Origin of the sequence: Methylocystis sp. B8 (assembly GCF_005771425.1) — a bacterium.
Taxonomy (GTDB): Bacteria; Pseudomonadota; Alphaproteobacteria; order Rhizobiales; family Beijerinckiaceae; genus Methylocystis.
The window spans coordinates 1-54858 of record NZ_VBTZ01000013.1 but is presented as its reverse complement, the minus strand read 5'-3'; the positions used below and the strand labels follow the sequence as shown (position 1 = coordinate 54858).

At 62.2% G+C, this 54858-nt stretch carries 56 protein-coding genes (1 of these 56 only partly in view); 32 read left to right on the top strand and 24 right to left on the bottom strand.

The window, feature by feature from the left end; genetic code table 11:
• From FEV16_RS15825 to FEV16_RS15815, 3 genes are all read right to left on the bottom strand, one after another.
• A protein-coding gene (locus tag FEV16_RS15825) for a hypothetical protein (RefSeq protein WP_138168569.1) crosses the window boundary here: on the bottom strand, positions 1-85 show its 5' end (the start). The gene continues 257 nt to the left of window position 1, outside the view; only the first 85 of its 342 coding nucleotides appear in the window; its start codon is at positions 83-85; its stop codon lies off the left edge, out of view.
• 119 nt (positions 86-204) lie between these two features.
• A complete protein-coding gene (locus FEV16_RS15820; protein ID WP_138168568.1) occupies positions 205-1614 on the bottom strand; it encodes an MFS transporter in 1410 nt (469 codons plus the stop codon).
• Positions 1615-1948: 334 nt separating this feature from the next.
• Complete coding sequence (locus FEV16_RS15815; RefSeq protein ID WP_246657381.1) at positions 1949-2371, bottom strand: septal ring lytic transglycosylase RlpA family protein; 423 nt, start codon at positions 2369-2371, stop codon at positions 1949-1951.
• Positions 2372-2711: 340 nt separating this feature from the next.
• Between FEV16_RS15815 and mog the strand changes: the two genes are divergently transcribed.
• The 7 genes from mog to FEV16_RS15780 all read left to right on the top strand — a co-directional run bounded on the left by mog (position 2712) and on the right by FEV16_RS15780 (position 9053).
• Positions 2712-3257: a molybdopterin adenylyltransferase gene (mog, locus tag FEV16_RS15810; protein ID WP_138168567.1), complete on the top strand. Its 546-nt coding sequence runs from the start codon at positions 2712-2714 to the stop codon at positions 3255-3257.
• A 135-nt stretch (positions 3258-3392) separates the two neighbouring features.
• Complete coding sequence (gene dapB / locus FEV16_RS15805) at positions 3393-4199, top strand: 4-hydroxy-tetrahydrodipicolinate reductase (RefSeq protein WP_138168566.1); 807 nt, start codon at positions 3393-3395, stop codon at positions 4197-4199.
• Between the two features lie 21 nt (positions 4200-4220).
• On the top strand, positions 4221-4838 hold the full coding sequence (locus FEV16_RS15800) for a 2,3-bisphosphoglycerate-dependent phosphoglycerate mutase (RefSeq protein WP_138168565.1): 618 nt from the start codon (positions 4221-4223) through the stop codon (positions 4836-4838).
• Positions 4839-4871: 33 nt separating this feature from the next.
• Positions 4872-5495 carry an alpha-ketoglutarate-dependent dioxygenase AlkB gene (locus tag FEV16_RS15795; protein ID WP_138168564.1) on the top strand — a complete coding sequence of 208 codons (624 nt, stop codon included), beginning with the start codon at positions 4872-4874 and terminating at the stop codon, positions 5493-5495.
• Between the two features lie 203 nt (positions 5496-5698).
• Positions 5699-6097, top strand: coding sequence for a cytochrome c-554 (locus FEV16_RS15790; RefSeq protein ID WP_138168586.1), 399 nt, complete (start codon positions 5699-5701; stop codon positions 6095-6097).
• 172 nt (positions 6098-6269) lie between these two features.
• On the top strand, positions 6270-7679 hold the full coding sequence (cysG, locus tag FEV16_RS15785) for a siroheme synthase CysG (protein ID WP_138168563.1): 1410 nt from the start codon (positions 6270-6272) through the stop codon (positions 7677-7679).
• 189 nt (positions 7680-7868) lie between these two features.
• Positions 7869-9053: a serine hydrolase domain-containing protein gene (locus FEV16_RS15780; RefSeq protein ID WP_138168562.1), complete on the top strand. Its 1185-nt coding sequence runs from the start codon at positions 7869-7871 to the stop codon at positions 9051-9053.
• A gap of 3 nt (positions 9054-9056) precedes the next feature.
• Here the strand turns inward: FEV16_RS15780 and FEV16_RS15775 are convergent, their stop codons facing one another.
• The 4 genes from FEV16_RS15775 to FEV16_RS15760 form a co-directional block, all read right to left on the bottom strand.
• Complete coding sequence (locus FEV16_RS15775) at positions 9057-9536, bottom strand: hypothetical protein (protein WP_138168561.1); 480 nt, start codon at positions 9534-9536, stop codon at positions 9057-9059.
• Positions 9537-9582: 46 nt separating this feature from the next.
• Complete coding sequence (locus FEV16_RS15770; RefSeq protein ID WP_138168560.1) at positions 9583-10293, bottom strand: uroporphyrinogen-III synthase; 711 nt, start codon at positions 10291-10293, stop codon at positions 9583-9585.
• Positions 10290-11222, bottom strand: coding sequence for a hydroxymethylbilane synthase (gene hemC / locus FEV16_RS15765; RefSeq protein ID WP_138168559.1), 933 nt, complete (start codon positions 11220-11222; stop codon positions 10290-10292). Before hemC ends, FEV16_RS15770 begins: the two co-directional genes overlap by 4 nt.
• A 172-nt stretch (positions 11223-11394) precedes the next feature.
• Positions 11395-11763, bottom strand: coding sequence for a hypothetical protein (locus FEV16_RS15760; protein WP_246657380.1), 369 nt, complete (start codon positions 11761-11763; stop codon positions 11395-11397).
• A 360-nt stretch (positions 11764-12123) separates the two neighbouring features.
• Here FEV16_RS15760 and tsaD point away from each other — a divergent pair, with 360 nt between their 5' ends.
• From tsaD to FEV16_RS15745, 3 genes are read left to right on the top strand one after another with little or no spacing between them, the layout of a single operon-like run.
• The gene (gene tsaD, locus FEV16_RS15755; RefSeq protein ID WP_138168557.1) at positions 12124-13188 is read left to right on the top strand and encodes a tRNA (adenosine(37)-N6)-threonylcarbamoyltransferase complex transferase subunit TsaD; all 1065 of its coding nucleotides are present in this window, start codon (positions 12124-12126) and stop codon (positions 13186-13188) included.
• An 11-nt stretch (positions 13189-13199) separates the two neighbouring features.
• Positions 13200-13751, top strand: a complete 552-nt coding sequence (locus FEV16_RS15750) for a phospholipase D-like domain-containing protein (protein WP_138168556.1) — start codon at positions 13200-13202, stop codon at positions 13749-13751.
• Positions 13748-14737, top strand: coding sequence for an NAD(P)H-dependent glycerol-3-phosphate dehydrogenase (locus FEV16_RS15745; RefSeq protein ID WP_138168555.1), 990 nt, complete (start codon positions 13748-13750; stop codon positions 14735-14737). Before FEV16_RS15750 ends, FEV16_RS15745 begins: the two co-directional genes overlap by 4 nt.
• Before the next feature lie 27 nt (positions 14738-14764).
• Here the strand turns inward: FEV16_RS15745 and FEV16_RS15740 are convergent, their stop codons facing one another.
• The 3 genes from FEV16_RS15740 to FEV16_RS15730 all read right to left on the bottom strand — a co-directional run bounded on the left by FEV16_RS15740 (position 14765) and on the right by FEV16_RS15730 (position 18934).
• A complete protein-coding gene (locus FEV16_RS15740) occupies positions 14765-16639 on the bottom strand; it encodes a CHASE3 domain-containing protein (protein WP_138168554.1) in 1875 nt (624 codons plus the stop codon).
• 63 nt (positions 16640-16702) lie between these two features.
• Positions 16703-18535, bottom strand: coding sequence for a dihydroxy-acid dehydratase (gene ilvD, locus FEV16_RS15735; protein WP_138168553.1), 1833 nt, complete (start codon positions 18533-18535; stop codon positions 16703-16705).
• Positions 18536-18676: 141 nt separating this feature from the next.
• Positions 18677-18934, bottom strand: coding sequence for an acyl carrier protein (locus tag FEV16_RS15730; RefSeq protein ID WP_138168552.1), 258 nt, complete (start codon positions 18932-18934; stop codon positions 18677-18679).
• 237 nt (positions 18935-19171) lie between these two features.
• Here FEV16_RS15730 and FEV16_RS15725 point away from each other — a divergent pair, with 237 nt between their 5' ends.
• The 6 genes from FEV16_RS15725 (at position 19172) to FEV16_RS15700 (ending at position 22358) form a co-directional block, all read left to right on the top strand.
• Positions 19172-19921 (top strand): tetratricopeptide repeat protein, encoded by a 750-nt coding sequence (locus tag FEV16_RS15725; RefSeq protein WP_138168551.1) that lies wholly within the window; start codon positions 19172-19174, stop codon positions 19919-19921.
• Between the two features lie 19 nt (positions 19922-19940).
• Positions 19941-20549, top strand: coding sequence for a malonic semialdehyde reductase (locus FEV16_RS15720; RefSeq protein WP_171015261.1), 609 nt, complete (start codon positions 19941-19943; stop codon positions 20547-20549).
• A 12-nt stretch (positions 20550-20561) separates the two neighbouring features.
• Entirely contained in the window at positions 20562-20951 is a 390-nt protein-coding gene (locus tag FEV16_RS15715) for a DoxX family protein (protein WP_138168549.1), read from the top strand.
• 81 nt (positions 20952-21032) lie between these two features.
• Positions 21033-21641 (top strand): CDP-diacylglycerol--glycerol-3-phosphate 3-phosphatidyltransferase, encoded by a 609-nt coding sequence (gene pgsA / locus FEV16_RS15710; protein ID WP_138168548.1) that lies wholly within the window; start codon positions 21033-21035, stop codon positions 21639-21641.
• The gene (gene moaD, locus FEV16_RS15705) at positions 21638-21889 is read left to right on the top strand and encodes a molybdopterin converting factor subunit 1 (protein WP_138168547.1); all 252 of its coding nucleotides are present in this window, start codon (positions 21638-21640) and stop codon (positions 21887-21889) included. Before pgsA ends, moaD begins: the two co-directional genes overlap by 4 nt.
• Position 21890: 1 nt before the next feature.
• Complete coding sequence (locus FEV16_RS15700) at positions 21891-22358, top strand: molybdenum cofactor biosynthesis protein MoaE (protein WP_138168546.1); 468 nt, start codon at positions 21891-21893, stop codon at positions 22356-22358.
• Here the strand turns inward: FEV16_RS15700 and FEV16_RS15695 are convergent.
• Positions 22355-22933 carry a Yip1 family protein gene (locus FEV16_RS15695; protein WP_246657379.1) on the bottom strand — a complete coding sequence of 193 codons (579 nt, stop codon included), beginning with the start codon at positions 22931-22933 and terminating at the stop codon, positions 22355-22357. The genes FEV16_RS15700 and FEV16_RS15695 overlap by 4 nt on opposite strands.
• A 146-nt stretch (positions 22934-23079) precedes the next feature.
• Between FEV16_RS15695 and FEV16_RS15690 the strand changes: the two genes are divergently transcribed.
• Together FEV16_RS15690 and FEV16_RS15685 are read left to right on the top strand one after the other, a co-directional pair.
• The gene (locus tag FEV16_RS15690; protein ID WP_138168545.1) at positions 23080-24057 is read left to right on the top strand and encodes a UPF0104 family protein; all 978 of its coding nucleotides are present in this window, start codon (positions 23080-23082) and stop codon (positions 24055-24057) included.
• Between the two features lie 180 nt (positions 24058-24237).
• Complete coding sequence (locus FEV16_RS15685; protein ID WP_138168544.1) at positions 24238-25044, top strand: FkbM family methyltransferase; 807 nt, start codon at positions 24238-24240, stop codon at positions 25042-25044.
• A gap of 128 nt (positions 25045-25172) precedes the next feature.
• On the opposite strand, the gene FEV16_RS15680 is transcribed toward FEV16_RS15685, so the two are convergent.
• Positions 25173-25448, bottom strand: coding sequence for a DUF1153 domain-containing protein (locus FEV16_RS15680; RefSeq protein WP_138168543.1), 276 nt, complete (start codon positions 25446-25448; stop codon positions 25173-25175).
• Positions 25449-25765: 317 nt separating this feature from the next.
• Between FEV16_RS15680 and mobA the strand changes: the two genes are divergently transcribed.
• Positions 25766-26401: a molybdenum cofactor guanylyltransferase MobA gene (gene mobA, locus FEV16_RS15675; RefSeq protein WP_281404867.1), complete on the top strand. Its 636-nt coding sequence runs from the start codon at positions 25766-25768 to the stop codon at positions 26399-26401.
• A 29-nt stretch (positions 26402-26430) separates the two neighbouring features.
• Positions 26431-27000, top strand: coding sequence for a hypothetical protein (locus tag FEV16_RS15670; RefSeq protein WP_138168542.1), 570 nt, complete (start codon positions 26431-26433; stop codon positions 26998-27000).
• Here FEV16_RS15670 and FEV16_RS15665 read toward each other — a convergent pair.
• Positions 26997-28028: a cysteine synthase A gene (locus FEV16_RS15665; RefSeq protein ID WP_138168541.1), complete on the bottom strand. Its 1032-nt coding sequence runs from the start codon at positions 28026-28028 to the stop codon at positions 26997-26999. The two genes, FEV16_RS15670 and FEV16_RS15665, sit on opposite strands and share 4 nt — an antisense overlap.
• A gap of 30 nt (positions 28029-28058) precedes the next feature.
• Positions 28059-28943, bottom strand: coding sequence for an aldose 1-epimerase family protein (locus FEV16_RS15660; RefSeq protein WP_138168540.1), 885 nt, complete (start codon positions 28941-28943; stop codon positions 28059-28061).
• A 163-nt stretch (positions 28944-29106) separates the two neighbouring features.
• On the opposite strand from FEV16_RS15660, the gene FEV16_RS15655 reads away from it, so the two are divergent.
• Positions 29107-29799 (top strand): MarC family protein, encoded by a 693-nt coding sequence (locus tag FEV16_RS15655; RefSeq protein WP_138168539.1) that lies wholly within the window; start codon positions 29107-29109, stop codon positions 29797-29799.
• Positions 29800-29817: 18 nt separating this feature from the next.
• Here the strand turns inward: FEV16_RS15655 and FEV16_RS15650 are convergent, their stop codons facing one another.
• From FEV16_RS15650 to FEV16_RS15640, 3 genes are read right to left on the bottom strand one after another with little or no spacing between them, the layout of a single operon-like run.
• Positions 29818-31008 (bottom strand): hypothetical protein, encoded by a 1191-nt coding sequence (locus tag FEV16_RS15650; protein ID WP_138168538.1) that lies wholly within the window; start codon positions 31006-31008, stop codon positions 29818-29820.
• Positions 31009-31049: 41 nt separating this feature from the next.
• Positions 31050-32015 (bottom strand): tyrosinase family protein, encoded by a 966-nt coding sequence (locus tag FEV16_RS15645; protein WP_138168537.1) that lies wholly within the window; start codon positions 32013-32015, stop codon positions 31050-31052.
• 19 nt (positions 32016-32034) lie between these two features.
• Positions 32035-32439 carry a hypothetical protein gene (locus FEV16_RS15640; RefSeq protein WP_138168536.1) on the bottom strand — a complete coding sequence of 135 codons (405 nt, stop codon included), beginning with the start codon at positions 32437-32439 and terminating at the stop codon, positions 32035-32037.
• Positions 32440-32725: 286 nt separating this feature from the next.
• On the opposite strand from FEV16_RS15640, the gene recJ reads away from it, so the two are divergent.
• The 5 genes from recJ to FEV16_RS15610 all read left to right on the top strand — a co-directional run bounded on the left by recJ (position 32726) and on the right by FEV16_RS15610 (position 38870).
• The gene (gene recJ / locus FEV16_RS15635) at positions 32726-34522 is read left to right on the top strand and encodes a single-stranded-DNA-specific exonuclease RecJ (protein ID WP_138168535.1); all 1797 of its coding nucleotides are present in this window, start codon (positions 32726-32728) and stop codon (positions 34520-34522) included.
• A gap of 221 nt (positions 34523-34743) precedes the next feature.
• A complete protein-coding gene (locus FEV16_RS15630) occupies positions 34744-35736 on the top strand; it encodes a septal ring lytic transglycosylase RlpA family protein (protein ID WP_171015260.1) in 993 nt (330 codons plus the stop codon).
• Positions 35737-35941: 205 nt separating this feature from the next.
• Entirely contained in the window at positions 35942-37129 is a 1188-nt protein-coding gene (locus tag FEV16_RS15620) for a D-alanyl-D-alanine carboxypeptidase family protein (protein ID WP_138168533.1), read from the top strand.
• Positions 37126-37803 carry a dTMP kinase gene (tmk, locus tag FEV16_RS15615; protein ID WP_138168532.1) on the top strand — a complete coding sequence of 226 codons (678 nt, stop codon included), beginning with the start codon at positions 37126-37128 and terminating at the stop codon, positions 37801-37803. The genes FEV16_RS15620 and tmk overlap by 4 nt, the downstream gene beginning before the upstream one ends.
• On the top strand, positions 37800-38870 hold the full coding sequence (locus tag FEV16_RS15610; protein ID WP_138168531.1) for a DNA polymerase III subunit delta': 1071 nt from the start codon (positions 37800-37802) through the stop codon (positions 38868-38870). Before tmk ends, FEV16_RS15610 begins: the two co-directional genes overlap by 4 nt.
• Positions 38871-38881: 11 nt before the next feature.
• Here the strand turns inward: FEV16_RS15610 and FEV16_RS15605 are convergent, their stop codons facing one another.
• Entirely contained in the window at positions 38882-40129 is a 1248-nt protein-coding gene (locus FEV16_RS15605) for a CCA tRNA nucleotidyltransferase (RefSeq protein ID WP_138168530.1), read from the bottom strand.
• A complete protein-coding gene (locus tag FEV16_RS15600; protein ID WP_138168529.1) occupies positions 40126-40383 on the bottom strand; it encodes a DUF6111 family protein in 258 nt (85 codons plus the stop codon). The genes FEV16_RS15605 and FEV16_RS15600 overlap by 4 nt, the downstream gene beginning before the upstream one ends.
• Positions 40384-40715: 332 nt before the next feature.
• Here FEV16_RS15600 and FEV16_RS15595 point away from each other — a divergent pair, with 332 nt between their 5' ends.
• The 4 genes from FEV16_RS15595 (at position 40716) to FEV16_RS15580 (ending at position 47570) form a co-directional block, all read left to right on the top strand.
• Positions 40716-41720, top strand: a complete 1005-nt coding sequence (locus FEV16_RS15595; protein WP_138168528.1) for a MoxR family ATPase — start codon at positions 40716-40718, stop codon at positions 41718-41720.
• 65 nt (positions 41721-41785) lie between these two features.
• The gene (locus FEV16_RS15590; RefSeq protein WP_138168527.1) at positions 41786-42721 is read left to right on the top strand and encodes a DUF58 domain-containing protein; all 936 of its coding nucleotides are present in this window, start codon (positions 41786-41788) and stop codon (positions 42719-42721) included.
• Positions 42721-45489, top strand: coding sequence for a DUF4159 domain-containing protein (locus FEV16_RS15585; protein ID WP_138168526.1), 2769 nt, complete (start codon positions 42721-42723; stop codon positions 45487-45489). Before FEV16_RS15590 ends, FEV16_RS15585 begins: the two co-directional genes overlap by 1 nt.
• Positions 45486-47570 (top strand): hypothetical protein, encoded by a 2085-nt coding sequence (locus FEV16_RS15580; protein ID WP_138168525.1) that lies wholly within the window; start codon positions 45486-45488, stop codon positions 47568-47570. Before FEV16_RS15585 ends, FEV16_RS15580 begins: the two co-directional genes overlap by 4 nt.
• On the opposite strand, the gene FEV16_RS15575 is transcribed toward FEV16_RS15580, so the two are convergent.
• Genes FEV16_RS15575 through FEV16_RS15565 form a run of 3 tightly spaced genes read right to left on the bottom strand, consistent with a single transcriptional unit; the run spans position 47567 to position 49566 of the window.
• Positions 47567-48787 carry a peptide-binding protein gene (locus FEV16_RS15575; RefSeq protein ID WP_138168524.1) on the bottom strand — a complete coding sequence of 407 codons (1221 nt, stop codon included), beginning with the start codon at positions 48785-48787 and terminating at the stop codon, positions 47567-47569. The genes FEV16_RS15580 and FEV16_RS15575 overlap by 4 nt on opposite strands.
• Positions 48788-48814: 27 nt before the next feature.
• A complete protein-coding gene (locus FEV16_RS15570) occupies positions 48815-49051 on the bottom strand; it encodes a helix-turn-helix transcriptional regulator (RefSeq protein ID WP_138168523.1) in 237 nt (78 codons plus the stop codon).
• Positions 49051-49566, bottom strand: coding sequence for a DUF2975 domain-containing protein (locus tag FEV16_RS15565; protein WP_246657378.1), 516 nt, complete (start codon positions 49564-49566; stop codon positions 49051-49053). Before FEV16_RS15565 ends, FEV16_RS15570 begins: the two co-directional genes overlap by 1 nt.
• A 235-nt stretch (positions 49567-49801) precedes the next feature.
• Between FEV16_RS15565 and FEV16_RS15560 the strand changes: the two genes are divergently transcribed.
• Entirely contained in the window at positions 49802-50911 is a 1110-nt protein-coding gene (locus FEV16_RS15560; RefSeq protein WP_138168521.1) for an anhydro-N-acetylmuramic acid kinase, read from the top strand.
• A 55-nt stretch (positions 50912-50966) separates the two neighbouring features.
• On the opposite strand, the gene FEV16_RS15555 is transcribed toward FEV16_RS15560, so the two are convergent.
• The gene (locus FEV16_RS15555; RefSeq protein ID WP_138168520.1) at positions 50967-51641 is read right to left on the bottom strand and encodes an alpha/beta hydrolase; all 675 of its coding nucleotides are present in this window, start codon (positions 51639-51641) and stop codon (positions 50967-50969) included.
• A gap of 86 nt (positions 51642-51727) precedes the next feature.
• Positions 51728-53425 carry an ATP-binding protein gene (locus tag FEV16_RS15550; protein WP_138168519.1) on the bottom strand — a complete coding sequence of 566 codons (1698 nt, stop codon included), beginning with the start codon at positions 53423-53425 and terminating at the stop codon, positions 51728-51730.
• An 88-nt stretch (positions 53426-53513) separates the two neighbouring features.
• Here FEV16_RS15550 and FEV16_RS15545 point away from each other — a divergent pair, with 88 nt between their 5' ends.
• Entirely contained in the window at positions 53514-54671 is a 1158-nt protein-coding gene (locus tag FEV16_RS15545; protein WP_138168518.1) for a cysteine desulfurase family protein, read from the top strand.
• The last annotated feature ends 187 nt before the right edge of the window (positions 54672-54858 follow it).

Below are 54858 nucleotides of genomic sequence, written 5' to 3'. Positions count from 1 at the left end.
CGATTTTTGGTTTTGCGTTCGCGGGAAGGATCATTGCGGCAAGGGCGGCGACGATCAAAAGGGTCTTCACTGAAAAATGATTCATCGCGTTCTCCTTAAAAAATGCAAGCGAATGCAACTAATCTTCTTCGCACGCCTGCGACCCTTACTCAAGGCGATGATTGCCGTGTATCGACGTGCGCCGACGTGCGCCCCGCGCAGGCGTCAAACCAATTCAGTTTGCGCGCGGCTAATACTGGCGCCGTCGGTCGCCCGCAATGTCCAAAAAGACAGGGATGACAGGATCGTCAGGGCGCCAAGAGATAAATAGGCGTTGTGAAGAGCGCCAATGACGGCGGGAGGATAGGATTGTGGCGCCGCGCCTAGAAACCAGGCCGCGATCAGAGAGCCGATGGCGAGACCAAAGCTCATGGAGATCTGCTGGAATGAGCTGGCGATGGTGGCGGCCATGCTCGATTCCGGCGGTTCGACGTCGGCGTAAGCCATGCTGTTCATACTCGTGAACTGTAGCGAGTTAAAAAAGCCCAAAGCAAATCCGATCGCGACGACCGCGACGAGAGGCGTGTACTCGGTCACCAAAGCATAGAGGCAGGTCGTTACGCCGATCATCACCGTATTGGCGCCGAGGACGGTGCGGTAACCGAAGCGCGCGAGTATCGGCGCGGAAGCCATTTTCATGCCCATGGCCGCCGCCGCTGTCGGCATCATCAGCAGCCCGGATTGCCAGGCCGGAAGCCCCAGGCCCACCTGAAACAACAAGGGCGTCAGAAATGGCAGGCCCCCTACGCCGAGCCTCGTGACAAAACCACCCGTAACGGACACCCGAAAGGTCCGTTTGTTGAATAGCGCAAGATCGAGCAATGGATAGGGCGTTCGGCGCGCATGCAGCCAATAGGCGAGAAGAAGCGCCATGGCGACGCCGAAAAGAGCGGCGCCAGGAGCAAAGCCGATTTGATGATCGCCGAAGATTTCGAGAAGCCACGAAAGAAGCGCCGTGCCTGATCCAAACAGGGCGAGGCCGAGCCAGTCGAAAGGATGCTGCTCGTCGCCGAAATAGTTGGGCATATAGCGATGGACCAGCCATTGAGCGACGATGCCGATGGGGACATTCACGAAGAATATCTCCCGCCAGGACAGCCAGTGTACGATCAGGCCGCCGACAGTTGGTCCAAGCAGAGGTCCGATGAGAGCAGGGATGATGACGAAATTCATCGCCCTCAGCAGCTCGCCCTTTCCGAAGGTTCGCACGATCGTCAATCTTCCGACCGGCGTCATAAGCGCAGCGCTGGCGCCCTGAAGAATTCGGGCGAAGACCATTTGCCCGGCGCTCTGAGACAATCCGCAGAGGATCGAAGAGATCGTGAATACGGCGATCGCGGCGGCGAATATCTTTCTGGTGCCGTAGCGGTCCGCCATCCATCCGCTCACCGGGATGCCGACAGCCAGGCTCAGGACATAGCTCGCAGCCACTGCTTTCAGACTCAGCGGCGTGACCTGCAAGCTCTCGGCCATGGCGGGAACCGCGGTGTTTACGATCGTCGCGTCGAGCTGCTCCATGAAAAGCGCCGTGGCCACCACCCAGGGCAGGAAGCGCTTGATCGTGGGCTCGTCCATCCAGCCACCCTATTGGAGCAAGTTGTCAGTGAAAGCTTCCGCCCGCGCGACGGCTCGGGGTTCGGGCGCCTTGAAATTGGAAGACGCCGAACTCCAAAGATTAATCTGGGCGATGCGGGCACATTTAGGTAGCGCTATCGGCGCATGCCGCCACGTCAGCGGCCATTTGATGTCGGGCGGGAGAAGTGAACGGGCTGCGCCATCCGCGCCAAATGTCCGCGAACCGCTTTAGCACGAATGGCTGCAATACGAATGGCTGCGCCAGCGCCCTCCAATTATTTTGGGGCGCGCAATAAACGCCCGGCCGAAGCCGGGCGTTTGCTTTTTGAGAAAATTAGCTCTTTCCGAGCACCTCGACATGCACCTGTCCGGTGCCGCGTTCGATCAGGCCGAGCTGAACCGCGGCGCCGCGCGAGACGTCGAGGCTGCGCCCCGTCCAGGCCGCCGGACCGCGGTCATTGATGCGCACCACTACAGAGCGCCCGGCATAGGTCAGACGCAGCCGCGTGCCCATCGGCAGGGTGCGGTGGGCGGCCGTTAAGTCCCACATGTTGAAGATTTCGCCATTGGCGGTGTGGCTGTTGGGTTCGTAGCGGCGCGGGCCGCCGCCGTAAAATGACGTGTTGACGGTGAAGCCCTTGCCTTGAGACGCCTCAGCGTGACGCCAAGAGTGGCGGGAGGCGTGATGGGCATGATGCGCCAGCGCAGGCGCGGACATCAGTCCAAGGATCGTCAGTACGCCACAGGTACGCTTCATTCAGGATTGCTCCGTTTACGCATAGTGCGTGAAAGGCGCTCGACGAACATTTCGTTTCGCCAAGCGCATAGTTTCCATCCGTGTGAATGGAGATGAAGATAAAAGCGTTAATATTGAAATGTGGCAAAATATGAACACGAGTTAACAAATCGTGTGCGGCTGGTTTGTCATAGATATTATTGGAAATTATCTAAATGTTCTTATGACTTGTGTTGCAACATGCTTTTGTAGATTTCATTATGCACAGCGTATGTGCAGACTAATCTAGCTTAAGCGCTGCGGGACAACCGGGTGACAATGGCGAGCGGACGCGGCAAACATGCGGCCGGGAGACTCGCCAATGTCAGCTGAAAACCGGGCCGCAATCATCGGCGTCGTCACCGCCTCGGACCGCGCCAGCGCGGGCGTGTATGAAGACGAGAGCGGTCCGGCGATTGAGGCCTATCTGCGCGCGGCGCTGACGACGCCTTTCCGCATCGAGCGGCGCATCATCCCTGACGGCTTTGAAAGCGTGCGCGATACCCTGATCGACCTGGCCGACAACGTCGGCTGCGACCTCATCGTCACGACGGGGGGCACAGGCCCAAGCCCCCGCGACCTCACGCCCGAAGCGACGCTTGCGGCCTGCCCGCGGGAACTGCCGGGCTTTGGCGAATTGATGCGGCAAGTCTCGCTCGCGCAGACCCCAACCGCTATTCTGTCGCGACAATTAGCCGCCCATCGCGGCAAGTGCCTCGTGATTAATTTGCCGGGCAAGCCAAGGGCGATCGAACTCTGCCTCGACGCCGTTATGCCCGCAGTTCCCTACTGTCTCGACCTGATAGGCGCGGCTTATATCGAGACCGATCCCGCACGGGTTAAAAGCTTCCGTCCCCAAGCAAAATAGCCGCTACCCTTTCGGGCAGTAGGTGGAGGCCTGGCCAAAGCTGCGCGCTTCTCATCGCGCCGCCTCGCCTGTATAGGGGTGGCGCGTTACAAAAACTGAATCGAAGCCGCTAGCGCGGGGGGCGAGGGCGAGCGAATGAACGAATTGCGTTTGGTGGTGGTCGGCGCGGCGGGCCGTATGGGCCGGATGCTGACCCACATCATCCCCGATACTTTGGGCGTGCGCCTGACGGCCGCCCTTGAACGCCCCGGCGCGCCAGCGCTCGGCGCCGATAGCGGCGGCGCGACGCCCAACGGCGTGCCGATCACGAGCGACGTGGCGGCAGCCCTCGCCGACGCTGACGCAATTGTCGACTTCTCGGCGCCGGCCTCCAGCGTCGAAATGGCGAAAGCGGCGGCGGATGCGAACATCGCCGTCGTCATCGGCACGACCGGATTGTCTCAAGAAGACCTCGCCGCCATCGCAAAGTGCGCGCAGAAAACCGCGATCGTGCGATCCGGCAATATGAGCCTGGGCGTCAATCTCCTCGCTGTGCTTGTCGAGCGCGCCGCCCGGGCGCTTGGACCGGCGTGGGACGCAGAGATCGTCGAGATGCACCATCGCCTGAAGGTTGACGCGCCCTCTGGAACAGCGCTGCTGCTCGGCGAGGCGGTGGCGCACGGGCGCGGCGTCGACCTTGCGGAGAACAGCGCACGGGGGCGCGCCGGGCTAACCGGACCCCGGCGGATCGGAGAGATCGGCTTCGCCAGCCTTCGCGGCGGCACCGTCGTCGGCGATCACACGGTGATCTTCGGTGGGGCGGGCGAGCGCATCGAGCTTTCGCATCGCGCCGAGGATCGCGGCGTGTTTGCCCGCGGCGCGCTTGCCGCGGCGCTCTGGACTCGCGGAAAAACTCCCGGGCTCTATTCGATGGCCGACGTGCTTGGCCTTTCCGGCGCCTGATAGCGACGAGCGTTTACGAGCATGAATCGCACTCTCGTTCTGGTTCGACACGGCCAAAGCGAATGGAACGCCAAGAATCTCTTCACCGGATGGAAAAACCCAGACCTTACGCCGCTCGGCGTTGAAGAGGCGCGCCGAGCGGGTCGCGAGTTGAAGAAACTCGACATTCTGTTCAGCGTCGGCTTCACCTCCGCTCTGGTGCGGGCGCAACACACAATCGATCTCATTTTCGAAGAGCTCGGCCAGCCAAACGTCCCGACGATCAAGGACCGTGCGCTGAACGAGCGCCACTACGGCGATCTCTCGGGCCTCAACAAGGATGAGGCGCGCGACAAATGGGGCGAGGAGCAAGTGCGCCTATGGCGGCGCTCCTATGATGTGCCGCCGCCGGGGGGCGAGAGCCTCAAGGACACGGTTGCGCGCGTGGTGCCGTTCTATGTCCAGCGTATTCTGCCGCCGGTGATGCGCGGCGAACGCGTTCTTGTCGCCGCGCATGGCAATTCGCTACGCGCGCTTTGCATGGTGTTGGAGCAGATGACGCCCGAGTCGGTCACGACATTGGAGCTCGCGACGGGCGTCCCGATCATCTATCAGCTGAACGCCGATTCCACTGTCGCGTCCAAGACGGTGCTGGGCTAGCGCCGCAGCCGCTTCGGCGCCACATCTCGAGTCATGTCTGAAATCGTGCCTGGCGCGTTCCACTACGCCGGCTTTCTCGACAAAGCGGAGCAAACCGCTTTGGCTGAAGAGATAGCGGGAGTCATCGCCGCTGCGCCGCTCTATGTCTCGACCATGCCAAAGACCGGCGCGCCCATGTCGGTGCGCATGACGAATTGCGGCGTTCTTGGCTGGGTCAGCGACAAGGAGCGGGGCTATCGCTACGAGGCTCAGCACCCCACGACAGGCGATCCTTGGCCGGCGATGCCGCCACGCCTCTTATATCTCTGGAACGAACTCACGCGCTATCCCAAGCCGCCCGAAGCCTGCCTCGTGAACGTCTATGACGAAAAGGCGCGCATGGGCCTTCACCAGGACAAGGATGAGGCTGATTTCGGCGCGCCGATCCTCTCCATATCGCTTGGCGCCGACTGCCGCTTCAGACTTGGCGGAACGCGCCGCGGCGATCCCGCGATCGCCTTCGCGCTGGCGTCCGGAGACGCGCTCGTGCTCTCGGGACCGGCGAGGATGCGCTACCATGGCGTCGACAGAATTTTGCCGATGATCGCCACGCTTATGCCGCCGGCCCTTGCGCCGTTCGGAGCCCGCGTCAATCTCACGCTTCGGCGCGTCACCTGAGCCTTAGGTTCAGGCCGCGTTCACGCGTTTCGCGTAAAGTTTGTGAGCAAGCTGAACGTGAACTCTGGCGTATTGTCTTGGACGGCGGCTTCGTTGTAGTTTCCAAATGGTCTAAAGAGCGCCGAGAGGCGCCACCAATTGGGCAGGCGCATTTTAAGAAGGGCGGGCGCGACGCGAACGCCGGGAAGAGGAGAGGAACAAGGATGAAGACGATTTCCCTGCTGACGTTCGCCGCGAGCGTCGCTTTCGCCGCTTCCGCCGGCCAGGCTTACGCCGCTGGCGACGCCGCTGCGGGCGAGAAGGTCTTCGCGAAGTGCAAAGCCTGCCACCAGGTCGGAGAGACCGCCAAAAACGCCATTGGTCCGCAGTTGAACGGCATTGATGGACGCAAGGCCGGAAGTGCGCCGGACTACAGCTATTCGGAGCCGATGAAGAGCTCCGGCATTACGTGGGACGAGGCAACCTTCAAGGAGTTCATCAAGAATCCGAAGGCCAAGGTCCCTGGCACCAAGATGATCTTCCAGGGTCTGCCCAGCGAGGGCGACGAGGAGAATGTGTGGGCCTACCTCTCTCAATTCGGCGCGGACGGCAAAAAGAAGTAAGCGCGCTTCTCATCAAACGACGATTTTGGCGGCCCTGTTTCAGGGCCGCCTTTTTGTTGCAGAAATCGTAATGGCGGTTTTTTGCTGTTCTAATGAAGCAGCGTTCCGCAGAAGCGAGCAAATATCGCTGACGCTCTTGCGCCGAGCCTGCCAGGACTGCACCTAGGACGCCGTGACCCGCAAACCCGACGAAATATCCGCCGATTTGATGCAGCCGCTGGCGACTCTGCCGGTGTTCTATGCGCTTGCCGGCCGACGCGTGCTTATCGTGGGGGGCGGCGAGGCGGCGGCCTGGAAGGTCGATCTCGCGGCGGCGACGGGCGCGCAGGTCGACGTCTTCGCTCATGCGCCTTGCGACAAGCTTCGAGAGATTGCGCAAGCGCGTGACAACGTCTCCCTTCATGCGCGCGACATCGCGCCCAAAGATTTCATCGGCGCGGCGATGGCGCTTGGCGCGATTGAGGATGACGCTCTCGCTCAGAAGACGCATGAATGGGCGCACGCGGCCGGCGTGCCCCTTAATCTCACGGATCGCCCCGCGCTCAGCGATTTCACCATGGGCGCCATCGTCAACCGTTCGCCGCTCGTGATCGGCGTTTCGACGGGCGGGGCGTCGCCGGTTTTCGCGCAGGCCGTTCGGGGCCGAATCGAGACGCTCGTGCCCGCCACATTTCAAGCCTGGGCGCGCGCGGCTCAGGTCTGGCGGCCGCTCGTGCGCGCGTCCGGACTCGATTTTCTCGCCCGACGCGATTTCTGGCGACGATTTACGCGGCTCGCCTTTCGCGAAATCGAACGGGCGCCGCAAGTCGAAGATCGCGCGGCGCTGCTTGAGGAAGCGCGCGCCGGCGCCGAGGCTACGGCGCGCGGACGCGTAACAATGGTCGGAGCAGGGCCCGGCGACCCGGAGCTGCTCACGCTGAAAGGCATGCGCGCGCTCGCCGGCGCCGATGTCGTGCTCTTCGACGATCTCGTTCCGGCAAGCATTCTCGATTTCGCCCGCCGCGAAGCGACACGGATCAACGTCGGGAAGCGCGGCTATGCGCCATCGGTGCGCCAGGAGGAAATCAGCGCTCTGCTCGTCAATCTTGCGCGCGAGGGCAAGAACGTCGTGCGGCTGAAAGGCGGGGATCCTCTGATCTTTGGCCGCGCCAATGAAGAGATCGCCGCCTTGCGCCAGGCAGGCTTCTCGATAGAGATCGTGCCTGGCGTAACCGCCGCCTGCGCCGGCGGCGCCGCGATTGGCGCTTCGCTAACGAGCCGCGAGACGGCCCGGCGCCTGCAATTCATCACCGCCCATACGAAGGACGGCGAGTTTCCTGAAGATTTCGATTGGGGGGCGCTTGCTGACGAACGCGCCACGACTGCGGTCTATATGGGCAACCGCACGCTGCCGGAATTGTCGCGCCGCTTGCTGCAGGAGGGCATGTCGCATGATACGCCTGCATTCCTCATTGAACGCGCTTCGACGCCACAGGAGCGGGTGGTCAAAGGCACGATCGCGGATTTGCCTGGAAAGGTCGCGGGAGAGACGTTAGTCGGTCCCGTGATGGTGCTCATCGGCTGGGCCCTTGCGGGGCTATAAGGGCGACTTTGCGCAACAATTGCTCTTGCATCCATCCGATTTGATGTTCGTCCTTGCGGGTTTGTCATTCCCGACGCGCGCTTGCGCGCGACCGGATTCTCGATCAAGGCTTCGGCATGTCGGGAATGACGACGTCAACCGAACTGCTTAATCGAATCCAGAATAAAGATATGTGGCAATGGAGACGTCATGCGCGCGCTCAAAATGCTTTTCACGCTGCTCGCGATCGGCTCACCCTTGACGATGAGCGCGCATGCGGCGAGTCGGGCGCGCGTTTCGCTCGACGCCATGTTGCAACCCTATCTGGCGCGCTATGGCCTTCCCGCGCTTGCGGCGGCGGTCGTGAAAAACGGCAAGATCGTCGCCTCCGGCGCCGTCGGCCTGCGTCGTGCGGGCGGCAATGAGCGCGTGACCATCGACGACCGCTTTCACATTGGCTCGGATACAAAGGCGATGACCGCGCTGCTCGCCGCGATGCTGGTCGAAAGCGGCAAGCTGCGCTGGAACACGACCGTCGCCGAGGCCTTTCCCGAGCTTGCGGGAGGCATGAACGCCGATGTGAAAGGCGTGACGCTCGAACAGCTTCTCTCGCACACAAGCGGCATCCCGAGCGACAATGACGCGCATGACAAACTTCTTTGGGAGTCTTTCGCGCAACAGAAGAAGAATCTCGACGAATTGCGCTATTGGCTCGTCAAGCAGTTGGTCGCGCAACCTTTGCAGTCGAAGCCCGGCGAAAAATTCGCCTATGCGAATATGGGCTACATTCTCGCGGGCGCGATTTTGGAGAAAGCAAGCGGCAAGACCTGGGAGGAGCTTGTCGCGACGCGCATCTTCGATCCGCTCGGGTTGAAGAGCGCAGGCTTCGGCCCGCAGTCGAGCCTCGGCAGGATCGACGCGCCGCTCGGCCACATTCCGCTTCCCGAAGGCCCAAAGCCGATGCTGGCTGGGCCCAATGGCGACAATCCCGAGATCATGGGGCCGGCGGGGACGGTTCATCTCTCCATCCTCGATCTCGCCAAATGGGCCTCATGGAATGCGGGAGAGGGCAAGAGAGGGCCGGCGCTGGTCTCGAAGGAGACGCTGAGCAAGCTCCACACGAAAGTCGTCGACATGCCGCCGAAGCCCGACGCCGCGCCTGGAACGCCTTCCTTCGGCGGCTATGGCTTCGGCTGGGTCACGGTGCAATTGCCCTTCGCGCACGAGCCTTTCCTCTTTCATGGCGGCTCGAACGAAATGAACGTCGCCTATCTTCTGCTGCAGCCTAAATTAGACCTGGCCATAGCGATGACGACGAATATCGGCGGGACGAAAGCCGATGATGCGCTCAAAGAGCTGTCGAAGGAGCTTTACGCGCGCTTCGGCGAGCGGTGAGAATTAATCGAGCGGCTTCCAGTTCTCGGCGATAAAGCCGCGCGGGTCGACATTGACGACTTGGCGCACGATCTGCGCATTCGGCCCGACGCATTTCCATTCGTAAATCGTGTCGTGACCCGTGGCCGCCATCGGAACGACGTCCGAGCCGGGATTCTGTTTGCAGAACGCCGTGGCGCCCGGCAGGCTTTGCGCCGCGTTCGCCTTGCCGCAGACGAGATTCGCGCCGACGTTACAGAGCAAGGCCTTGCCGCCCATGCAGCGATAGCTCGTCCCTTTGCGAATAATGGCGTTCGGCGTTTGCGGCGAAAAGCCGAAGAGTTCGCGCGCTTTTGGAACGATCGTTGCGGGAATGGGCTTCGCCTTGTCGTCATCGCCGACTTTTGCGCAACGCGCGACAAGGTTCTCCGCATGGGCCAAGGAAGGAGCGGCTGTCGCGGCGGCAATCAAAAGCAGGATTGAAGCGAGCGTTGATCGAAACATGGGTCGTCTCCCTATTTGGCTTTGTCATTGCATTGCTGTGCAACGCTCAATGTTCGCGTTTCGCGAGCAACGCCAATAAATGCTCTTCGTCTGGCCGTTCGGCGACGCTTACATTCGCAAAACCCTCGCGCAAGAGCGGTTTCGCAACCTCTTCTGACAAGGCGAAATGTGAGACGATTCGAATCTGTTCGATAATTCCCAGGGCTCGCGCGAGCGTCAGAAAAATCTCGGCGCTGCGTCGAGAATAGTGCAGGGCGGCGTCGATCCTGTTTGCCGCAAGGGCGGCGACGGCCTCGGGCGCAAGCGCCTGAGCCGCGCGGGCTTCATAAACCTCGACCGCTATAACCTCATGGCCGGAGGCGCATAGCCCAGCCTCCAGCGTCGACTGGCGATCGCATCCTGCGAGATATAGGAAGCGCGCGGGCCGCGGATAGCGCGCCAGCAGCAGCGGCAGGATCGCTTCGGCGCTTCCGGCGACGATATCAGGGCGCCAGCCGCGCGCGCGCGCGGCCTCCGCCGTTTTCGCGCCGATGGCGTGAACGGGCAAAGTCTTGAACGCTTCCGTGTCGTCGTCGGATAGTTCAACGCCCTTGGCGCTCGAAACGAGCGCCGCGTCATATTTCCCTGCTGGAATTTTTGCGCCGGTCGGAACGATTTCCAACACGGGCGATAGCACGGACGTCACGCCCAACGCGCGGAGTTTCTCCGCTGTGCGCGCGGCGTCTTCGACCGCGCGCAACACCAGGACAGGCTTCACATAAGCCCCGCGACGCCATGCGGGAGGCGCAGAAGTATCTCCTTGCCGGCGTCGGCGCCGATCAGCGCGGCGTCGATGGCGCGCCCGCGCCGGCGCACGACATAGGCTTCCGCGCCATCGGCCTTCAGCACCTCGCCGACAAAGGAAAGTTCTGCGCCATGAACTTGCGCATGGCCGGCGATCGGCGTGCGGCAGGAGCCGTCAAGCGCCGTAAGAAAAGCGCGCTCTGCGGCGAGCGCAAAGCCGGTCGCTGCGTCGAACAGCGGCGCCAACAGGTCGCGCGTGGCGTTGTCTCCGGCGCGCCGCGTGATCCCGATCGCGCCCTGTCCACAAGCCGGCGGGAACTCCTCCAAGGAAAGCAGCGCCGTCGCGCGATCGGCGAGTCCCAGCCGCTTCAACCCCGCGAGGGCGAGAAGGGTTGCGTCAATCTCTCCATTTTCGACTTTGTTCAGTCGCGTCTCGACATTGCCGCGAAGCAGCGTCGTCTCGAGGTCGGGACGCCGTCGCTTCACCTGCGCGGCGCGCCGCAACGAGGCGGTTCCGACAACGGCACCGGCGGGAAGCTCATGGAGCGAAAACCCACCGCGCGATATCCAGGCGTCCCGCGCGTCCTCTCGCGGCAGATAGCCAGCGATGACGATTTCGCTCGGCAAATGGGTCGGCAGGTCCTTCGAAGAATGTACGGCGAGGTCGATTGCCCCCGCGATGAGCGCGGCATCGAGTTCTTTGGTGAAAAGCCCTTTGCCGCCCGATTCGGATAGCGGCCGGTCCTGTATCTGATCGCCCGTCGTGCGGATGATCTCAACGGGGAAATCCGTTTCGCTTGCCGCGTGCGCGCGTATCAACGCCTCGCGGACCATAGTCGTCTGCGCAAGAGCAAGCGGACTGCCGCGCGTTCCAATGCGAAGGGAAGGGGAAGAAGATGTCATTGTTCGCCGGCGCTTTGTCGCGCGCGACTATAGGCGGGAACGCGCCAAGGGCAAGCGGAACGAACCCTCTAACGCGTTACTCAAAAAGCGAGCGCCCGCTTGTTAGAGCGGACGCCCCATTTTTCTAATTCCGCGAGCGTACTAAACGCAGCCCGCAGATTGGCGAAGCCAATTACCAACCGAACAGGCCGGCTCCGAGCAATCCGGCGCCAAAGCCAACGCTAGCCGCACCGAGGCCGCCATATCCCCAATAGCCGGGGCTGCCGCCATAGCCATAGTAGCCGCCATACGGCCAGTTAGCGCCGTACCAGCCGGAGCCGTACCAGCCACACCGCGGACGCCAGCAAGTGCTGCGATAGCCCCAATAGGTCGGACGATAATAGCCGTAGTAGGTCGGCCTGCAGGCGCTGGTGTAGCAGTGCCTATGCCAGCCGTAATGGGCCCGGCAGTAACGCGCTTCGGCCAGAGTTGTAGAGCCGATCATGGCGGCTATTGCAATTCCAGACGTTAACGCTAAGGCTTTAATTTTGTTCGACGCCATTTTCACCTCCATACAGTTTAGACCGCGGGCAACCTCAACCGGGACGCTAATTACCTCTTCGCCTTAGCCAGTTTAATACTCAGCTCAAGATATAGCTGCCGTTGGGGAAGCAACGATCTGCTGACCCAACTTGTATTCGCCGAGACCGTGTCAAGGGGGAGGCGCGGCAATTCTAAAAAATTTAATCAAGCTATCTTTAGCGTTGCGTTTGACGCTTAGTCGCTTCCCCTAAACGGATGAATTATTGCTTTAAGCCATTCGCCGATAACAATTTTATAACCTTGTCTTCGCATAGCAGTATAAGCTCGGCGGGCCAGATGAAAAAACCAGCGACACAAAACCTTGCGCCAGAGGAGCGGTATGCGCGTTTTAGGCATCGAAACCACTTGCGATGAAACCGCGGCCGCTGTCGTGTCGGAGCGGCTTGGCGGCGAAGGTGGAGAAATCCTCTCAAACGAGGTGTTGAGCCAAATCGCCCGTCATGCGGCCTATGGCGGAGTCGTGCCGGAGATCGCTGCGCGCGCGCATATCGATGTGCTTGACCGGCTGATTAGACGCGCGCTGGAGCGCGCCCAGACCGAAGCGAAGGACCTCGACGCGATTGCGGCGGCGGCTGGCCCGGGACTTATCGGAGGGGTTCTCGTCGGGCTCACGGCGGGCAAGGCCATGGCGCTCGCGCTCAACAAACCTTTTATCGCCGTCAATCATCTAGAAGCCCACGCGCTGACGGCGCGACTGACGGATCATCTGGACTTTCCCTTTCTGGCGCTCCTCATTTCCGGCGGACACACACAACTCGTTGCGGTTAAGGACGTCGGCGCCTATCGACGACTGGGCTCCACCGTCGACGACGCGGCGGGCGAAGCCTTCGACAAGGTCGCCAAGATGTTGGAGCTTCCCTATCCGGGCGGTCCGGAAATCGAGAAGCTGGCGCTTGAGGGCGATCCCCACCGTTTCGATCTTCCGCGCCCGATGCTCGGCCGGGAAGGGGCCGACTTTTCGCTGTCGGGCCTAAAGACAGCTGTGCGTCAGGAAATACTGAAGCTTCAAACGCCGAACGAAAAAGACGCGAGAGATCTCGCCGCCTCGTTTCAGGCGGCGATTGTTGACGTCATCGTGGACCGCGTGCGCTCCGGGGTTCGCATGTTCGCCAAAACCGAGGGGCGAGCGCCGCATGGCCTCGTCATCGGCGGCGGCGTCGCCGCCAATGGCGCCATTCGCCGCGCGCTCATGCGGCTATGCGCCGAAAGCGGACTGCGGTTTGTTTCGCCGCCCGCGGCGCTTTGCGCCGACAATGGAGCGATCATCGCCTGGGCGGGTCTCGAGCGCCTGAAGCGCGGATTGACGGATGATCTCGACTTCGCGCCCCGGCCGCGCTGGCCGCTCGACGCCGCGCCGAGCAAATCGCATCACGGCAAGGCCTGAGGCGCGCATCGATGCGAGTGCTTTTTCTAACGGCGCTAGGGGCCATGGCGCTCGCGCCGACGCCCCAGCCTGCCGGACTCCTCGCCGAAGAGCCGACCTTCGCGGGCGTGCGCGTGCTCTACGGTCCGGGCGAAGATTTCGGCTCGGTCGACGCGCGACTCATCGGCGAAGCGCGTCACTCGATCGACATGGCGGCCTATGTTTTGACCGACCGGTCTCTCATGAGCGCGCTCGGCCGCGCGGCCATGCGCGGCGTCAAAGTGCGCATCTATCTTGACGGAGAAGACAGGGGACGCGGCGCTTCAGCGATCGAGGAGATTGCCGACGCGCCCAATGTCGAGGTGCGCCGCAAAGGCCGCTCGCGCGATCTGATGCATCTCAAATCATATCAGGTGGACGGTCGGGTGTTGCGCAGCGGTTCGGCGAATTTCAGCATCTCCGGCGAAGTCTATCAGGACAATGATCTGATCGTGATCGAGAGCCCTCATGCGGCGGCGCGATTTCGCGATGCTTTCGAGAGGCTTTGGTCGCGTCCCGATAATCAGCCGGTAGGCTTAAGATGACGCGAGCGGCGGTCGCGGTTCTCGGAGCGGGCGCATGGGGCGTTGCGCTCGCCAATGTCGCCGCTCAGGGTCGCCCGCGCGTGCCGCTATGGGCGCACGATCCGAAGACCGCCGAAATGCTCATGCGCGACCGCGAGAACAAGCGCCGCTTGCCAGGGTTGCCGCTCGCCGCCGCCGTCGCGCCGACGAGCGACATCTCGGTTTTGCGCGAAGCGGACATCGTTCTCGCTGTTACGCCCGCACAAGCGATCCGCACGACGGCGCGGGCTGCGCGGCCCTATATGCGCGACGGCGCCGCCTTCGTGATTTGCGCCAAGGGCATTGAACGCGACCGCCGCAAATTTCTAAGCGAAGTCGCGAGTGACGAACTGCCTCAGGCCAGCGTTGCTGTGCTTTCGGGTCCAAGTTTTGCGGTGGATGTATGTCGAGGTCTTCCGACGGCGGTCACTCTTGCGGCGCATGACGAGGCGCTGGCTCGGAGCCTCTGCGAAGAGCTTTCGACGAAGACGTTCCGACTTTATCGCTCTACTGACGTGCGCGGCGTCGAGATCGGCGGCTCTGCGAAAAACGTCCTGGCCATTGCCGCAGGGATGAGCCACGGCCGCGGGCTTGGCGCCAGCGCGCAGGCGGCGCTCATTGCGCGCGGATTTGCCGAGTTGATGCGGCTTGGGCGCGCGCTCGGCGCACGTCAGGAGACCTTGATGGGCCTTTCCGGATTGGGCGACCTGGTGCTCACTTGCGGTTCGGCGCAATCGCGTAATTTTGCGCTCGGCGAGGCGCTGGGTCGGGGGGAGGCGGTGAAAGACGCGACGCACGGCAAGCTTGCGGAGGGCGCCTTTACGGCGCGCGTCCTGGTTGAAATGGCGCGTGCGCATGACGTCGAACTGCCGATCGCCGAGGCTGTCGACGCCATTCTTTCCGCGCGGCTCAGCGTCAACGGCGCCATCGAAGCGCTTTTGGCGCGTCCGCTCAAAGCTGAAGACTGATTCCAGACCACGCAGAATCGCGTTCTGCTACTTCCCGTTTAAGATCTCTCGCATCTTGATGGCGAGCTGCTCCAAAGTGAAGGGCTTGGTCAGCAACTTGACGCCAGGGTCGAGAACGCCGTTGTGCACGATGGCGTTGCGCGTATATCCGGTGATGAACAGCACACGCAGATTATGCCGGCGAAAGACCGCCTCGCGCGCGAGACGGGCGCCGTCCATGTCCGGCATAACGACGTCAGTGAGCAGCAAGGCGATATCGGCGCGTTGGCGAATAATGTCGATCGCCGCGCGCCCGTTCTCGGCCTCCAAAACTGTGTATCCCAATTCTCGCACGCCTTGCGCCGTGACGCGGCGCGCCGTGTCATCGTCCTCGACGAGGAGCACGACTTCTTCTGGAGTTCCAAGCGGGAGATCGAGCGGCCTTGGAGTCGTCGCGGATATTACGGCGGGCGCTCCCACGTGATTGAAGCGCGGAAGATAGAGTTTGATGCATGTTCCGCGTCCGGATTCGGAATAGATTTTGACGTGGCCGCCCGACTGTTTGACGAAGCCATGAACCTGTGAGAGCCCGAGTCCTGTGCCTTTGCCGGAAGGCTTCGTCGTAAAGAACGGATCGAAGGCCTGCGAGATGACCTCCGGCGACATGCCCTGGCCAGTGTCGGTGACGGCGATCATCACATATTGACCCGGCTTCAGGTCTTGGTTCTCCGTGGCGTAGGCGTCGTCAAGATAGCAATTGGCCGTTTCGATCGTCAGCTTGCCGCCGTTAGGCATCGCGTCGCGCGCATTGACTGCAAGGTTGACGATTGCGCTTTCCAATTCGTGCTGATCGATTTTCGCTGTCCACAGGCCGCCGGCAAGAACGGTTTCGAGCTCGATCTTTTCGCCAAGCGCTCGGCGCACCATGTCGGAAATGCTGGCGACGAACTTATTGGCGTCAAGCGGCCGCGGAGACAAAGGCTGGCGCCGCGAGAAGGCCAGGAGCCTGCGCACCATAGCAGCGGCGCGATCTGCGCCGTCCATCGCCGAGTCGATCAGTTGGGCGTATTGGCCATCCGAGCCGGCAAGCTTGCGGCGTAACAGATGAAGGCTCGAGACGATGACGCCAAGCATATTATTGAAGTCATGCGCGATGCCTCCAGTTAGGTGGCCAATCGCTTCGAGCTTCTGCGATTGCCGTAACTGGGACTCGAGCGCTTCGCGACGCGTGGTTTCCCCAATCAACTGGTCGTAGGCGGCCTTTAGCGAATCGCGCGACGTCTCAATCGCCTTCATCTGTTTTTGCGCGTTGAGAAGTGAAAAAGCGCCAAGCGCGAAGATTATGCCGCCTAGGGCCCAAACGGCCGCGTCGAACTGGCCGCCCGCTGCATTGAGATCGCGCTCGCGCGACTCGAGCAAATTTTCTTCGCTCTCGTTCATCGTATGGATGATGACTCGGAGCCGGTCCATCAGCGCCTTTCCGCGCCCGGACTTGATGAGTTGAACGGCCTTTTCGAGCCGCCTTGCGCGCACATCGGCGAGCACCTCATCGATAATCTCGAGCCTTTCGCCGAGCAGCGTCCGCATCTCGGCGATTGCTTGGAGCTGCTTGGGATTGTCTCCGACGCGATCAGAAAGTTCGTCGAGAATGGCAGGCAGCTTGCTCGTTGCTTCGGTGCATGCGTCGAGATAGCGCTCGTCTTGAGTGATGATGAAGCCGCGTTGGCCGCTCTCAGCGGCCTGCAGCAAACCGTAAAGCTGGTAAAGATTGCTTTGCACCTGAATCGTGTGGCGCAGCCATGCGCCTGCTGATCGGCGCTGGAGTTCGGCGTGCACAGCGACATAGCTGGCAAGCGCAAGCACCGCGAATCCCAGGACGATGCCAAACAGTCCGGAGGCGACGAATTTGCGTGACGGAGACATTTTGTTCCGGCGACGGGTAGAATGCGCGGGTCAGTCTACGACGCACGCGAGAATTGCGAAAGGTCAAGGGACCTGTCGGACCGCGCCCTTCGCCGCGCTCGTCGTCATCGAGGCGTAGGCGCGCAGCGCCGTTGTGATTTTACGCGGCCTTAACTTTGCCGGCGCGAAGCCTTTGGCGGACAGTTCGGCGCGACGCGCCGTCAATTCGTCTTGGTTAACGGCAAGCGTAATCGTGCGCGCCGGAATGTCGATTTCGATGCTGTCGCCGTCTTTAACCAAAGCGATCGCGCCGCCTTCGGCAGCCTCGGGAGAGACATGGCCGATGGAAAGCCCAGCGGTGCCGCCGGAAAATCGTCCATCAGTGACAAGCGCGCAGACTTTGCCGAGTCCCTTCGATTTCAAATAGCTCGTTGGGTAGAGCATTTCCTGCATGCCAGGTCCGCCGCGCGGACCCTCATAACGGATGACCACGACGTCGCCAGCCTTTACGTCGCCCGTAAGAATGCCGGACACTGCGGCGTCCTGACTTTCATAGACCTTCGCGGGGCCGGAGAACTTCAAGATCGACTCGTCGACTCCGGCCGTCTTCACGATGCTGCCGTCGATGGCGAGATTGCCTGTGAGCACGGCGAGGCCGCCATCCTTCGAGAAGGCGTGCGCCACATCCCGGATCGCGCCTTTTTCGCGATCGTCGTCGAGCTCCTTGTATCGGCGCTCCTGGCTGAACGCGACTTGCGTCGGCACGCCCCCGGGAGCGGCGCGGAAGAATGAGCGCGCGGTCTCGCTTTGCGTGACGGCGATATCCCAGCGCGCCACCGCGTCGCTGATCGTAGGACTGTGAACTGTGGGAAGATCGCCGTGCAGCAGCCCGGCGCGCAGCAACTCTCCAAGAATGGCGATGACCCCGCCGGCGCGATGCACGTCTTCAAGGTGAACGTCGGGCGCGGACGGCGCGACCTTGCATAGAACCGGCACGCGCCGCGATAGCCGGTCGATGTCGGCCATGGTGAAATCGACCTGCGCTTCATGCGCCGCCGCGAGAAGATGCAGCACAGTGTTGGTGGAGCCGCCCATGGCGATGTCGAGCGTGATGGCGTTTTCAAACGCTTCGAACGTCGCGATCGAACGCGGGAGCACGCTTTCGTCATCCTGCTCATAATAACGACGCGCGAGATCGACGATGAGATGGCCGGCTTCGACAAACAAGCGGCGACGATCCGCGTGAGTCGCAAGCGTCGACCCGTTGCCGGGGAGCGACAGACCAAGCGCCTCAGTCAGACAGTTCATGCTGTTCGCCGTGAACATGCCCGAGCAGGATCCGCATGTCGGACAGGCGGAGCGTTCAATCGTGGCGACGTCCGCTTCACTGACCGTATCGTCGGCGCCGGCGATGATCGCGTCGACCAAATCGAGCGCATGCTCTTTGCCAGCGAGCACGACCTTGCCGGCTTCCATAGGACCGCCGGAAACGAAGACTGTTGGAATGTTGAGGCGCAGCGCCGCCATCAACATGCCCGGCGTGATCTTGTCGCAATTCGAGATGCAGACCAGCGCATCGGCGCAATGCGCGTTGACCATATATTCGACGCTGTCGGCGATGAGATCGCGCGAGGGCAGGGAATAGAGCATTCCGTCGTGGCCCATGGCGATTCCGTCATCGATCGCGATGGTGTTGAACTCCTTTGCGACGCCGCCCGCCTTTTCAATCTCGGCGGCGACAAGCTGGCCGAGATCCTTCAAATGCACATGACCCGGGACGAACTGGGTGAAGGAATTGGCGACAGCGATGATCGGCTTGCCGAAATCCTCCTCCTTCATGCCGGTCGCACGCCACAGGCCGCGTGCGCCCGCCATGTTGCGGCCGTGGGTCGTCGTGCGTGAACGATAGGGAGGCATTGAATTCTCGTCGTCGCAAGGCTCGGCGTTCGAGCCTTTCTTCAGGACGACTAGCGCAGCGAGGACATCGCTGCAACCGTGGGCGGCGCTGACCCGCACAGCGCCCTTCGAGGCGCGTAATCTCCGCGCGGCTTTAACTAGCTAAGCAGCGCGGCGTTGGGCCGACGTCACCAGTTGGTTGACACAATCGCAAACGGCGCCGATCGACGCGAAGCTTTGCCGGCGCAGCATTCCGACCGGAAATTCTATGTCGAAGGCTTCTTCGAGCGCGAGCATCGTGCGAATGGCGGCGAAAGGCGTCAGTCCTGCGCTGTAAAGGTCATCCATATCCGACAACTGTTGCACCGGCGTATGCAGACGGCCGTTCTCTTGCAACAGACGGCGTATCGTATCCATCATCGATTCCAACTCCAAGAGCTCCACGCCTAAAGTGCGGGGCTGCAGCGTTGTTGGCGCGATAAGCGCGGTTGGTTCCTAACAATCCTAACTAGTGCAGAAAGAATTCGGGCGCCTCGCCTGAACGTAGGATGAATTCAAAGGACTGGCGTCGCGTTTTGGCTTACAAATGGTTAATCTAATGCGCAGCCGAGCCTGATGCTGTGGTTGTTTCTGTTTAATCGCGCTATGTTAGCGGCAATGCGAACGCCGCCGCTTCTTCCACTGTCGATTGTCGTCTTTTTGGCAGCCTTGCCCGCTAGCCTGACGCTCGCGGACGAGTCGGGGGGGCCGTCGATCGAATCATTTGGAGAGGGCGGCGATTTCCTCTTCATTCCGGGGATTGGAAGAATTCCCTTGCCGCCTGGGATGCGCAGCCTGCCTCCCGGGCAGGGCGGGGGCGATTTCGATTCTGAACAGCGCTCTCGGGCAGCGGCGCCTCCGCTGCCTAAGGATCCGGCCGAGCGGCGCGCCGAAGAGATGGCGCGGCTTTATCTGCGTCTGGAGCAAGCCGAAGACGAACGAGAAGCTCAGGGCCTCTCCGCGGCGATTATCAGCCGCTGGTCGCACTCCGAGTCGGACACGATGAATCTGCTTGCCGCACGCGCTCTTGCGGCAGATGCGGCTGGAGCGCCAACTCTCGCTCTGAATCTTCTCGACTATATCGTCGCGCTCTCACCGCAGTGGTCCGAAGGTTACGTCCAGCGAGCCAAAGTGCGGGCTGAGCAAGGCGATACTGGCGGCGCCATCGCGGACCTCGAGACTGCGGCGACGCTCGAGCCAAAACGCTTCGACGCTTTTGCCGCTCTCGGCGGGCTCAAAGAAAGGTCTGGCGACAAGAAAGGCGCGCTCGCGGCCTATCAAAAGTCGCTTGCGATCTCGCCCCAGCAGGATTCGCTTCGCAAGAGCGAGGAACGCCTGCGTCTCGAAGTCGAGGGGCGCGACATCTAAACGCTTCCGGGGGAGAGTGATGACGACCGACAGGCAGGCCGCAGGTCCGATTGCGCCTGAAGCGCTTGAGCAGCTCTTTACGGCGGCGCGAACACACAACGGCTGGCTTCCCAAAGAAGTGCCGGATAGCCTGCTCGAACTCGCCGTCGACTACGCCAAATGGGGGCCGACAAGCGCCAATTGCTCGCCCATGCGCGTCATTTTCGTACGCACGCCGGAGGCAAAGGCGCGGCTCGCGCCGGCGATGTCCGACTCCAACCGGCCAAAGACCATGGCCGCGCCCGCGACCGCGATCGTCGGCTACGATCTCGATTTTCCGGAGAAACTTCCGCACCTTTATCCGGCGACGGACGCCCGCTCCTGGTTCATCGGCAATGGGCCGTTGATCGAAGAAACAGCTTTCCGCAATGGCTCGCTGCAGGGCGCCTATCTGCTTCTCGCGCTTCGCGCGGTTGGTTTGGACTGCGGACCGATGAGCGGCTTCGACAGGGCCAAGGTCGACGCGGAATTCTTCCAAGGTACGCAGATAAAATCGAATTTTTTGATCAACATTGGATATGGTGATCCTGCAAAGCTCTATCCTCGCGGCCCGCGGCTCGCCTTCGAGGAGATCTCCAGCATTCTTTAGGAGGCCAACCCTATGACTCTGCGGATTATCCCCCAGCGCTTCGCTCCTCACGCGCAAGGCCTCCTTCGCATCGTAGCCGCTCTGCTATTCATGCAGCACGGCTTGGCAAAGCTCTTCGGCGTCCCCCATGTTGCGATGTTCGATGGTTTGAATTTGTTCTCGCTCCTAGGAGCGGCCGGCGTGCTCGAACTCGTCGGCGGATTGCTGATGCTGATCGGCCTCTTCACCCGGCCTGTCGCCTTCATCCTCGCAGGCCAAATGGCGGTCGCTTATTTCTTTTTCCACGCCGGTCAGGATTTCTGGCCAATCCTCAACAAAGGCGAGCTTGCGGCGCTCTACTGCTTTGTTTTTCTGTTTTTTGCGGCGGCGGGGCCGGGAGCTTTCGCACTCGACCGCGAGTGACGCCGCGAACCGAGAGCCGCTGAAGTAACAGGGCTGCCCTTTCTATTGACATTGGCCGCCGGGAACATATTCCCTTGGCGTATGTCCGAAACGGCTGTCACCGCCAAGCGTCGGTCGCAAGCGCTGGCGCTGCCCAATCTGCTGACCTATGGCCGCGTCGTCGCCGTTCCGGTGGTGGCAGGCCTGCTTTTGAGCTTTACTGAGCATTGGGCGCGATGGGCGGCCCTCGGCGTGTTCATCGCCGCCGCCGTGACGGATTTTCTCGACGGCTATTTTGCGAGGATCTGGCAGCAGCACTCGCCGCTCGGTCGCATGCTCGATCCTATCGCCGATAAGCTTCTCGTTGCGACGACCCTTATGGCGCTTGTCGCCGACCAGACTCTCGCCGGCTGGACGATGTGGGCGGCGATCATCATTTTGTGCCGCGAAATCCTCGTGTCGGGTTTGCGGGAGCACCTGGCGGAGCTCAAGGTTCGGCTGCCGGTGTCCGCCATCGCCAAGTGGAAAACTGCGGCCCAACTCGTGGCGCTGGGCTTCCTGATCGCCGGACCCGCGGGCGAGGTCATCCTTCCGGGCACGGTCAAAATCGGCGCGACGCTCTTATGGGCCGCCGCGATCCTGACTCTCTATACCGGTTTCGATTATCTCCAGTCGGCCTGGGACCATTTTGGGGAAGACGAAGCGGGATGAAAGCGCTCTACTTCGCTTGGGTGCGCGAGCGCATCGGCCTTTCGGAAGAAGAAATCGCGCCGCCGGGCGAAGTCGTCACCGTGCGTCAACTGATCGAATGGTTGTCTCGGCGCGGCGATGGCTATGCGGCGGCTTTCGCCAATCCGGCGACGATCCGCGCAGCGGTCGATAAGAGGCATGCCGCGGCGGACGCGCCGATCGGCGCCGCGCGCGAAGTAGCCTTTTTCCCACCCATGACGGGCGGCTGATATGACGTCGCAGCCGGCGCCGTCGGTGCGCGTGCAGGCGGACGACTTCGACGTTGCCCACGAACAGGCGCTGCTCACGCAAGACCGGAAGGATATCGGCGCGCTCGTGAGCTTCATCGGTCTCTGCCGCGATGAAGACAATACGCTCGAGGCGCTGGAACTCGAACATTATCCGGGAATGGCTGAGGCCGAGATCTCTCGCGTCGCCGGCGAGGCGATCGAGCGATGGCCGCTGCAGGGGCTCACCGTCATTCATCGCTTCGGCCGAATTCGCCCTGGGGAGCAGATCGTGTTCGTGCTCACGGCGGCGCGTCATCGCGCTGACGCTTTCGCCGCCGCGGAATTCTTAATGGACTATCTCAAGACCCGCGCGCCCTTCTGGAAAAAGGAGCAGCGTGCTGGTAGCGCGCCGGGCGATTGGGTTTCAGCGAAATCCGAAGACGATTCCGCCGCTGAGCGCTGGCGTTAAAACAACTGTTGCGGCGCGATCAGATGCACGACCCAGCCGTGCAACGCCACGGTTCCGACGACCAGAAATAGAGTTGCGAGGGTGAAGACGTCGAGATTTTCCTTCGGCACGCGCATCATGGTCGGCAGGCCGACGGAAAAAACATAGATTCCATAGAAGCCTAGTACGTCGAGCCAGCGAAGACCGGGAATTAAACCAAAGACCGAAGCGAGCCAGACCGGCGTGTAGGAATAGGCGGTGAGCAGCAGAGCGCGTCGGTCGTCGGTTTTTCCTTCGAAATGCGGCGCGATGGCCGAAATGACGAAGGCGACGATAAAGAACGCCGGCAGGCTGAGCAGATATTGAACGAAAGCGCGATAGAGCCCGCCGGAGAACGTCGGATGCATGACGCCCGAGCCGCCATACGAAACGCCAAAGAGCCAAGAGCCAAAAAAGCTCGCAAAAGGCGGAAGCAGCGCCAATATCGCGATGTAACCGCGGTAGAGTTCGAGGACGGACGTATCCTCTTCCGAAATCTTCGCCCACTCGGACTGCGGCGTCAGGATCAAGCCCTTAACCCGCGAGAGCAACTGCATTCCAGCCTCCATCGATTTGCCGCAAGCGCTAATTATCGGGGCGGCCATGAGCCGGGCTTGCGGGCGGCGGGTCCTCCATGCGAGGGAGAATGAGCCAGCTGCGGCCGGTTCGATGATCGACGGTGAAATCTAACGCGATAGGCCGCATGAGAAAACTGCTGGAATATTTTTGGCCGACGGTGGGCCTCATCGCGGTTGTCGCCTCTTTCTTTCTTCTCTATCGCGAATTTAGAGGAGAATCGGTAGGCGCCGAGGTTTGGGCCAATCTGAGGGCCATTCCGACGAGCCACTATTTGCTCGCTGGCGTGTCGACGCTTATCGCCTATGCGGCGCTCGCCTGGTACGACCGCATCGCGCTGCTCCATCTGGGCGTCAAACATATCAACTGGCTGTTTATTTCGGTCTGCTCATTTACGACCTACGCCCTGTCGCACAACATTGGAGCAAGCGTCTTTTCGGGCGCCATGGTGCGTTACCGCGCCTATTCCACGAAGGGCCTGACAGCGGCGCAAGTGGCGACGCTTGTCGTCCTCTGCTCCTATACGTTTGGCTTCGGCAACGTGCTGCTCGCCGGTCTCTTGCTGACATATGATCCCGCGCTGATGCAGCGCCTGTCGGGTTTCCTGCCGGATGTCCTCACCAACCCGCATACTGCGCTTGGCGTCGGTCTGGCGTGCCTGAGCTTCGTCGTTCTCTATATTATCGGCTCGCTCATGCATTTTCGCCCGATCCATCTATTGGGACGTTTCGAGATTCTTTATCCGCGTCCCGGCATCATGCTGCGCCAGCTCTTCGCGGCGCCTCTGGAGCTTATCGGCGCTGCCGGCATCATTTATTTCGCGCTGCCGGAGCAGGGAAACCCCGGCTATCTCGTCGTGCTCGGCGCGTTTCTCTTGTCCTTCTCCGCGGCTCTGGTCTCCCATGCGCCGGGCGGGCTCGGGGTCTTTGAGCTTCTGTTCATCAAGATTATGCCGGACGTGCCGCGGCTGAAAGTTCTGGCTGCGCTGCTCGTTTGGAGGCTCTTCTATCTCATCATCCCGCTTCTGATCGCGCTTGTCGTCGTCGCTCTTTTCGAACGCAAGAAACTCATCGAGCGCTGGCGCGGGGTGGAGGAGCAGCCGTAAAAATACCGCCGGGATCGTGAGCATTCCACATTAGCGCGAGGCGAGGAGTCAAACTTTAGACGCCCGGGCCTTAGTCGCACGATAAGCCGTTAGCTAATGTGATTATATCGCTGGAGTTTTGCTATAACGCATTGTTTCTGCTTAGACTGCCACGCTTGTTTAGATGCGGGACGCGGCAAGATGTGGATTTCTTATGCGCAGAACTTCGAAGACGTCATGCTTGAGCGTGCGTTCACTGACATTGCGAAGGGGTTCTATGTCGATGTTGGCGCCTGGGACCCTGACCTCGAGTCGGTGACGCGCCATTTTTACGAGCGCGGCTGGAGTGGCGTAAACGTCGAGCCGAACCCACACTATTTCGAACGCCTGAGCGCACGCCGACCCCGCGATTCTAATATGCGCGTCGCCGTCGGTTCTCGGCCAGGACGCGCGTCGATGACGATGATCCACGGCACCGGCATGTCGACACTGAATCCCGACATCGCCTCCCGGCACGAACACCCAGATCACCAGCATGAAGAAGTCGAAGTCGAAGTGCGCACGTTGGACCGCATTTTCGAGGAATTAGGTCCACAGGAAGTGCATTTCCTGAAGATCGATTGCGAGGGCGCCGAGGCGGACGTGATCAATGGCTTCGATCTCAAGCGATTTCGGCCATGGATCGTGGTCGTGGAATCAACGCTGCCTAGGACGAGAGACGAGTCGCACGAAACGTGGGAGCCGCACATCTTGGCTTCCGATTACCAATTCGCCTATTTCGACGGACTCAATCGTTTCTACGTCGCATCCGAACACGCCGATTTGCGGAAGCACTTCGCGACTCCGCCGAATGTCTTCGACGACTTTTTTGTCGATCGTATGATGCAGATGGGCGTCCAATTGGACGCCTGCCGTAAGAACAAAGAAAAAATGAGTCTCGGCGTCTGGCTGCGCAATTGGCTTTCGTGGGTCCGAACTAACGTGAGAGTATTTTCAGGCAACGCATGAGTAGACCTCGCTTGTGCAAATAGCGCGGTCCGTCAGCGTCGTTAATCAACAGTTAAAACGCCGTCGCGACAACAGCGAAAGCGCTATCGTTTTGGGTAGGCTTTCCAAGTTCTTCGGCGCTGTAGCGGCTACATGCGATATTGCTGAAGACGTGTGGTGCGCAGCCCGGCAAGACCGTGTTGGTCGATTGACATCTGCCAGCTCAAAAATTCATCGACTGTCAGCGTGTAGCGGCTGCAGGCTTCATCGAGCGAGAGAAGGCCGCCACGCACCGCGGCGACGACTTCCGCCTTGCGCCGAATGACCCAGCGCTTGGTAGAGGCCGGAGGGAGATCCGCAATGGTCAGCGGACTGCCATCGGGCCCGATCACATATTTGACACGGGGACGGAGCGTCTCGGTCATCTCACTCACTCGCTACTCAAACAGCCACATAGTAGCGATTCTTATAAAGCCGCCGCTTTAAGAATTGCCTAAACGAACAGCCTTCATAAGCAATGGAAAATAAACTAAATTTTAGGGAGATGCCGCCTCAGGGAGACTTTGCGCATCATGCGTTGGACCCTCAATACCACAGTTGCGTCCTTATTTTGCCCCGATTTGCTTGCGCCGCGCGTCATGCTTCGAACCTGTAAGGTTTACGAATTCTAACCCCCGATCGTATTGATTTGGCAAAGCTCAAAAAAAGCGTCGCTAACTGAGTCAACTCTTCGAGAGAAGTTGTGATAAGCGAACCCGGACCGTGCAACGACTGCATCGGCATTATCCTCGCCGGCGGACTGGCGCGGCGGATGGGAGGGGGCGACAAGCCGCTCGTCGAGATCGAAGGCCGTCCCATCCTTCAGCATGTCATCGATCGCTTGAAGCCGCAGTGCAGGCTTCTCGCGATCAACGCCAATGGCGATCCTGCGCGCTTTGCGCGCTTCAGACTGCCGGTTGTCGCTGACAGCATTGAGGATTTTGCCGGACCGCTCGCTGGCGTTCTCGCCGGGATGGATTTTGCCGCGGACCGAGGCGCGGCGCATGTGCTGAGCGCGCCAGGCGACACGCCATTCCTGCCAGCCGATCTCGTGTCGCGGCTTGACGCCGCGCGAAGCCGCGCGGGCGCCGATATCGCCGTCGCGGCGTCCGATGGGCGAACCCACCATGCGGTAGCGCTGTGGCCGGTCGCGCTCCGGGAAGACCTGCGCCGCGCGCTCGTCGAAAAAGGCGAGCGCAAGGTGTCGGCCTTCATCGGAGGCTTCGCAAATGTCGTCGTCGAATGGCCAGTCGAGCCTTACGATCCCTTCTTCAACGTCAACAGGCCGGAAGATCTGGTGCGCGCCGCCGTGATAGCCAAGGCGGAGTCGCGCGGCTAAAGTTGTGACGCCGGCCGCATGGGGGCGAGATGAGCGTCGAAGCGACAAAGGGGTTTAAAGAAAAAGCCGAGGAGGAGGCCAAGGCCTTCCTTCCCATCTTCTTGTACGTGTGGTTCCTGCTCGCCGTGCTCGGCGTGCACAAATCGATTGTTCTATCGCAGGCGCATATCGTGCAGCATCAGGGCTTCGCTGTGGCGAAGGCGCTTGCTTTCGCCAAGGTGCTTTTTGTCGCCAACAAATTTGGAGTCTGGCGCGTCTTCGACAACAAGCCGCTGATCACGCCCATCCTGCTCAAATCGCTGCTATTCAGCTTGCTGCTTATCGGCATGGACATCGGGGAGCAGGCGCTGCTCGATCATTTTTGGCCGGCTCACGCCGACCATGAAGCCGTGAACCTCGATAATCTGCGCACCCTACTTTCCGTCGGGCTCGTCACCTTCGCCGCGCTGATCCCATTTTTCTTCTATCGCGAATTCGCCAAGCTGATCGGGGAGAGAGAGCTGCAAAAAGTGCTCTTCGTGCGTCGCGAGAATTTCGTTCCGCAGCACGAGGCTGAGCGCCCCGCGGCAATGGCCCCCGTCGAAACCGTCGAGGGCTAAACGAAGCCCGGATCGATCTCGATCGCGCTTTCGAGCCAGGGCGGCGTCGGCAGGTTCTGGCTGCGCAGGAACTCAACGTTGAAGAGTTTTGACGCGTATCTTGCGCCGCCGTCGCACAGCACGGTCACAATCGTATTGCCCGGCCCCATATCGCGGGCGAGGCGGATCGCGCCGGCCACATTGATTCCGGAAGAGCCGCCCAGCAACAATCCTTCCTGCTCGGCGAGGCCGAAGACGACCCGCAGCGCCTCGTCGTCCGGTATGCGGTAGGCGACGTCGACCGGCGCGTCCTCAAGGTTGGCGGTAATGCGGCCCTGGCCGATTCCTTCGGTGATCGACGAGCCTTCGGCCTTCAACTCGCCGGTCGTGTAATAGGAGTAGAGCGCCGCGCCGAATGGATCGGCGAGACCGATCTTCACTTCCGGATTTCTCTCCTTGAGCGCCATGCCGACGCCGGCGAGCGTGCCGCCTGTCCCGCAGGCGCAAATGAAGGCGTCCACCGCGCCATCCAGCGCTTCGTAAATCTCGGGGCCAGTCGTGGTGAGATGCGCGACACGGTTCGCGACATTGTCGAATTGATTCGCCCAGACGGCGCCGTTCGGCTCTTCCTTGGCGAGCCGCTCGGCAAGCCGTCCGGAAAGCTTCACATAATTGTTGGGATTTGCGTAGGGGACGGCCGGCACTTCGACGAGCTGCGCGCCTTGCAGCCGCAGCATGTCCTTCTTTTCCTGGCTCTGCGTCTCGGGGATGACGATCACGGTGCGAAAGCCGAGCGCGTTTGCGACGAGCGCGAGGCCGATGCCGGTGTTGCCGGCCGTGCCTTCGACGATCACGCCGCCCGGCTTCAACAATCCCTTCGCGCGCGCGTCTTCTACGATGGATAGCGCCGCGCGGTCCTTAACGGAGCCGCCGGGATTCATGAATTCGGCCTTGCCAAGAATGCGGCAGCCGGTCGCCTTGGAGGCTGCGCGCAATTCGATGAGGGGCGTCCGCCCGATGGCTTCGATGACGCTGGAGGCGACGGTCATTCATGATTCCCGACAAATGGCGGATCGTTCCTAGCCGACCGACGCCTCTCGCTCAAAGGCGAAAATCGCGCCATGCCGCGCGCGCTCGCCGGGCGCAAGGATCCGCATCGAGGGCTTTTGGTAGAGATCGCCGTAGAAGTCTTCCGGATCGCCGTGGCCGGTCCATGGCTCTATGCACAAATAATGCGCTGGCGGCAGCGTCCAAAAACCAACATGGGGGAAATCTTCAAGCGTCACCGCAAGACGCGCGCCTTCGCCATTGTCGAAGACGAGGCTATGGCTTGCGATATTTAAGAAGCAGAGCGCGTCGCGCGTGAACATCTCCGGTTCGAGCGGCAGCCGCCGGCCAATAAGCGGCGTTTTCCGAATGGGCTTCGAAAAAAGTCCGCTCGGTCCGATGATCGGGACTTCGGGACGCTCCTCCTTCTCGAAAATGATCGCGTGCGGCGAGCTAGAGCCGGCGAGCGGCCAGCGAAAGGCAGGATGCAGCCCGCAAGCGTAGGGAAGCGGCCGCGAGTCGATATTCGCGACAATGAGACTGTTTTCGAGCGCGCCGGCGTGGAGCCGAAATTCCACTTCAAACCGGAAGGCGAAGGGATAGAGCGCACGGGTCTCGGCGTCGTCGACGAGAGCGAGTCGCAGATAATCGTCACGCCGCTCGGCGACGTCGAAGCGCTTTTTCCAGGCGAAGCCGTGAAGGGCGAGGGGATAGGCTCCACCGCCGACGCGCACGCGGCCGTCGCGCGTCCAGCCGACGACGGGAAACAGGACTGGCGCGGTCTGGTCCCAAATCTTGGGGTCTTTCGCCCAGATCATGTCGACTCCGCGGGCACGCCATGCCGCCAGCTCAGCGCCCAAGGTCAAAATCTTGGCGCAATCGCCGCAGAGATGGGTGAGCTCAATCACTTCGGTCATGGGCTGATTTTAGGGCCGCCGTTCATTCCATGCGAATGTCCAGAAAATCAGTGATATGCGCGCGAAAGAAGGTTGAGAGGCGGCAATCGCCGCAATAGGGTCGCGCCGCGCCAGGAGCGCGCCGCCACGCCAGAAGCCAGAAATTGGAACGCGAAGAAGTCTAATGACGATCAACGGTCTCATTGCGGACATCGGCGCCGGCGTCTTCAGAACCGAGCTGACGCTCTTTTTTTCGACTTTCACCACGCTGCTGGCGATCATCAATCCCTTCGAGGTGCTGCCTATCTTTCTTTTGCTCCAGCGCGATAAAGACGACCAGGAGCGACGTCGGGTGGCCTTCATGGCCTGTCTTTACGCGCTGCTGCTCATCCTCTTCTTTTTGTTCTTTGGCGCGGTGATCTTAAAAATATTCGGCGTCTCGCTGAACATGGTGCGTATCGCCGGCGGCATCGTGCTGATGCGAATCGGCTTTGAACTTTTTCTGCCGTCGTCGAACGGGGAGGGATCTCTTGGCTGCGCTGGTTCGAACGGCAATATCGCCTTCATGCCGCTTGCGATGCCGCTGATGATCGGACCTGGCGCGATCGCGACCGTGCTCGGGATGATGGCGGTCGTCGAGCGGTCCTCCCATGAGACGCTGGCGTTCGGCGCGATACTGACCGCAATCGTTCTCGCCGTGGCCGCGACCTATGCGTGTCTCGTCTTCGCCACGCGACTGACGACGACGCTCGGACCGCTCGGAATAGATGCAGCGACCCGAATCGTGGGCTTCTTCGTTTCGGCGATGGGCGTGTCCCTGGTTTTCAGCGGCGTGATCGACGCGCTCCGCACGCATGGCATCACCGGACTGCACTGACCAGGTCCCAAGTGGAGGTTAGAGGCTACGCAGAGTCTCGCCGAGCCGCAGATAAATCTCCTTATGCGCGTCGCGTAGGCCCGGGACCCAAGGTTTGAGTTGCGCGCCGATGACCGCGTCAAAGTGATCGAAGCGCTGACCGATCGCTCTGTCGAGATATTCATAATACCAGCGTCCCGGCTTGAGTCGTTGGCGTTTGAAGACGCCTTCGCCTCCCACAGGCTCTTCCCGCGCCGTAAACGGATAGCGCTGAGAAACGACGCTGACGGCGCCGTCATTGGGCCGCCATTTCGGCAGCGCAAGGCAGCCGCCGCCCCAACCGACGATCGGCGCCTTAGCGAAATTGGCTTCTTGCGCCTGATAGAGCGCCGGCTGCCAAAGAATGGGGTGGATCGTCGGGTCGGGTCGCCAGGTCTTGCCGAAAAAGCCTGAAGGGCGCGCATGAGTGGCGTTCGTCACAAGGGATAGATAATACGTCCCCGGATGCGATCTGAACCGGGCGTTGGCGTTTCGGCAGCCCTGAAGCGTCATGTCGAAGGCGAGATTGTCCTCGCCGGCGACGAAGGCGCCAGCGTCAAGACGCGCCATCGCCTCACGCGAGTCTTCTTCGCCGTCCGTCCATTGATCGAGATGAAGATCAAATGGCTTGCGCATGGCGCTCGGTACGCCCGCGGCCATTCCGAGGAAATTGAAAGACTCCGCGATAAGCCGACTCGGCTTGCGCTTGAGCCGTCCATCTTCGCGGTCGCATCCAATGCCATAAGGAAGCAACGACCCGTTGATGGCGCCAGCGACGCAAACGACGCCCTCGATCCAATCCGCGCTCGTTCCTCTCCCCCAGAAATCCATGGCGAGCAGCGCCTGCAACTGCATCGCGGTCTGGGCGCCGGCGCCGTGGCCGATGAGGATCACCGGCTTCTCTTCCGACCAGTCAGGCGCAAAAGGGCTGGCATATTCCCGCGAGTACCGGGCATGGCGCGCTTCGCTGCTGTGCCGCTCGCCATAATCGACCCTTCCGCCGCCGATCTGCACGAAAAGCTCGCAGGCGCGATCGTGAAAGGAGCTGACCGGACCAACTTTGGCTTCATGAACCAAGAATGGTTCGCCGATCTGGTCGAGAGCGTCGCCCCAATAGGGAAGTCCGAACTCTCTAGGTCCCCAGCCGAAGAAATCATGCACGAAGATGATATGAGCGGATTTGAGCGCCATTGCCGATCCGAAGTTGATAGAAAATCAAAAGGCTTTGGCGCTCATAGGAGCGCGTCATATTCGTAGATGGCGCTCACATCGAGCGTCTCGCGCGGCGTGGCGCTGCGCCCCAGCGGAGAGCTGATCGGGTCGTCGATGCGGTGACCCTTAAGATCTGCGCCAGCTGTCATATCGGGAACGTAGACGCGCCCATTTCGCGTCATCCAGCTTTCCCAGAGGCGGTCGATGTTGCAATGATTGAGAAAGAAAACCGGATCGTTGGGAGAAGATCCAAGCAACATCTCTCCGCCGACCCAAACGTGGACTAGATTGTGCAGCCAGGTCTCTGAAACGCCGTCGTCGTTCATCCACCCTTCGATGCGATTGCGGAAACTATTCGTGTCGGCGTCCCAGCTGGGCATGTCATAGGGGGATAGTGCGAGCGCATTCGTCACATGCGCCGTTTTCGGCAGCGCGTCGGCGGTGACGCCGAAGGCGCGCCGAAGGCCGCGGTTCACCGATCTTAGCTCTCCGGCCGTGTTCACGGAAATGCGCACTCTGAACGTGGCGGGATCGTTTTGGCGGAAGGCGAAGGGGCCGGTGGTCACCGGATTCCCCTGTCCGCCCATACAATCCACGCTCCAGATTGCTGCCGAGCCCTGTTGCTGCTGCGGCAGGTCGCCGTCTTCCGCCCAATCCCAATAGGGCAGGCCGAAATTCGAATCGTTCAGGACTCGCTGCAGGTTCTGCTCATAGAGCATCAGCATCACGCGATGCCATGGCGCGAAAACCGGTCCGCGGTGCGCCGAGTTCCGCCCCGCCGGATTGCCAGGCGGCGTCTCGAGCATCATGGCGGTGACATGCCAGATGACGAAAAGATCGTAGGTGCTGACTGAGCGCGCCGCGCCTGGAATGCCGAATTCATTGGTTTTTCGGCCAGACGCCTCTTTTTTTAGTAATTGGACGCCTTGAATGTATTGATCCCGTACATCTGCGTTTTGCGAAATATTTTTTCGGACGACGGCCATCGTCTCTCTCCTGAAAAAATCAATGCTCGTGCTTTGAACCTTTCTTCGCGGCGGACCTGCTCTTTCGACGAGACGCCGGCCGGCTCTTGCGCTGGGTGGGCTTAGGTTCGAACTCCTCGGGAAAGCCGTCGATGAGCGCCCGCACCATGTCCACCGCCGAAGCCGTCTGGTAGTTCGGCAATGAATGACAATGAACCCGGCCGGCCGCGTCGACGCCGAGCGGCGCGCGAATTTTCTTTCCGTCGACCAGGATTTTGTAAGTGGTGACGATTTCTATCTCATGGCCGCGATAGTCGTCCTTGCGCACCGACTGCGCGCCGCCAGCGCCATGACCGGCGTGCATCGGCGCTTTCTCGCGCGTTCTTGAGAGATACTCGCCGAGTTTCTGAGGCGCGGCGCCCGTCTCGAGCTTTTTGGTCTCCATAAAGGTCTCCGCTCAATTCTTTTTCACGTAGTTCGGCAAAGGCGCTCGTGAACTGGTAAGTCGTCGAAAAATCTACAGACTTTGGCGCGCCCAACGCCTCATCAAAACGGATTGGATAGAAAACATTATACGGGAACATAACGCCGCCGATGGAGAACGATGTCAACCAAATTTGGCAGATAATTGAGATTACAAGCTTATTTTGCCCGCGACTGTTTCTCCCCAACTGCGTCGACAAACTTGCCTCGCGGGTCAGCGGGGCTTAGCCACTGGCTTTGAGGCGGTGATGTCTGATTCGGTCTTTCCGGCCTTTCTGGGCGTCGAGCGCTCGGTGCTCGGCCGACGTTGGCGTGGGCGACTCGACGCGAAGGGCGAGGCGCAGGCGCTTGCGCTGACCCAAACGCATGGGATCGATGATTTTCTCGCGCGTGTGATCGCGGGGCGCGGCGTCACCGTCGCTGATGCCGCGGGCTATCTAGATCCCAAGCTGCGCGACCTTCTCCCGGACCCCTCGTCCTTGCGCGATATGGACGCCGCCACGGATCGGCTTGCGCACGCGATCGAAAAGGGTGAGCAGATCGCCGTCTTCGGCGACTATGATGTCGATGGCGCCTGCTCCTCCGCGCTGCTCGTCGACTTTTGGCGGGCGGCCGGCGCGCCCGAGCCCTTGCTCCATATTCCGGACCGCATCGTCGAAGGTTATGGCCCAAACGTCGACGCGATCCGCGATCTTGCGGCGCGCGGCGCAACTCTCTTGGTCACCGTAGATTGCGGAACCACAAGTCACGAGGCTTTCGCCGTCGCGCGGGGGCTTGGCCTCGATGTCATCGTTCTAGATCACCATCAGGCGACCGAAGTCTTGCCGGAGGCGATCGTCGTCAATCCTAACCGGCGCGATGATCTTTCGGGGCAGGGCGCGCTCTGCGCGGCGGGCGTCGTTTTTCTCGCCCTCATCGGAGTTTCCCGAACGCTGCGCGCGTGCGGGTGGTGGAACGATCATCGTCCCGAGCCAGATCTCCTCGCTTCACTCGATCTTGTTGCGCTGGCGACAGTCGCCGACGTCGCTGCCTTGGCGCGGCTCAACAGGGCGCTCGTCGCCAAAGGTTTGATGGTGATGGCGGCGCGATCGCGTCCAGGACTCGCCGCGCTCATCGACGTCGCTCGACTGGATGGCCGGCCGCGCGCCCGCGATCTCGGCTTCGCGCTCGGCCCGCGCATCAACGCCGGGGGTCGGATCGGCGACGCTGAACTCGGGGCGCGTCTGCTGACCCTCGCCGACGGTGCGGAAGCGCGACGCATCGCATCCGAGCTTGATCGACTGAACAGCGAACGACAGATCGTCGAGAGGGCGACATTGGAGCAGGCGATCGCACAGGCCGAAGCGCAATTGGCGGGATCGAACCGCTTGTCATGCCTTATCGTTGAAGGCCACCATTGGCATCCGGGCGTCGTCGGGCTGATCGCATCACGCTTAAAGGAACGCTTTAATATACCATCATTCGTTATTGCTTTTAATAGAGAATATGGAACAGGCTCAGGTAGAAGTTTAAGTGGCGTCGATCTTGGCGCGGCGGTGCGGCGCGCCGTCGATCTTGGCTTTGCGGTCAAAGGCGGCGGGCACGCCATGGCCGCCGGCGTGACTCTCTCGCGCGATCGGCTCGACGACTTTCGAGCCTATCTCAACGATGCGCTCGAAGCGGCGGTCGAGGCCGCCCGACTCGAGGACGCGCTGTTCCTGGACGCTACACTGGCTGGCAGAGGCGTGTGTCTCGACCTTTTGCGACGGGTCGAGCGGGCAGGACCCTTCGGACAGGGCAATCCGGAACCGGTATTTGCTCTCCCGGAACAGCAGGTCGCATTCGCTCAAACCGTCGGCGCCGATCATGTGCGCGCGCGCTTGCGTTCGCGCGACGGCGCGATGGTCGACGCCATCGCCTTCCGCGCCGCGCATTCGCCGCTTGGCGAGGCGCTGCTTAAAGGCGACGGCGCGCAGCTTCACGTTGCAGCGAGACTCGCAAGCAATGTCTTCCGCGGCGTTGAACGCGTCGAAACGCGCATTGTGGATGCCGCCCGGATTCAATGATCCGGTGTGGCGCCCGAGCCACACTCTTTTTTGATCTAGTTGCGCAAGGCCATTTTAGCGCTCGACTGTCGCATTTTGGTCCCAATCGCGACGCCTGCTGACGCAAGCGTAACCCCGCGTTTAACGACAACTTCATACATCGCCCAGAAACTCCGCCGACATTCCGTTGCAGCTTCATTGCGGACTGGCCGGGTTAGGGAGCGATGACGAGGACCGTCTCGATGCGATCTGTCGTGTCCACAAACATCGTTGAAACGCGGCGCACGCGCATTTTTCGCTCAAAAGCTCTCGGCAAACTCCTTCCACTCGTCTGTCTCGGCGCACTTGCGGGATGTTCGTCGAGCGGCTCGCATCGAATGGCTGGCCTTGGCCAGATCGACCCGCGCTACGGCGTTCGCCCGAGCCCCCGTGTCATTGCGGAAGGAGAGGAGGTGCCGAAAGGCGGCGGCGCCTACATGGTCGGCAAACCTTATAAGATCGCCGGACGAACTTACTATCCGAGTGAAAAGCCCTATTCGGCGATTGGAACGGCGTCCTGGTACGGCTCGGATTTCCATGGTCGCCGCACCGCTAACGGCGAGATATTCGACCGGGCCTCAATTTCCGCCGCCCATCCCACGATGCCGCTCCCGAGCTATGCGCGCGTGACCAATTTGCGCAATGACCATTCTATCGTCGTGCGCGTGAACGATCGCGGCCCCTATCACGGCGGACGCGTTATGGATGTCTCGCAGCGCGTGGCGCATGCGCTCGATTTCCACAGGCACGGCACCACGCAAGTCAAAGTCGAATGGATCGGCCCCGCAGATCTCGCCGGCGACAACGACGAAAAACTGCTTGCGACGCTGCGTGATGACGGGCTTCCCGCGCGGCTTGATGAACCGGCGCCTGTGATGATGGCGGCAAATGACGAGCCGGCGCGAATGGCGCGGGATGATGCGCCGACGCCGCCTTCGGAGATTTGGTCCCGCGCTGCTTATGCGGGCGAGCAGGCGTCGGACTATCAGGCGCTGGCTTATGCCGAGCGCGAGACCGACGCGCCGCTTCCTCCATCGCGCGAAGAAGCGGGCGTGGACGAAAGGCCGGTCAGTCTGACCCGAACGGCCAGGGAGGCTGTCGCGCCGCTGCCGCCGATGCGACCCGCGCACTTTGTCGATCGTCAAGCTTCGGCTCGATCCGTCAGGCAGGCGCTGAACTCCCTCAAAACGAACTGACGCCGGCCTGAAGCAGGTTCCGAAAAAGTTGACAGACTTTTTCGATGAGAACCTGCTCCAACGTTTTGATTTTGAGCGATTCCTTATCGATCACATGATTCCATGTGATCGGGAAGCGCTCTAAGTCGCCGATTGCAATTTTCGGCGTCGCGCGCCATCTTCTCCGCGCCTGCCGCACTGCGGCGTCAATAGGGGAAGCGCGCCCTTGTCGAAGTTTCCCGTGCGATGGTTGATCCTCATCCTGCTCGCGTTCGCGGGGTTCGGCGCGGCGTCCGCTCGCGCCCAGAATTTTCAGACGAGCGCTCCCAGCGCGATTCTGATCGACGCCGGCACGAACACTGTTCTCTTCGAGAAAAACGCTGACGATTTCGCCAAGCCGGCGTCGACCGTCAAAATTCTTACGGCGGAACTGATTTTTCAGGCTCTGGCCGAAGGAAAATTGAAGCTTGACGACGAGTTCACCGTCTCGGAGCACGCCTGGCGCACCGGTGGCGCGCCGGCGGGCGGGTCGGCGATGTTCCTTGCGCTCAATAGCCGCGTGCGCGTCGAGGACCTTATCCGGGGGCTCGTGATTCAATCCGGCAACGACGCCGCGATCACGCTCGCGGAAGGGCTTGCGGGCGCCGAAGAATCGTTCGTCACGCGGATGAACAAGCGCGCGGCGGAGCTTGGCCTTACCAAATCACGGTTCGGAAATCCTTGGGGGATGGACGGTCCGGACCAAAAGGTGACGGCGCGGGAGATGGCCAAGCTCGCGGCGCATGTCATCAAGACCTACCCTCAATACTATCCCTATTTCGGCGAGAAAGAATTCACCTGGAACAAGATTCGCCAGCAGAATCGCAATCCGCTGCTCACAATGAGCATTGGCGCCGACGGGCTGAAGACCGGCAATATCGACAAGGACAGCGGTTATGGAATGGTGGGCTCAGCCACCCAGGACGGCAGACGCCTGATTGTCGCCATTTACGGCGCAAAGAGCGCCAAAGAGCGGGCCGAAGAGGCGCGCAAACTGCTGCAATGGGGATTCCGGAACTTTGAGGAGAAGGAGCTGTTCAAAGCCGGAGAGCCCATCGGACCGGCGCAGGTCTACGGCGGCACGCAGGGCTCGGTGGAGCTGACAGCCAAGGAAGACATCAAAGTGCTTCTCCCGCGCGGAGCCAACGAGAGGCTCATGGGCAAGATCGTTTACGAAGGCCCTCTGATCGCGCCGGTCGAAGCTGGGGCGACCGTGGGCCATCTCGAGGTGAAGCGCGGAAACGCCGTGGTGCTCGAACAGCCGCTGCAGACCGGCGAAGCGGTCGAGCAGGGGTCGCTTCCGCGGCGCGCCTTCGACGCCATTTATGAGTCAGCCGCCGCAGCCATCCACCAGAAACTCTCCGGCAAGAAATGACCTTTCAAACGACGCCCGAAATAGGCCGCTTCATCACTTTCGAGGGCGGCGAGGGCGTTGGCAAATCCACCCAGCTTGCCCGGCTCGCCGAGCATTTGCGCGAATGCGGCTTCGAAGTGGTGACGACGCGCGAGCCCGGCGGCACGCCGAAAGCGGAAAGGCTGCGCAACTTCCTGCTTTCCGGACGCGCCGCGCCGCTTGGCCCTCTTGCCGAGGCGGCGCTGTTTTCCGCGGCGCGCGCCGATCACGTCGAGTCTTTAATCGCGCCTGCCTTGAACCGCGGCGCATGGGTGCTTTGCGACCGCTTCGCCGATTCGACGCGCGCCTATCAGGGCGCGCGCGGCGGCGTGGACGCCAAGACTCTGGCGTTGCTCGAACGAGCGGCGGTGGGCGAGACGCGGCCGGATCTGACCATCGTGCTCGACCTGCCGGCGCATGAAGGCCTGGCCCGGGCGGCGTCACGGCGGGACGGTGGGGATGAAGTCGACCGCTTCGAAAGCGAGAAGCCGGACTTTCACGAGGAGCTGCGGCAGGCGTTTCTCGACATCGCCGAAAGCGAATCGGAGCGCTGCTGCGTAATTGATGCCGCCCGGTCCGTCGATGACGTCGCCCGAGCGGTGCGCGCTTTTGTTCACGATCGTTTCCTTGCGCACGCCGCGCAAGCCGCGCAATGAGCCGCGACGAAGCGAACCCCAAAAGCGACCGCTACGACGACGCCCCGCATCCCAGGGAGACGCTCGCGCTTTTCGGTCATGTCGAGGCCGAGCGCGAACTCCTCGACGCCTATCGCCGCAACAAGATGGCGCAGGCCTGGATCATCGGCGGGCCGGAAGGCGTCGGCAAGGCGACGCTCGCCTGGCGCCTCGCGCGGTTTCTCCTCGCCCATCCCGAACCGAGCGCGGCGTCCGTTCAGTCGGCTGAAAGTCTGGCGGTTCCCGAAGACCATCCAGCGGCGCGCCGAATCGCTTCAATGGCGCTTGCCGATATTTTTCTGCTGCGGCGCGCTTGGAACGAGAAGACCAAAAAGCATTTCACCGAGATTCGCATCGAAGACGTGCGCAAGGTCATTCAGGCCTTCCATCAGGCCTCAGGGACGGGCGGCTGGCGGATCGCCATCGTCGACTGCGCCGACGATCTCAATCGGGCCAGCGCCAATGCGCTCTTAAAGCTTATTGAGGAGCCGCCTGAACGCTCGCTGTTCCTGCTCGTCGCGCATCAGCCTGGACGCATTATGCCGACGATCCGCTCTCGCTGCCGGAAACTCATGCTCGGCCCCCTTTCGCCTGAGGACACGATCGCGGCGGTCAAGAATCTCGGGGCCCCTTGGTCTGATGCCCCGGAGTCTGATGTCATCGTCGCCGCGGCGCGCGCGGAAGGCTCGGTGCGGGAGGCGCTGCGGCTGCTCGGGGACGACGGCGTCGCCTTCGACGCTGTCGTGCAAAAGCTTTTTGATCGGCTGCCGCAGGTCGACTGGCTTGGCGCTCATATGCTCGCCGACAAGCTGACCGGCCGCGACAATGAAGCGGCCTATGAGACTTTCATGCGCGCCACGCAGCGCCATCTCGACTCTCGTGTACGCGCGCTTGCAGGCGCGGGCGCATCGCCCATCAAACTCGCCGGCTACGCCAGCGCCTGGGACGAGATTCGAGACGCCGCGCGCGAGACTGAAGTGTTCAATTTCGATAAACGCGCGCTGGTTCTTGGGGTTTTTGACAGGCTCGCAAAAGCCGAAGGCGGCTAATCGGACGGGCGCTAGCGCGCCTCTCCGCCGCTGTTCGCCACAGCGTCTTCGAGAAGCTGCTGAACGATCGCGGGATCGCGCGGAAAGCCCGCTCTTATCCACTCAGCTTGCAGCGTTTTGAGCGCCTCGCCCAAAGCCTTGCCCGGCGCGACGCCGCGGGCGATGAGGTCCGCGCCCTTGATGGGGAACGCGGGCATAGGCGTCTCTTCCAAATAGCGCGCGGCCTCCAGCCAATCCGCGTCATCCGTAGCGACGGCGCTTTCCGCATGCGCGAGCGCCAGCGCGTCGGCCGCCGCACGCGCGCCGCATAGGAACAGCATTTCGCGCAGATGGGACGGAGGCGGCGGCGCATTGCGGCCATGCAGAGGCGCGAGCGTTCGCACCGCCGCGGCGAGCCGCGCGAATTCGTCGTTGGAGAGCCGCAAGCGGTCGCGCAGCCGCTCGGCGTCTTCGACCGTCAGCGCCGAAAAAGCCGCGAGCCGCGACACGGCGTCGGGAGGCTTGCCCATAGCGGCCTCGCGCTCAGCAAGACGCTGCAGGCGCGATGGATAGCCGATGCCGAGAATCACTTCGATGACGCCGGCGTGAGACATGGCGCGCAGAATTTCTGGCGCCCGGCGTGCGAGCAGCAGTTTCATCAGCTCGGCGCGTATACGTTCGCGCGACAGACGCGAGAGATTTTCCCGCGCGACGATCGATTCATGCAGACCTTCGCGATCGAATGGACCTTCGCCATGAGAAGCGTTGAAGCGAAAGAAGCGCAAAATGCGCAGATAGTCTTCGCGAATTCGCGTGGCGGCGTCGCCGATGAAGCGGATGCGCCGCGCCTCGATATCGGCGAGGCCGCCGGTGTAGTCGTGAATCTCGCCATCGGGAGAGAGCGACAGCGCGTTGATGGTGAAATCGCGCCGCTTAGCGTCCTGCTCGAAATCGCCGCCGAAACGTACCTTGGCGAAGCGGCCGTCGGTCTCGACGTCCTCGCGCAGCGTCGTGACTTCAAAAGGCGTTCCCGCGACGACGATCGTCACCGTGCCATGTTCGATGCCCGTCGGCACGCCTTTCAAACCGGCATTGCGCGCAACCTTTAAGACGTCTTCGGGCAGCGCCGTCGTCGCGAGGTCGATCTCGTGAGGCGGGAAACCGAGCAGCGCGTCGCGCACGGCGCCGCCGACGATCCGAGTCTCGGCGCCCGTATTGGCAAGGGTCGCAAACAGCGTCGCGAGCCGCGGATCGTCAAGCAGTCTCTGCGCAGCGTTCATTCGAAGCGGCCCGGCGTCAATTTTCCGTTTTCGACATGGGCCGGAACGTAAGCGCCCTGGTTGAGCCGTGTGAGACCCATCGTGACCACGCCGACGATGGCGACGAGCAGGCCCGCGATCGTCAAAAGCGACACGATTCTGCCATGCCAGAGTTCGCGCACGAAGGGCCAACGCCGCTGTAACAAATGGAAAATCGCATAGGCGACGAAAGGCGTGAGAAAGAGCAGGGCAGTTTCGACAATTGCGCGCCACATGGGCGGGAACGCCTTTCAGGGTGAGTGCTATCGGCCGAAGTATACGCTGAAGTATACATGGCGTCGGTCAGAAGGCCGTTTAATGCGAATCGCATGAACAAACCGTCACGTCCTGACGCCGGGTTCGGCGCAAAATGGCGCGCCACCGCGCCGGTTGCGCTTGAATTGCCGCCAGGGACGGATCAAGATTGCGGCGCCATAAGTCCGCCGCTTCGCCTTTGAAAATCCGTGCGAAGCCAACCGCGCCGGCTTCGGATCGACTTCCGACGGAACTCGGCAGCTCCGCCGTCGAGCGATCCTCCTCATAGATTGGCTGCCTGAGCAGAGTTGAAATGACCTCACTCGACACGAAGACGACCTCGCTTGAATCGGCTGTCGTTCAATCCGCCGAACGCGCGCTGGACCATATCGGGCGGGCTCGCGCCGCGATCGGCGCCGTCATTTTTGGTCAGGACGAGGTCGTCGAGCAGGCGCTGGTGACGATACTGGCTGGCGGCCACGGGCTCCTCGTGGGCGTGCCGGGACTCGCCAAAACCAAGCTTGTTGAGACGCTCGGCCGCGTGCTTGGCCTCGCCGAGCAGCGCGTGCAGTTCACGCCGGATTTGTTGCCGGCCGATATTCTCGGCTCTGAAGTGCTCGAAGAAGCTGCGGACCGTTCGCGTTCGTTCCGCTTCATCAAGGGTCCGATCTTCACCCAACTTCTCATGGCCGATGAGATCAACCGCGCGTCGCCGCGCACGCAATCGGCGCTGCTGCAGGCGATGCAGGAGCACCATGTCAGCGTCGCCGGAAAGCGGCATGACCTGCCGCGGCCTTTCCATGTCCTCGCGACGCAGAACCCCTTGGAGCAGGAGGGCACCTATCCGCTGCCCGAAGCGCAGCTCGACCGCTTTCTGATGCAGATCGACGTGCATTATCCCGATCGCGCCAGCGAACGGCGTGTGCTGCTGGAAACGACAGGCGAGACGATGGCGCAGGCGAGCCAGGCGATCGACGCCGAAGAGCTGATGGCGACTCAGCGGCTCGTACGGCGGCTTCCAATCGGCGAAAAGGTCGTCGACGCGATTCTCGATCTCGTTCGCGCCGCGCGCCCCGACGAGGGCGATGCTGGGGTGGCGCCGCACGTCGCCTGGGGGCCGGGGCCGCGCGCCGCGCAGGCGCTGATGCTGGCGACGCGCGCCAGGGCGCTCGTCACCGGCCGCCTTGCGCCGTCGATCGACGATGTGGCGAAACTCGCCGCGCCAGTGCTGCGTCATCGCATGGCGCTCAATTTCGCTGCGCGGCGCGAGATGACCGTCTCCGACGTGATCGAAACGCTCGTAGCGCGGATCGGGTGACACGTTTTGCGTCTTGTTCGCCGTCGTTGCGATAGGCGGCCGCGCCACGACCGAGAAGGCTGACGATGTTTTCTGACGTCACGACGCGCGCTTACGATCCTGCGCTGCGCAAGCCCGCGGACGGCGCCGCGGCGGCCGATCTTGCGAGCCAGATGCCGAGACTAGTGGCCCGCGCTCGAGAGATCGCGGCGAGCCTCGCCTATGGCGTTCACGGCCGCAAGCGCGCGGGCGTCGGCGAAACTTTTTGGCAGTATCGGCCATTCGCCTCTGGCGAGGCGGCGTATCGCATCGACTGGCGCCGCTCGGCGCGCGGCGATCAGCTCTATGTGCGCGAGCGTGAATGGGAGGCGGCGCACGACTATTTCCTATGGATGGATTGTTCGCCCTCCATGGCCTTCGGCTCGTCCCTCGCGTCCGACGACAAGCTGTCTCGCGCGGTGACGCTGGGGCTTGCGCTCGCCGACGTGCTGGTTCGCGGCGGCGAGCGGGCGGCGGCGCTTGGCCTGACCGCGCCCGTGTCAGCCCGCGATGTTATCGACTGGCTGGCGCGCGCTCTGGCTGAAAACGCGATGGAGGCGGCGCGCGACGATCTTCCGCCGCAAGCTCCGATGCGCCCCCGCGCCCGCGTCGTGCTGATCTCGGACTTCCTCATCGACCCGGACGCCCTTGCGGCGCGACTGCGGCGCTTTGCCGACGCCGGCGCCTCTGGCGCGATCCTGATGGTGACCGACCCCAGCGAAGAAACCCTGCCGTTCTTTGGCGAAACCACTTTTGTCGACACCGACGGCGGCCCCGCCTTTTACGCGGGCGACGCGCGCAGCTTGCGCGCGGCCTATGCGCGGCGGTTCGAGGCGCATCGCGACGCCATTCGTCGCGCCGCGCAACATGTTGGCTTCATCTTCCTGCAACATCGCACCGACAGGCCGGCGGCGGAAGCGGCGCTGGCGCTCGCCATGGGACTGCTCGGAACGGACGGGCTCGGTTTCGAGGAGCGGCGCTGATGTTTTCATTCGCCGCGCCGCTTGCGCTCGTCGGGCTCATCGGCCTTCCGCTCATCTATTGGCTGTTGCGGGTGACGCCGCCGCGTCCGCGCGAAATTGTTTTCCCGCCGACGAAAATCCTGCGCGAGCTCAAGCCCGACGAAGAGACGCCGGCCAAGACCCCATGGTGGCTGATGGCGCTGCGGCTCGCGCTTGCCGCCGCATTGATGTTGGCGATGGCGGGGCCGGTGTGGGCGCCGAGCGGCGTCGTGGCGTCCTCCGCCTCCATGCTGATCGTCATCGACGACGGCTGGGCGGCGGCGCCGACATGGGAGCGACGCGTTGCGGGAGCGGCGTCGATCATCGAGTCGGCTGCGCGCGCCGGCGGCCCGGTCGCTGTCGCTCTTGCATCCGAGACGGCTGCTCCGGTCCCCGGCGACGGGGGGCGCGCGATGGAGAAATTGCGCTCGGCGCGGCCCAAGCCGTTTCTGCCGGATCGCAAAGCCATCGGCGAACAGGCTGTTGCCTTCGCCCGCGCGCATCCGGGCGCGCGCATCATCTGGATCAGCGATGGCGTCGCGCAGGGCGACGCGGCGGGTTTCGCGCACGCGCTGAAGGAGTCCGGGGCGAGCGGCGTCGAGGTCTATGTTGAAGATCATGCGCCGCGGGCGCTCGCCGCGCCGACAAACGACGCCGCTGCGCTCAGCGTCGACGTGCTGCGAACCGGCGATGACGCGTCGGCGGTCATCGACGCCCTTGACGCCAAAGGCCGGACGATCGGCCGCACAACGGCGGATTTCAATGGCGCCCCGCGCGTTAGCGCGAAAATCGAGCTGCCGGTGGAATTGCGCAATGAGGTGAGTCATCTGCGCATCGAAGGCGAGAATTCCGCCGGCGCGGTCGCGCTGCTCGACGCGCGCTCGAAAGTGAAGCGCATCGCGCTTGTCGGCGGGGAGAGCGCCGACCAGGCGCAGCCGCTGCTTTCGCCGCTCTACTATCTCGAAAAGGCGCTGGCGCCCTTTGCGCAGATCCGAATGGCGCGTCCGGGCGTTGTCGATCCTGTGCAGGCGCTGCTCGCCGAGAATCCCAACATCATGGCGCTCGCCGATGTCGGCCTCGCGCCCGGCGAAACTTTCGACGCTTTGTCGCGCTTCGTCGAAGAAGGCGGGACGCTTGTGCGCTTCGCAGGGCCGCGTCTCGCCAACGCCGACGATGACTTGCTGCCGGTGCGCCTGCGCAGGAATGGACGCGTGCTTGGCGGCGCCATGTCATGGGAGGAGCCGAAGTCTTTGGCTGAATTCGACGCCACGAGTCCCTTCTTCGGCTTGCCGGCTGCGAAGGACGTCACGGTGCAGCGCCAGGTTCTCGCCGAACCCGATCCAGGACTCGCGGACAAAACCTGGGCCCGTCTTTCCGACGGCACGCCGCTCGTTACGGCGGAACGACGCGGCAAGGGGTTGATCGTGCTGTTCCACGTCAACGCCGACGCAAATTGGTCGAATCTGCCGATCTCGGGACTTTTCGTCGAGATGTTGAAACGGATCAGCGCCATGGCGGGAGAGTCGACGCCCTCAGGCGGCGAGCAATCCAGCACGATGGCCGAGCAGTCGGCTTTGGCGCCGATGCGCGTTCTTGACGGATTTGGCGCGCTCGGCGCGCCCGGTCCGACGGCGCAGAGCATTCCGCCGGGCTTTGAGGGTCCGGCGAGCGCCGAACATCCACCGGGACTTTACGGCGCAGGAGAGGTCTTCGTCGCCGTGCAGACGTTGCGTCCCAAGGATGGAATCAGCGCTTTCGATTTCAAAGGCGCCGGGCTGAGCGCAACCGCGTTGCGATCGAGCAGCCAGCTCGATCTGCGCGGACCGCTGCTGGCGTTCGCTCTCGTGGCCTTTATTGCTGACGCGCTGATCGCTATGGCGCTTGCCGGCAAGTTGCGCTTGCGTCCCTTCGGCGCCGCGACCGCCGCGCTTCTGGCGCTGCTGTGCATGTCAGCGGCTACCGATGAAACGCGCGCCGAGTCCGCGCCGAAATCAGCTTCCAGCCAACGTGACAAGGATGTCGCGCTGACAACGCGGCTCGCCTATGTCGTCTCGGGCGACGCCCATGTCGACGAAACATCGCGACTGGGCCTTGATGCGCTGACTCAGGCTTTGAATATGCGCACGTCCTTTTCGCCGGGAGATCCGGTCGGCGTCGATCCGGCGAAGGACGAACTCGCCTTCTATCCCATGCTCTATTGGCCGATTGTCGCGAGCGCCCCGCAGCCTTCCGCCAAGACTGTGGCGAGAGTGGCCGCCTATATGAAGCAGGGAGGCACGGTGGTCTTCGATACGCGCGACGCGCTCGCGCAGCGCGTCGGCGGCGCGCCGACGCCGGAGACCCAATGGCTGCGCGATCTGACGAAGGGCCTCGATATTCCGCCGCTCGAAGTCACGCCGCGCGACCACGTCATCACCAAGACTTTCTACTTGCTCGACGGATTTGTCGGCCGCTACGCCAATGGCGAGACCTGGGTCGAGGCGCTGCCGCCTGAGCCCAAAGATCAGGCGGCGCGTCCAGTACGCGCGACGGACAGCGTTTCAGCGATCGTCATCACCTCGAACGACCTTGCCGGCGCCTGGGCGCAGGACAAGCGCGGCCAGCCGCTGTTTCCTTTGACGCCTGGCGGCGCGCGTCAGCGCGAGCTGGCGTTGCGCGGCGGCATCAATCTCGTGATGTATACGCTGACCGGAAACTATAAGTCCGATCAGGTGCATGTGCGCGACTTGCTGGAAAGGCTGGGCCAGTGAGCGATCTCACGCTCGCCTTTTCGCCGCTCATTCCCTGGTCAGCGCTTATTGTCTTCGCTGTTCTTGGCGCCGGCGCGCTGGCGCTGATGGCGGTCAAACGCCAGCGCGGAGCCGCGGTGCGCGCTTTCGCATTCGCTTTACTGATTGCGGCGCTCGCCGATCCGTCGCTCGTGCGCGAGAAGCGCGATCCGCAAAAGAGCGTCGTCGCGGTTGTCATCGACAAGAGCGACAGCCAGAATTTCGGCGCGAGAAATGCGCAGACGGAAGAGGCGCGCAAGGCGCTCGACTCGGCGCTTACGAAATTTGGCGACGTCGAAACGCGCACGATCGCCGTCACCAACGACGCTTCGGGCAATGACGGCACCAAGCTCTTCGGCGCACTCGCCGAGGCGTTGAAGGACGTGCCGCCGGAGCGCGTCGGCGGCGCCATTCTTCTCACCGACGGCGTCGTTCACGATATTCCCGCCAAAGCCGAGACGCTCGGCTTCAAAGCCCCCGTGCATGCGCTCGTGACGGGACATCAGGGCGAGCGCGACCGCCGTATCGAGCTTGTCGAGGCGCCGCGCTTCGGCATCGTCGGCAAGGATCAGATCATCCGCGCGCGCGTCGTCGATCTCGGCGGCGACGGCGCCCGCATACCGATCTCGGTACGGCGTGACGGCGAAGCGCTGCCGACTTTCAGTCCCACGCCCGGCGACATCGTCAGCATTCCGGTGCGCATCGAACATGGCGGACAGAATGTCGTCGAGCTTGAAATTCCGTCGGCGCCCGGCGAGCTGACGCCGCTCGACAATAAAGCCGTGCTATCGATCGAAGGCGTGCGCGATCGGCTCAAGGTGCTGCTTGTGTCGGGCGAGCCGCATCCTGGCGAGCGAAGCTGGCGCAATCTCTTGCGCGCCGACGCCAATGTCGAACTGGTGCATTTCACCATTCTGCGCCCGCCGGAGAAGCTCGACATCACGCCGGCGAATGAATTGTCACTGATCGCTTTCCCGACCGCAGATCTCTTCGGCCACAAGATCAATGAATTCGATCTCATCATCTTCGATCGTTATTCGAGCCAGACGACTCTGCCCTCGATCTATTTCGAGAACATCGCCAATTACGTCGAGAATGGCGGCGCCTTTCTCGCAGCGGTCGGTCCCGATTACGCGACGCTACGTGGGCTCTATTACTCGCCGCTCGAAAACATATTACCGGCCCGCCCCGACGGCGCGCTGATCGAGCAGGCATTCCGCGCCCACGTCAGCAAGGACGGCGAAAAGCATCCCGTGACGCGGGGACTGGCGGGCGCCAATTCCGAACCGCCGAATTGGGGCGAATGGTTTCGACAGGTCGACGCCAATGTGTTGAAGGGCGATTCAATCATGTCCGGCGTGCGCGACAAGCCGCTGCTGGTGCTTTCGCATGAAGGCAAGGGCCGCGTGGCGCTGCTGCTTTCCGATCAGATTTGGCTCTGGGCGCGCGGCTTCGAGGGCGGCGGCCCGCATGTCGATCTGATGCGCCGGCTCGCGCATTGGCTGATGAAGGAGCCAGATCTCGAAGAGGAGGCGCTGCGCGCTTCAGCGCATGGCCGCGAGGTAAGCGTCGAGCGCCAGACGATGAAGGATAGTCCCGCGCCGGTGATGGCGACGGCGCCGTCCGGCGCGCGCGACGAGATCGCGGTCGCGCAAAGCGAGCCGGGACTGTGGCGCGCGCGTTTCGACGCCAAGGAAATGGGCCTGTGGCGTTTCGAGAGCGAAGGTCTGACGGCGCTTGTGAATGTTGGTCCGCCCAATCCGCGCGAGTTCCGAGAAGTGGCGTCCACGACGGAGAAGCTGCAACCGCTTATGGAGGCGACTGGCGGCACTGCGCGGCGATTCTCGACCGGCGGCGCGGATACCGTCGCAATGCCGCGCGTCGTCGAATTGCGCGACGCGAACCGCTATGGCGGTTCGGACTGGATTGGCGTCCGGCAGACCGGCGCCTCGACGCTTGTCGGCGTCGAAATCGCGCCGCTTGGTCTGGGATTGTGGGCGATGCTGGCGCTCGTCGGCGCAGTGGTTGCGGCATGGGCGTGGGAGGGGAGAAGAGGCTCCTAGAAGGCTTCCACGGCCACATCCGCCTCGATCCGCGCGCCGCGACGATCCAAGATGAGCCGCTTCCGTTCTCCTGGCGCGCCGTGCAGCGCTGCAAGGACGTCGTCTTTACTCGCGCCACGCGCCGCTAGGCCGTCGATCGCGAGCAATTCGTCGCCCGACTCGACGTCCAGTTTCCCCTGCGGCTTCGCCGACGTCAGCGCGATCCCTCCAATCAAGTAGCGCTCTCCCTCACGCACCAATGTAATCGGCGGCTGATCCAGCTCCTTCGGGTCTGGCGCCCTCTGCCGACGCCAGTAGCTCATACGGTTGGGATAATCGATCGTCAGTTCATAGTCGCGCAGCGCATTGCTGCCGAGCCAGCCGATGACGGGCGCTGGCGCCGCCTTGCGCCAGTTGTCCCAGAAGAGATCGCCGAAAAGATTTTCCGCTACAGAGCCCAGAACGGGGGCCGTGCCGAGAAAGCCGAGCTGATCAAATTTTACCTCGCCGATGCGCACGTTCGGAATGCGCATCACGTCGCCTTCTTTCTCGAAAACGAAATCCACCATATTGGCGTTGGCCGCGCCGACAGCGCCATGTGCGCGGCGCCAATCCGGATGCCGAGCCAGAAGGTCGCGCGCCACGTCGCCGCGCATCCAGCTGTAGCCGCTGCCGGCGTCAATCGCGAGCGCTCGCGTTTCGTCATCGATTTGCACTTCGACAGCGGCGATTCCAGTGTCCGCATTGAGGAGCATCGGAACCGCAAGGCCAGCGGGGCGCTTCCCGCCTGCCGCACTCAGCGCGAGGAGACGACGGCCATAGTCTATCTGCAAGACGTAATCCGTAAACATCCGTGCCGGCAGCATCGCTTCAACGCGGCGCGGCGCGAAGAGGTGATCGAAGGTGGGAACCCCAACGCCGCCGTCGCCGTCCACAACTTGATCCGCGCGCGCTTCCAGCCGCCGCTCGCCAATGCGCACCTGTAAGGTCCCGCCGCGATCGATGCCGAGCTCACGATAAAGATCATGCGTGAGAATAGGCGAGGCCATGCCCATGTTGAACCAAGCGAGCGCTTTTCGCTCGCGCCCGTCCGGCGTCGTAAAGACGACGTCGAGAAGGATGCGGTTCGAGTCGAGGATAAAGGCGACGCCGTCCGACGGCGCCGGCGCCTTGCGCGCAGCGGTCAACACGGGAATGAAGAGGAAAGCCGCGAACACCGACGCAATCGCTCGACGCATGACAATGTCCTTTCTGAAATGAGAGAACTATCCGGCCTTCTGTTGCGCCTCGATCTGTTCGTCCGGCACATATTCGAGGAGATCGCCGGGCTGGCATTCGAGAGCGCGACAGATGGCGGCGAGCGTCGAGAAACGCACCCCGTTGACTTTGCCCGATTTCAGAAGCGAGAGATTCGCCTCAGTAACGCCGACGATCTGGGCGAGGGTCTTGGAGCGCATGCGGCGCTTGGCGAGCATGACGTCGAGGCGCATGACGATCGGCATCAGATGAACCCGTCTCTGTCGCGTTCGATCTCGTGCCCGAACTCCATGACGTCGGCCACGACATACGCGAGCGCGCCAAAAACAAGCGCGAGAACCTCGTCTGCATGAAACCACACGGGATCATTCGTCAGTCCCGCAAGAAGTATTGTTCGGTTGGCGGCGAAGGGCGCGAAGGCGTAAGCAGCGAGCCCCACGGCCATGGACTTGATGAGCCGCGCATTCGCCGGCGTGAACACGACGCCTTCCGCATAGAGCTGAAAAAGCCTCCGCGCATAATGAACAACGGCCAGCACTGGGGCCGTAAGAAATGCGATGGCGAGCGCGCCGGCGAGCCTTTGCGCGAAGGTGAATGTCGAAAGCGAAACGCGCCCGAGCGCTGGGTCGGGGCCGTGGCCGATCCATAAGCCGCCAGGTCCGAAAGAGAGCATCGGGCCATCGTAGAAAAGGACGGCGGTTGTCAGCAGCGCGGTCGCGCAAAGCGCTATGAAAAACGTCCAGGTCAGTGCGGCGGCCAATTGCGCGCTTCTGCGCCTGATCGCTTGTCGGCGGGCAGGCTCGAGGGGCGTCATGGGCTGCGGAATTTGTACGACATTTGTCATGGCTACCTCAAAAAATTATCGTAATATATAAAATAATTTGGCCACAACAATAATTTTATTGGGCGCCGAGCACGCGTGCGTGCTGACCTGAGCCTTGCCCAAGGTAGGGCGCGGCTTCTCCTGCTAATCTCCGTCATCTCGGAGATTCGTCTTGCCCACCTACCGCGCAATCGGCCTCATGTCCGGCACGTCCATGGACGGCGTCGACGTCGCGCTGATCGAAACCGATGGCGACGCCGCCGTCGCCTTCGGGCCGACTGGGCATTATCCCTATAACGACGCCGACCGGGCGCTCTTACGCAATGCGCTCGCCGAAGCCGCGACTCTAGAAGACCGAAACGCGCGGCCAGGCGTTCTCGCTTTCGCCGAGCGCATGGTCACCGACCGCCACGCCGAGGCGGTCGAGGCGCTGCTGCGGGAGAATGACATCGACCCCGCGAGCATCGATATCGTCGGCTTTCACGGCCAGACGGTGCTGCACCGTCCGAAGCAAGGTCTCACCATTCAGATCGGCGACGGGCCCGCGCTCGCCGCACGACTCGGAATCGACGTCGCTTTTGATTTTCGCGCAGCGGACATCGCCGCGGGCGGCGAGGGCGCGCCGATCGTCCCCGTTTTTCATCGCGCGCTCGTCGTCGCCGGCGGCATGAAGGGCGAAGTGGCGCTGCTCAATATTGGGGGCGTCGCCAACGTCACGTACGTCGCGGAGGACGAGCAGCCAATCGCCTGCGATACGGGGCCCGGCAATGCGCTCATCGACGATCTGATGCTTCAGCGCACGGGCGCGCCGATCGACCGGCACGGCCATATGGCGGCGCGCGGACGCGTCAACGAAGCCGTGCTGCTCAAGATGCTGGCGCATCCGTTTTTCGATCAGCCGCCGCCGAAATCGCTCGACCGCAACGCCTTCGCGCTCGACGCGGTCGCCAAGCTCTCGACCGAGGACGCCGCCGCGACACTTACCGCCTTTACGGCGGCTTCGGTGCTGCGGCTCTTCCCGCATCTGCCGACGCAGCCGCAACTGCTCATCGTCTGCGGCGGCGGCGCGCGCAATCCGATCCTCGTGCGCGAACTCGTCATGCGCCTGCCCTGCAAGGTGACGACGGCGGACGCAGTGGGCTGGTCGGCGGATTCGATGGAGGCGCAGGCCTTCGCCTATCTCGCCGCGCGCATGTTGGAAGGCTTGCCCATCACCTTTCCGACCACGACCGGCGCGCCTCAAGCCATGCGCGGCGGCGTGCTGGCGCGCGCGGCAGGGTAGTTTTGTCTGAATGCCCGATCGCTCGCTTTGCGCGTCGCGGAGGATAATGAAAGCCTCAATCCCCGCGCGCGGGAATGGCGATCCTCGGCGGATTGCCGAGACGCTTGTCGAGATAGGCGTCGACATGGGCGATCAGCGGCTCGACCCTGTTCTCGAAGAAATGGTTGGCGCCCTCGACCACCGCATGTTCGATGAGGATGCCCTTTTGCGTCTTGAGCTTCTCAATGAGCCCCGTCACTTCCTTAAGGGGCGCGACGCGGTCCTGGTCGCCGTGGATGAAGAGCCCCGAAGAAGGGCAGGGCGCCAGAAACGAGAAGTCGAAACGGTTCGCCGGCGGCGCGACCGAGATGAAGCCCTCGATCTCCGGTCGGCGCATGAGAAGCTGCATGCCGATCCAGGAGCCGAAAGAGACTCCGGCGATCCAGCAGGCGCGCGCTTCGGGATTGACCGCCTGCGCCCAGTCAAGCGCGGCCGCCGCGTCGGAAAGCTCGCCGGAGCCATGGTCGAAAGAGCCCTGCGAACGGCCAACGCCGCGGAAATTGAAGCGCAGCACTGAAAAGCCGCGCTCCGCGAAGGAATAGTAAAGATGGTAGACAATCTGATTGTTCATCGTGCCGCCGAACTGGGGATGTGGATGCAGCACGATCGCGATCGGCGCGCCGCGCGTGGCGGACTGATGGAAGCGGCCCTCAAGCCTGCCGGCCGGACCGGTGAAGATAACCTCGGGCATTCGGAATCCTTGCGAAACTGGCAGGCGCGCCTTCTACCACGCGGGCCACAGTGAATTGCAAGGAAATTCGACCCTCGGCCGGCGACTTAGGCGGCGCGCGCAATCTCCAGCCCACGGAAAATGGCGCAGCGCTGGAAAACCGGCAGGCTCGGCGCAACGTTTTTCTGGTGGCAGAACTTGGCGGTCAGTTTCGCGAGGCCCTTGATATCGCGGCCTGTCGCTTCGGGAAAGGTCGCCACCAGGCGATCGATGAGCGCATCGTCCAAAGCGAGCTCGAACTGGCCGGCCATGACGCGCCAGATGCGACGTCGCGCCTCGTCGTCCGGCGGCGCGTAGCGGATGAGCGCGATACAGCGCGAGACGATCGCCTCGTCAATGTCGTCGACCCGGTTTGTGGTGAGAAACAGCAGGCCGTTGAAATATTCGAGCACGCGCAGGAAGACGCCGACGACGGCGTTCATCGCGATATTGTCGTCTCGACGCTTGATGTAGACATCCGCCTCGTCAATCAGCATCACGGCGCCCCAGCGCTGCGCGCGCGTCAGAATATCTTTTAGCGCCGTCTCCATCGTAGAAACATTGAGGCCGAGCTGGCCTGAATGCACGCGATAGAGCGGGCGCTGGATGATCTCGGAATAGACCTCCGCCGTCAGCGTCTTGCCGACTCCGGGCGGGCCGGCGCAAAGCACGGTCGTGCCGCCGGATTTGCCCTGAACGATGTCGTCCATCAACACATCCATTTCGGCGGTGAGAATGTCGATCAGATCTGTCTGCTCCTCAGGAAGAATGAGCTTATCCCTCAACTCCGGCTGATAGTGATAGGGCTGCATCTCGTCGACATGCACCCAGACGTAATGATGCAGATCGAGATGGAACATGAAGATGTAGGGATGCACCGGAATCTGCGTGAACAGGCCTTCGGGGATCAGCTCCTTGAGTTCCGCGAGTTCGTCTTCGGCGGCGAAGCGATTGCTCTTGCCAGCTTTGCGCAGGAAATGGCCGAGGACGTCGCCAGGCGCCTCCAGCGTCAGGCTGCGGCCTGTGAGAATGCTTTCGTCATTGACGAGACGCGCCTCCGAACCGTTGCTCGACAGCACGATGATGTCCTTGCGCGACCAATCGGTGTCGCGACGCGTCGACGTCGGATCTTCGGCGTGAAAGCCGATGCCTTTCGCGGAGAATTGTGCGCCGTATCGCCCACGCCAGTCGTAGTAAGTCTCGCTCGCGGCGTCGAAAGCTTCGATCAACGCCGGCGTTTCCCGCACGAAACCTCGCGCCGCAAGTATTTCGCCAATGGTCCGGCCGGAGATGTCCGAACTCATGATGCGGATGAGGTTCGACTGTAGCGTGCCCTTGGCGTTGGCCTTCAGTTCGATGAGGATTTTTCCAGCTTCGTCGTTGGAGGCCGGAACATAGTCGAAACGCGTGATGACGTAAGGCAGGGGTTTCGCGGTGACATTGGCGGTGAAAAGCCAGCCGCGGATCGCTTCCGTCGTCAGATAACGCACCAGCGCTGGCAATACGTCTTCGAGATCTTCTGCCGCAAAGCGCGCGCTCTTGGCTTCCATCGCGGCGCGCAGGGTCGCGAGCTGCGCCGCGCGGGCGCGGAGCTGCGGGCCAGCGTCGTGGTAGAGCGCGCCGAGAAAATCGAGCTCCTCGGGACTGAAATGTGAGATGTCCGCCTCGACGCGGTCTGAAAAGCGCAACTGCGCAGAGAGGCCAGCGTGAGCCGGAAAGCGTGTGACGAGCGCCTCCACATGGGGCTTGTCGATCTCGATCTGCATGAATCGCCTTTCGCAGGGGAGCGGAGCGCTTAGGCGCGGATACAAGAAACGCGCCGGAGACGCTGCGCTCTGCTAGAATGTTCGGCAGATGTCCACGCGCGTCTATCTCGATCACAACGCTACGTCGCCGCTGCGCCCCGAGGCGCGGGCGGAGATGCTCAACGCGCTGGAGACGATCGGCAATCCCTCCTCGGTTCATGCCGAGGGCAGGGCGGCCAAGGCCTTGCTCGAAGACGCCCGATCTGTGGTCGCCCGGGCGGTCGGCGCGCCTCGCCGCAGCGTCGTCTTTACGAGCGGCGCGACCGAGGCGGCGAGCCTGGCGCTTTCCCCGGCGCTCCGCCGAGAGGGCGACGAAGCGCCGATCGATGTATTGCTCATCGGGGCCGGCGAACATCTCTGCGTTTTGCAGGGTCACCGCTTCCCGCTGGCCGCCGTGGAAAGCATTCCGCTCACCCGTGAGGGCGTGATCTCGCTCGAAGCGCTGGAGGCGGCGCTCGCGCGGCATTCCGGCAAGCGCGCGATGCTGGCGCTGCAGGCTGTTAATAATGAGACTGGCGTCATTCAGCCGGTCGCTGAAGCCGCTGCGCTGATTCACGGAGCGCATGGCGTCGTTGTCTGCGACGCCGTGCAATCGGTCGGCCGGCTCGGAACGACATTCGCGACGACCGGCGCGGACATATTGTTCTTTTCCTCACATAAGCTCGGCGGACCGATGGGTGTTGGCGCGCTCGCCTTCAGCGATGAAAGCCTGCACCTGGAGGCGCCGATGCTGCGCGGGGGCGGCCAGGAATTCGGACGTCGGGCGGGAACGGAGAATGTGGCCGGGATCGCCGGCTTTGCAGCGGCGTTGAGGGCTGCGACGGCAGATTTGGCCAAGGAAGCGGCGCGGCTCGCTGATTTGCGCGACGCTCTTGAGCGGGAAGTCTTGAAAGTCGCGCCGGAAGCCCGATTCTACGGTTTAAGGGGGCCGCGCGCCCCAAACGCCAGCGCTTTCGCGATTCCCGGTCTCGCCCCGCGCATTATGCTGATGGCTTTCGACCTTGAAAATGTCGCGCTCTCAGCGGGGTCCGCCTGTTCTTCAGGCAAGATGATGGAATCGCACGTGCTTACGGCGATGGCAGCGACGGATAAGGAGGCGCTGAGGGCCAGTTTCGGTTGGTCTTCGACGCAAGAAGATGTAGAACAATTTGGAAAGGTTCTTGCACGTGTCGTGGATCGTATGAGGTCCCGGCATTCCGCCGCTTAGTCGACGTCTAAAAGGGCTGGCGGAGGCGGAACGATCGGCCGGCGGGCCTTGAACCCGTCGTGACGAGGAGAATAGGAATGGCGGCTCTTAAGGAGACCGTTGCGGCTGTCGAGTCGATTGATGTTGACGCCTATAAATACGGGTTCTCGACGGATATCGAATCGGAAAAGGCCCCGAAGGGCCTGAA

Coding starts and splice junctions, on each gene's coding strand:
- FEV16_RS15820 (WP_138168568.1), bottom strand. CDS start 1,614: ATGGACGAGCCCACGATCAAGCGCTTCCTGCCCTGGGTGGTGGCCACG.
- FEV16_RS15815 (WP_246657381.1), bottom strand. CDS start 2,371: ATGAAGCGTACCTGTGGCGTACTGACGATCCTTGGACTGATGTCCGCG.
- mog (WP_138168567.1), top strand. CDS start 2,712: ATGTCAGCTGAAAACCGGGCCGCAATCATCGGCGTCGTCACCGCCTCG.
- dapB (WP_138168566.1), top strand. CDS start 3,393: ATGAACGAATTGCGTTTGGTGGTGGTCGGCGCGGCGGGCCGTATGGGC.
- FEV16_RS15800 (WP_138168565.1), top strand. CDS start 4,221: ATGAATCGCACTCTCGTTCTGGTTCGACACGGCCAAAGCGAATGGAAC.
- FEV16_RS15795 (WP_138168564.1), top strand. CDS start 4,872: ATGTCTGAAATCGTGCCTGGCGCGTTCCACTACGCCGGCTTTCTCGAC.
- FEV16_RS15790 (WP_138168586.1), top strand. CDS start 5,699: ATGAAGACGATTTCCCTGCTGACGTTCGCCGCGAGCGTCGCTTTCGCC.
- FEV16_RS15780 (WP_138168562.1), top strand. CDS start 7,869: ATGCGCGCGCTCAAAATGCTTTTCACGCTGCTCGCGATCGGCTCACCC.
- FEV16_RS15775 (WP_138168561.1), bottom strand. CDS start 9,536: ATGTTTCGATCAACGCTCGCTTCAATCCTGCTTTTGATTGCCGCCGCG.
- hemC (WP_138168559.1), bottom strand. CDS start 11,222: ATGACATCTTCTTCCCCTTCCCTTCGCATTGGAACGCGCGGCAGTCCG.
- FEV16_RS15760 (WP_246657380.1), bottom strand. CDS start 11,763: ATGGCGTCGAACAAAATTAAAGCCTTAGCGTTAACGTCTGGAATTGCA.
- tsaD (WP_138168557.1), top strand. CDS start 12,124: ATGCGCGTTTTAGGCATCGAAACCACTTGCGATGAAACCGCGGCCGCT.
- FEV16_RS15750 (WP_138168556.1), top strand. CDS start 13,200: ATGCGAGTGCTTTTTCTAACGGCGCTAGGGGCCATGGCGCTCGCGCCG.
- FEV16_RS15745 (WP_138168555.1), top strand. CDS start 13,748: ATGACGCGAGCGGCGGTCGCGGTTCTCGGAGCGGGCGCATGGGGCGTT.
- FEV16_RS15740 (WP_138168554.1), bottom strand. CDS start 16,639: ATGTCTCCGTCACGCAAATTCGTCGCCTCCGGACTGTTTGGCATCGTC.
- ilvD (WP_138168553.1), bottom strand. CDS start 18,535: ATGCCTCCCTATCGTTCACGCACGACGACCCACGGCCGCAACATGGCG.
- FEV16_RS15730 (WP_138168552.1), bottom strand. CDS start 18,934: ATGATGGATACGATACGCCGTCTGTTGCAAGAGAACGGCCGTCTGCAT.
- FEV16_RS15725 (WP_138168551.1), top strand. CDS start 19,172: ATGCGAACGCCGCCGCTTCTTCCACTGTCGATTGTCGTCTTTTTGGCA.
- FEV16_RS15720 (WP_171015261.1), top strand. CDS start 19,941: ATGACGACCGACAGGCAGGCCGCAGGTCCGATTGCGCCTGAAGCGCTT.
- FEV16_RS15715 (WP_138168549.1), top strand. CDS start 20,562: ATGACTCTGCGGATTATCCCCCAGCGCTTCGCTCCTCACGCGCAAGGC.
- pgsA (WP_138168548.1), top strand. CDS start 21,033: ATGTCCGAAACGGCTGTCACCGCCAAGCGTCGGTCGCAAGCGCTGGCG.
- moaD (WP_138168547.1), top strand. CDS start 21,638: ATGAAAGCGCTCTACTTCGCTTGGGTGCGCGAGCGCATCGGCCTTTCG.
- FEV16_RS15700 (WP_138168546.1), top strand. CDS start 21,891: ATGACGTCGCAGCCGGCGCCGTCGGTGCGCGTGCAGGCGGACGACTTC.
- FEV16_RS15695 (WP_246657379.1), bottom strand. CDS start 22,933: ATGCAGTTGCTCTCGCGGGTTAAGGGCTTGATCCTGACGCCGCAGTCC.
- FEV16_RS15690 (WP_138168545.1), top strand. CDS start 23,080: ATGAGAAAACTGCTGGAATATTTTTGGCCGACGGTGGGCCTCATCGCG.
- FEV16_RS15685 (WP_138168544.1), top strand. CDS start 24,238: ATGTGGATTTCTTATGCGCAGAACTTCGAAGACGTCATGCTTGAGCGT.
- FEV16_RS15680 (WP_138168543.1), bottom strand. CDS start 25,448: ATGACCGAGACGCTCCGTCCCCGTGTCAAATATGTGATCGGGCCCGAT.
- FEV16_RS15670 (WP_138168542.1), top strand. CDS start 26,431: ATGAGCGTCGAAGCGACAAAGGGGTTTAAAGAAAAAGCCGAGGAGGAG.
- FEV16_RS15665 (WP_138168541.1), bottom strand. CDS start 28,028: ATGACCGTCGCCTCCAGCGTCATCGAAGCCATCGGGCGGACGCCCCTC.
- FEV16_RS15660 (WP_138168540.1), bottom strand. CDS start 28,943: ATGACCGAAGTGATTGAGCTCACCCATCTCTGCGGCGATTGCGCCAAG.
- FEV16_RS15655 (WP_138168539.1), top strand. CDS start 29,107: ATGACGATCAACGGTCTCATTGCGGACATCGGCGCCGGCGTCTTCAGA.
- FEV16_RS15650 (WP_138168538.1), bottom strand. CDS start 31,008: ATGGCGCTCAAATCCGCTCATATCATCTTCGTGCATGATTTCTTCGGC.
- FEV16_RS15645 (WP_138168537.1), bottom strand. CDS start 32,015: ATGGCCGTCGTCCGAAAAAATATTTCGCAAAACGCAGATGTACGGGAT.
- FEV16_RS15640 (WP_138168536.1), bottom strand. CDS start 32,439: ATGGAGACCAAAAAGCTCGAGACGGGCGCCGCGCCTCAGAAACTCGGC.
- recJ (WP_138168535.1), top strand. CDS start 32,726: ATGTCTGATTCGGTCTTTCCGGCCTTTCTGGGCGTCGAGCGCTCGGTG.
- FEV16_RS15630 (WP_171015260.1), top strand. CDS start 34,744: ATGCGATCTGTCGTGTCCACAAACATCGTTGAAACGCGGCGCACGCGC.
- tmk (WP_138168532.1), top strand. CDS start 37,126: ATGACCTTTCAAACGACGCCCGAAATAGGCCGCTTCATCACTTTCGAG.
- FEV16_RS15610 (WP_138168531.1), top strand. CDS start 37,800: ATGAGCCGCGACGAAGCGAACCCCAAAAGCGACCGCTACGACGACGCC.
- FEV16_RS15605 (WP_138168530.1), bottom strand. CDS start 40,129: ATGAACGCTGCGCAGAGACTGCTTGACGATCCGCGGCTCGCGACGCTG.
- FEV16_RS15600 (WP_138168529.1), bottom strand. CDS start 40,383: ATGTGGCGCGCAATTGTCGAAACTGCCCTGCTCTTTCTCACGCCTTTC.
- FEV16_RS15595 (WP_138168528.1), top strand. CDS start 40,716: ATGACCTCACTCGACACGAAGACGACCTCGCTTGAATCGGCTGTCGTT.
- FEV16_RS15590 (WP_138168527.1), top strand. CDS start 41,786: ATGTTTTCTGACGTCACGACGCGCGCTTACGATCCTGCGCTGCGCAAG.
- FEV16_RS15585 (WP_138168526.1), top strand. CDS start 42,721: ATGTTTTCATTCGCCGCGCCGCTTGCGCTCGTCGGGCTCATCGGCCTT.
- FEV16_RS15575 (WP_138168524.1), bottom strand. CDS start 48,787: ATGCGTCGAGCGATTGCGTCGGTGTTCGCGGCTTTCCTCTTCATTCCC.
- FEV16_RS15570 (WP_138168523.1), bottom strand. CDS start 49,051: ATGCCGATCGTCATGCGCCTCGACGTCATGCTCGCCAAGCGCCGCATG.
- FEV16_RS15555 (WP_138168520.1), bottom strand. CDS start 51,641: ATGCCCGAGGTTATCTTCACCGGTCCGGCCGGCAGGCTTGAGGGCCGC.
- FEV16_RS15550 (WP_138168519.1), bottom strand. CDS start 53,425: ATGCAGATCGAGATCGACAAGCCCCATGTGGAGGCGCTCGTCACACGC.
- FEV16_RS15545 (WP_138168518.1), top strand. CDS start 53,514: ATGTCCACGCGCGTCTATCTCGATCACAACGCTACGTCGCCGCTGCGC.